Source organism: Cupriavidus cauae (assembly GCF_008632125.1).
In the GTDB taxonomy this organism is placed as follows: domain Bacteria; phylum Pseudomonadota; class Gammaproteobacteria; order Burkholderiales; family Burkholderiaceae; genus Cupriavidus; species Cupriavidus cauae.
In genome coordinates this window covers 1-55,427 of record NZ_VWRN01000022.1, presented here as the reverse complement: position 1 = coordinate 55,427, position 55,427 = coordinate 1, and the positions used below count along the sequence as shown (strand labels likewise).

The window sequence follows — 55,427 nt, the reverse complement described above, 5'->3', positions numbered from 1 at the left end:
GCCGTTCGCCGACATCGTCCACGCCTGCCGTACCGCCGGCTGCTACTACTGCCCGATCAACTGGCACTTCACCGCGGACGAGGTGCGCTACCTGCTCGAGGACAGCGGCGCCAAGGTGCTGATCGCCCATGCCGACCTGCTGCCGTCGGTGCAGGCCGCGGTGCCGGCGGGCATGCCGGTGCTGGCGGTCGGCGAAGACGCCGCGCCGCCGGCGCTCGAAGTCCTGGCATACGAGCCCTGGCTCGCGGCCCAGCCGGCCTATGACGGCCCGCGCGTGGCCCCGCGCGGTCACATGGCCTACACCTCCGGCACCACCGGACGGCCCAAGGGCGTGCTGCGCGAGGCCGTGCCGCTCGACCGGCTCGATGCGCAGCAGGCGGCGATGCGCTCCGTGGTCGCACAGTCGATCGGCATCGTGCCGGGCTGCCGCGCGCTGATGTCGGCGCCGCTGTATCACAGCGCGCCCGGCGTGTTCATCCAGAACGCACTGCAGATCGCCGAGCGCCTGGTGCTGACGCCGCGCTTCGATGCCGAGGAGGTGCTGGCACTGATCGAGCGGCATCGAATCGATGTCGTCTACCTGGTACCGATCATGTATGTGCGGCTGCTGAAGCTGCCGGATGAGGTACGCCGCCGCTACGACCTGTCGTCGCTGCGCTTCGTCGCCTCGACCGGCTCGCCATGCGCGCCCGAGGTCAAGCGCGCGATGCTGGACTGGCTCGGCCCGGTGATCCACGAAACCTATGCGTCCAGCGAGGCGGGCATGATCACCGTCGCCACGCCCGCCGATGCGCTGGCCAGGCCCGGCACCGCGGGCCGGCCGGTCGACCAGGCCAGCGTGCGCATCCTGCGCGAGGACGGCACGCCGTGCGAGACCGGCGAAGTGGGCCTGATCTACGTACGCCAGCCCGCCTACCCCGACTTCACCTATCGCAACAACGACGCGGCGCGGCGCGCGATCGATGTCGGCGGCCTGGTGACGCTGGGCGACATGGGATACCTCGACGCCGACGGCTATCTGTTCCTGTGCGACCGCGCGTCCGACATGGTGATCTCGGGCGGCGTCAACATCTATCCGGCCGAGATCGAGCACCAGCTGGTGCGCTATCCGGGCGTGGCCGACTGCGTGGTGTTCGGCGTGCCTGATGACGAATACGGCGAGCGGCTGCTGGCGATGGTGCAGCCGATGCCGGGCGAGCGCCTGGACGAGGCCGAGATCATCGCCTGGCTGCGCGAGCGGCTGTCGGGCTTCAAGGTGCCGCGCACCATCGTGATCGCCGAGCAACTGCCGCGCGACGAGACCGGCAAGCTCGCCAAACGGCGTCTGCGCGACCAATACTGGCAGGGGCGGACGCGGCGCGTCTGAACGCGGCGGGCATCGCCCACCGGAACGCAGCACACCACGAAGCAGCACACAAGGAAGGAGACACCATGCAAGGCTGGAAAGCGGGAAGGCGGGCCCGGCGGGGCATCGCCGCGGTGGAGGCGAGATTGGCGCCGAAGTTGGCGCCGAGGTTGGCGCTGACGTTGGCGCCGAGGTCTGCGCAGCGATCGACGCTGAGGTCGGCGCTGAGGTTTGCGCTGAGGTCTGCGCTGGGTCTTGCCGCGATGCTGGCGGCGACATTCGGTGCGGTGACAACCGCAGGCGCGGCCTATCCGGACCGGCCGATCAAGCTGATCGTGCCGTACACGCCGGGCGGATCGACCGACCAGTTCGGCCGCGCGCTGGCCGAGGGCATGAGCAAGGTACTGAAGCAGCCGGTGGTAGTCGACAACAAGCCCGGCGCGGCCACCATGATCGGCACCAACCTGGTCGCCCGCGCGCCGGCCGACGGCTATACGGTCGGCTTCGCGACCAACGGCAGCATTGTGCTGAACCCGATGCTGTACAAGAAGATCACCTACGACCCGCCGAAGGACTTCAAGATCATCAGCATCGGCGCCGAGGTGCCGCTGGTGGTGGTCACCAATACGCAGGTGCCGGCGAACAACATCCGCGAGTTCGCCGCCTATGCGAAGAGCCAGGGCGGCAAGCTGAACTACAGCTCGGTAGGCCTGGGCAATGCGCTGCAGCTGGCCACCGAGATGCTCAAGACCGAGCTGGGTATCGAGCTGACCCATGTGCCGTACAACGGCAGCGCGCCGGCGCTGGCGGCGCTGCTCGCCAACGACGTGCAGCTGATGGTGGATGTAGTCAGCACCTCGCTGCCGCATATCAAGGCCGGCAAGCTGAAGGCGCTGGCGGTGACCAGCCGCAACCGGCTGGACGTGCTGCCCAATGTGCCGACGGTCGCCGAGAGCCATCCGAACTTCCAGGCGGCGACCTGGTTCGGGCTCGCGGTGCCGGCGCAGACGCCGCCCGAGGCCGTCGAGAAGCTGCGCGCCGCGGCCGATCAGACCCTGCGCGACCCGCAGTTCCGCTCGACCTTCAACGGCCTGGGCTTGCAGGTGCTGCAGCCGATGAGCCAGGCGGAGATCGACCGCTACGTCGCCGCCGACCGCGAGCATTGGGGCAAGGTGATCCGGGCGAAGAATATTTCGCTGGATTGAGGGGGAGGGCGGGCGCCGCGGGAGCGGTGCTCGGAAGCCGGTATAGTTGTGCGCCGTTGTTGCCCACGGCCGCCTGCGTCAGCCGCGCGGGCCCGCGGGCTCGCGGGCGCTCGCGCATCGCCGTCGCCACGCCCGCTCAATGTGAGCCGCCGGCAACGCCCGCGCGCCTCCGGGCGGGTCGATCGCTCGCGGCGGCGTCACATCCGGAACATCGGGCGGCCCGGCCGCTCCAACGCCCGACCCCAAAATCAGGAGTTTGAATGCGATTCCAACTTGCCGGCCTGGCTGTGGCCGGTTTTACCGCGGCCGGTGTGCTGGTCGCGGCACCTGCAGTCCATGCGGCAAGCGCGGCCGGCGCGCAGTCGGCGAACGCCGCCAAGCCGGCCACCACCGCCGCCACTCCCGCCACTGCCGCCAACCCCGCCACTTCCGCGTCCCCTGCTTCCGCTGCGTCCCCCGCGACGCCGCCCGCGTCGCCCGGAGCCGACATGCTGGCGCCGCTGCTCGGCGCGCTGAAGATCGGCAATCCGATGCCAGATCTGCCGGACTGCGCGGACAAGCGCACCCCGGACGGCACCGATGTGACCGCCTTCTGCGTGGAAGTGCGTGGCGATGGCGCAATGCGCCAGGTCGGCGTGCCGCGCAAGCAGCGGCCGGCCTTCATGGACGGCCCGCATGCGCTGGCGGTGGTCGATCGCAATGCGCTGGTGGGCCTGATCGTGCCGACCGATGGCGTGCGCTCCGAACAGTCGACGCTGCGCACGCTGACCGCGCGCTATGGCAAGCCGTTCCGCGAGGAGCAGGTGGCGCTGCTGGACAAGGACGGCAAGACGGTCAACAGCGTCCATGCCGGATGGATGCAGGCGCCGCTGACCGTCGAGGTCTATTCGATTCCCGACGATCCCGACACCGGCAGCATCGAGCTGTTGCTGCCACGGGCTCGTACCGTGATGGCGCAGAAGGATGCGGCCATCACGCAGCAACTGAACCCGGGCGCCGCCTCGGCGCCGAGCGCGCCCAAGGCCGTGGTGCAGAAGCCGAAGAAGGGCGAGGGCGACGGCAAGCCGGGCAGCTGGTAAGCCCGGCCTGCGTCGTCCGCATTTGCTGTCGTTCCCGCGCAGGCGGGACCCCGGCCGGTTGATCGGGCGATGTGCCGGTTGCCGAGCAGAGCGAAAGTCGCCGGGCCTCCGCCTTTTGCGGGGCCCGGCGAACTTGGAGTCCCTGTCGGCGTACTGGGAGTCCGTGCCAGCCTATTCGGAGTCCCTGCGGGCCTACAGCCCTTCCATCACCTTGTCCAGGCCCCGCACGACGCCGCGCAGCGTATGCACCTTGCGGATCGCCAGCAGCGCGCCGGAGACATAGGGCTTGGAGCCGTCGCCGGCCTCGTGCTTCAGATGCAGACGCTGGCCGTCGGCGCCGAAGATCACCTCGACACCGAGCTGATAGCCGGGCAGCCGCACCGCATGCACCTGCGTGCCGGACATCGTGGCGCCGCGCGTCTCCACCGGTCCCTTGACCTGGTCCAGCGGCACCGTCTGCGTGGCGGCCTTGACCTGCCCGAGCCGGTAGGCCAGCTCGCGCACCGTGCCCGACGGCACGTCGACCTTGCCGGCCTTGGCGTAGTCGATGATTTCCCACTGGTCCAGATGGCGCGCGGCCATCTCGGCGAACTTCTGCAGCAGCACCACCGTGATGGCGAAATTGCCGCAGGCGAGCACGCCGCGGTCGGCCGCCCGAGCGGCGGCGTCGATCTCCGCATAGTCCTCGTCGGACAGCCCCGAGGTGCCGACCACCACGTGCGCGCCCTGCGCCAGCGCCTGCAGGATGTTGTGCTTGGCGATGTCCGGCTTGGTGTATTCGACGTAGACGTCGTACGGCGTGCCGGCCAGCTCGGCGATGCTGGCGACGGCCTTGCCCGGCGTGTCGGCGTGGCCTGTCAGCTGCGCCAGCGTCTGGCCGGCCGCGCCGCGCGACAGCCCGGCCACCAGCGTCATGTCCGGCGCGTGCGCGACGCCGCGCGCCAGTTCGCCGCCGGCCCAGCCGGTCACGCCGCCCACGGCGACACGGATTGGTGTGTTCATCGGGATTCCTCCTGAAGCGATGTTGCGATGCTGCGTTCTTGCGAACGGGCCGCCAGTTTGCCGCGTTTGCGCGATGTGCGCAGGCGGACGCAGGCGGGTGCAGGGAGTGCGGGGCGGGGCGCCGGGGCGGGAGGGCATCGGGAGGCGACAGCGCGGGCACGCGGGGGCGCGGGGGCGCGGGGATGCGGGCAGGGGGCAGAGGCAGAGGCAGAGGCAGAGGCAGAGGCAGAGGCAGAGGCAGAGGCAGAGGCAGAGGCAGAGGCAGAGGCAGAGGCAGAGGCAGGGGCAGAGGCACGGGCAGAGGGCAGGGGGCGGGGACGCCAAGGAGCCCCAATGCCGAAGCCGAGGCTGCCCGTCACCCCACCGGCCGCCGCCGGTCGATCTTGCGCGCCAGCACGATCGACGTGCTGGTGTGGTTCACGCCATCGAGCGCGCCGATCTCGTCGAGCAGCCGGTCCAGCCGCGCATGCGTATCGCAGCGGATCACCGCCATGTAGTCGACCGGCCCGCTGACCGAATCGAGCTCCACCACCTCGGGGAAGCGCTGCAGCGCGCGCAGTACCGTGGGCGCGGTCTTGGGCTGCACCGACAGCCCGCAGAACGCCAGGATCGCGTTGTCCTCCATCTGCTGGCCCAGCCGCACGCCATAGCCGGCGATCACGCCGAGCCGCTCCAGCCGGGCGATGCGGGCGACCACCGTGGTGCGGGCGATGCCGAGCTTGCGCGCCAGATTGGCGGCGCTGTCGCGCGCATTGGCCTGCAATAGCGACAGCAGGTGACGGTCGGTCTGGTCGAGGTCGGTCATGCGGTCTCCGTCTACGGGCTTCAGGCTGCGGGCTGCGGGCTGCGGGCTCCGGGGCTCGGGGCTCCGGGCTCCGGGCTCCGGGCTCCGGGCTCCGGGCTCCGGGCTCCGGGCTTCGGGCTTCGGTCTGGTGCGGTGCCGGCGTCTCGTCGTTTCGTCGAGATACATCGTCGATTCGCCCGATTATGGCGGGTTTTCGTCATTGTTGCCTGTTCAATCCGACGGCGCGCGACACCATACTTTGGGTACGGGATGGCTCGATGCGCCGGCACCCGGCCATCCCGCGCGACATTGGCACGCTTCCATTTCCCGCGTCGGAGGACCGTCATGAACAACAACCTTTCCTTCCCTTCGGCTCGTTCCGGTGCGGCGCTGCCCGTCACCGTGCTCGGTGCCGGCAAGATCGGCCGCACCATCGCCGCCATGCTGCAGGACAGCGGCGACTACGCGGTGACCGTGGTCGACCGTTACCGCGACGCGCTCGACGCGCTGCCAGCGGGCGTCTCCACCCGCGTGGCCGACCCCTCGGAACGACAGGCGTGCATGGAAGCGCTGGCCGGCGCGGCCGCGGTGATCAATGCCTTGCCCTTCCATGCGGCGGTGCCGGTCGCGACGGTCGCCGCCGAACTGGGCGTGCACTATTTCGACCTGACCGAGGACGTCGCGGCCACGCGGGCGATCCGCGCGCTGGCCGCCGATGCGCGCGCCGTGCTGATGCCGCAGTGCGGGCTGGCGCCGGGCTTCATCGGCGTGGTCGGCCACGACCTGGCGCAGCGCTTCCTGCGCGGCGGCGGCCAGCTGCTCGACCTGCGCATGCGCGTCGGCGCGCTGCCGCGCTATCCGAACAATGCGCTGAAGTACAACCTGACCTGGAGCACCGAGGGGCTGATCAACGAGTACTGCAATCCCTGCGAGGCGATCGCCGATGGGCGCCGCGTCGAGGTGCCGGCGCTCGAGGGGCTGGAGAGCTTCGCGCTGGACGGCATCGAGTACGAGGCCTTCCATACCTCGGGCGGGCTCGGTACGCTGCCCGAAACGCTGGCCGGGCGCGCGCGCCACGTCGACTACAAGTCGATCCGCTATCCTGGCCATTGCGCGGTGATCAAGCTGCTGCTCGACGATCTGCGGTTGCGCGAACGGCGCGACTGGCTGCGCGAGATCTTCGACAGCGCGATTCCGCTGACCGAGCAGGACGTGGTGGTGGTGTTCGCCAGCGCCACGGGCCGCACGGCCGGCGAGGACGGACGCCTCGGCCCGCTGACGCAGGCCTCGTTCTCCGCCCGCATCGGCGGCGCCGAGGGCGAGCACGGCCATCTGAACGCGATCCAGCTGACCACCGCCGCGGGCGTCTGCGCCGCGCTCGACATGGTGATCGCCGGCCAGTTGCCGCAACGGGGCTTCGTCCGCCAGGAGGACATGCGGCTCGAGGCCTTCCTCGCCAACCGTTTCGGCAGGCACTACACCTGCCATCCGCTACAGGAGGCCCTCGCATGAAAGCCGACGCATTCGAGCGCTGCTGGCGCGCCATCGGCCAGCCCATTCCCTGGCGCGACGGGCCCGGCGGCCACGGCGCGCTGCCGGCACGCTCGCCGATCGACGGCGAGGTGTTCGGGCATATCGCCGCGTGCAGCGCCGACGAGGCGGACGCGCGCATCGCGCAGGCGCACGCCGCGCAGAGCGGCTGGGCGCTGGTGCCCGCGCCCGTGCGCGGCGAGGTGGTGCGGCGCTTGGGCGAGGTGCTGCGCGAACATCGAAGCGCGCTTGGCGAACTGGTCTCGCTCGAGACCGGCAAGATCCTGCAGGAAGGGCTGGGCGAAGTGCAGGAGATGATCGACATCTGCGACTTCGCGGTCGGCCTGTCGCGCCAGCTGCATGGACTGACGATCGCCAGCGAGCGGCCGCAGCATGCGATGCGCGAGACCTGGCATCCGTTCGGTGTCTGCGGCGTGATTTCGGCGTTCAACTTCCCGGTGGCGGTGTGGGCGTGGAATGCCGCGCTGGCGCTGGTGTGCGGCAACGCGGTGGTATGGAAGCCGTCGGAGAAGACGCCGCAGTGCGCGCTGGCGGTGCAGGCGCTGCTCGATCGCGTGATCGAGGCCACGGCGCCCGAGCACGTGGGCATCGCCACCGTGCTGTGCGGCGGGCGGCAACTCGGCGAACGGCTGGTCGCGCATCCCCATGTGCGGCTGGTCAGCGCCACCGGCTCGACGCGGATGGGCCGCGAGGTCGGCATCGCCTGCGCCGGCCAGTTCAAGCGCAGCATCCTCGAGCTCGGCGGCAACAACGCGGCCATCGTGGCGCCGTCGGCCGACCTGTCGTTGACGCTGCGCGCGATGACGTTCGCCGCGGCGGGCACCGCCGGACAGCGCTGCACCACGCTGCGCCGCGCCTTCGTCCATGTCGACCTGTTCGACACGGTGCGCGAGCAGCTGACGCAGATCTTCGCGCGGCTGCCGGTCGGCAATCCGCTCGAGGCGGGCACGCTGGTCGGCCCGCTGATCGACCGCGCCGCGGGCGACAACATGGCCAACGCGCTCGCCAGCTGCCGCGCCCAGGGCAATGCGGTGCATGGCGGCGAACGGCTGCTGGCCGATCGCTATCCGCATGCCTGCTATATGCGGCCGGCGCTGGTGGTCACCGATACGCAGCACGACACCATGTTGACCGAGACCTTTGCGCCGATCCTGTACCTGATGCCGTACACCTCGCTGGAGGAGGCCATCGCGCTGAACAACGCGGCGGCGCACGGCCTGTCGTCGTGCATCTTCACCGAGTCGCTGCGCGAGGCCGAGCGCTTCCTGTCGTCGGCCGGCAGCGACTGCGGCATCGCCAACGTCAATATCGGCACCAGCGGCGCGGAGATCGGCGGCGCCTTCGGCGGCGAAAAGGCGACCGGCGGCGGGCGCGAATCCGGCTCGGATGCCTGGAAGGGCTATATGCGGCGGGCGACCAATACGATCAATTACGGCGACGCGCTGCCGCTGGCGCAAGGTATCCGCTTCGATCTGTGAGGTGGGCGAAGGCGGGCCGCTGCAAGGGTTAACGAGGGTTACCGCGGCGGCGCGTCCTTCTAGGTGCATCTTCCCGCTCCGGTCCCGCTCCGGTCCCTCTCCGGTCCCTCTCCGGTCCCTCTCCGGTCCCTCTCCGGTCCCTCTCCGGTCCCTCTCCGGTCCCTGTCCAGTCCCTGTCCGGTCCCTGTCCGGTCCTATGCCGAACGGCGGTCGGGCCCGCCCCCCCGGCTTGTAGGGAACGGTAACGTGGGTTACAGGCCCCTGACCCCGTATTACCGAGCCGCCCCGTATAACGGCGTCATCGATTCCGTATAACAGGGGCAAAAAATGAAAGCGTGGTTGGCAGGTCTGGGGGCAGTGGCGGCGGCAGGCTTGTCCGGCTGCGCCGTCTACCCGGCGCCAGTCGATGCCGGCGTCACGGTCGGCGTGGGGGCACCCGTCTATGTCGCGCCGCCGCCGGTGGTGGTGGCGCCGCGGCCTTACTACTACGGCTATCCGTACCGCGGCTATTACCGCGGCGGACACGGCCACTGGCATGGGCATGGCCACGGCCATGGACGGGGGCACTGGCGCTGAGCGCGGAAGCGTAAAAGCGTTAAAGCGTCAGAACGGGAGGGTGGCCGCCGTGGCCGGCGAGGCGCCGCGATGCGCGCGGCTCAGATCTGTCCGTTCAGGCCGGCCCAGCTCGGCGCCAGCGTCTGCGGCACATCGATCAGGTCGAGCACGCGTCCGATTGTATGGTCGACCAGCTGCGCGATGGTATCGGGCTTCTGATAGAAGCCGGGTACCGGCGGAAAGACGATGCCGCCCATTTCGGTGACGGCCGTCATATTGCGCAGATGCGCCAGGTTCAGCGGCGTCTCGCGCACCATCAGCACCAGCTTGCGGCGCTCCTTCAGCGTGACGTCGGCCGCGCGGGTGATCAGGTTGTCGGACAGGCCATGCGCGATCGCGGCGAGCGTGCGCATCGAGCACGGCGCGATCACCATCGCCTGCGCGCGGAACGAGCCGCTGGCGATGGTCGCGCCGATATCGCGCACGTTGTGCACCACGTCGGCCAGCGCCTCGGCCTCGGCCTTGCCGATGTCCAGTTCGTGCTGCAGGTTCATCACGCCCGCCGGCGAGATCAGCAGATGCGTCTCGACGTCGGCGACCGCGCCCAGCACCTGCAGCAGGCGCACGCCATAGACGGCGCCGGTGGCACCGGTGATCGCGACGATCACGCGCCGCGGCGCGGCGGCGGGCCCGGCGCTCATCGCGGGCTCCAGAACCTCAGCCCTTCAGCAGGGTTTGCAGCTCGCCGCTCTGGTACATCTCCATCATGATGTCCGAGCCGCCGACGAATTCGCCGTTGACGTAGAGCTGGGGAATGGTCGGCCAGTTAGCGTATTCCTTGATGCCCTGGCGGATGCCGTCGTCTTCCAGCACGTTGACCGTCATCGGCGCGTCGACGCCGCAGGCCTTCAGGATCTGGATCGCGCGGCCGGAGAAACCGCACATCGGGAACTGCGCCGTGCCCTTCATGAACAGCACGACGGGATGGCCCTTGACGATCTGGTCGATCTTTTGTTGCACGTCACTCATGATTTTCGCTTCGGAAGGTTGGCGCTGAGGCGAACCGCGCGCCATGGAATCGGAGACGCGCGCCGGCCGATGGGATGAAAAGCCGAAGGGTGGCGCGCGGGATCGGGAAGATTCTACCGGATTCGGACTGCGGCTTCAGGCGCTGGACCCGCGCCGGGGCCTCGTTGAACCCGGCCTCGGGCGCGTGGACGCCGGCCCTCTGCCCGGCCCTGTACCTGGCCCTCTACCCAGTCCTCTACCCGGTCCTCTACCCGGCGTTCCCGCCCGGCCAGCGCCCGCCGCTGCAGCGTTCGTTGCCGCCCAGGTCGCGCTCGGTGAAGACCTCGGCAAAGCCCGCATCGCGCAGCAATTGCCGGGCCGCCTCGCCCTGGTCGAAGCCATGCTCCATCAGCAGCCATCCTCCCGCTTCCAGATGCGCGCCGGCGCCGGCGACGATGGTCGCGAGGTCGGACAGCCCGTCCCCATGGTCGGTCAGCGCATCGACCGGCTCGAAGCGCAGGTCGCCGCTGGACAGGTGCGGATCGCCGGCCGCGATATAGGGCGGGTTGCTGACGATCAGCGTGAAGCGGGCATCGTCGGGCAGCGCCGAATACCAATCCGATTCGAGAAAGCGGACGTTGTCGGCGCCCAGCGCCGCCGCGTTGGCGCGCGCAATATCGAGCGCGGCAGGCGAGATGTCCGTTGCCCAGACCTGTGCATCGGGCCGTTCGGAGGCCAGCGTGACGGCGAGGATGCCGGAGCCGGTGCCCAGATCCAGCACCCGCGGCGCCTGCGTGCCGGTCAGGCGCACGAGGGCCGCCTGCACCGCGATCTCGGTGTCCGGGCGCGGGATCAGCACCGCGGGACTGACGCGGAACGGACGGCCGTAGAACTCGCGCTCGCCGACCAGATAGGCCATCGGCTCACCCGCCAGCCGCCGTGCGAGCAGCGCGGCGAGCGCGGCATGCTGGGCGGCGTCGAGCGGCTGCGTATCGCGCGTGATCAGCTGGGTGCGGGTCAGGCCCGTCACGTGGGTCAGCAGCATGCGCGCTTCCAGCGCCGGCAGCCCGGCCTGCGTCATGGCGGCGAGGGCCTCGCGCAGCGTCGCCTGCGCCGGCAGGGGGCCGGCGGGGAGCGGTGCGGAGGACGGGGAATCGGTCATCGGAGCAGTCGGAGGTGAAGCGCGCGAGGGCGAGAGTATTGGCCGCGGCGCCAAGCGCCATGCGCCTTCAAAAGAGAAGAGCCCCGCCGGCGTACTGCCGTGGCGGGGCTCGGTACGGCGCGGGCGACGGCTTAGTTCTTGGTCGCTTCCTTGGCCTTGTCGGCGGTCTCGTTGACCGCGTTGCTGGCGGCGTCCTTGGCGTTCGCCATGGCGGCAGCCGCCTCGTCCTTGGCGCGCTCGGCGGCGGCGGACACGTCCGAAGCTGCGTTGCTGGCCGCGGCCTTGGCGGCGTCGGCGGCGGATTCCGCAGCCGCGGCGGCGTCGCTGGCGGCGGACTTCGCCGATTCGGCGGCGCTCGCCATCGCGCTGTCGACGTTCGACGAGGCGGGGGCTTCATCCTTCTTGCCGCAAGCAGCCACTGCAGCGGTGACCATCAACAACGCAAGCAGTTTCTTCATGATTTCGTCCTTTTGTCCGTTATCGAGAAAAGACTCGCCCGGTATTTGTGCCGGGTTAGCCGTTTCCGATTATAGCGACCAACCATGTCGTTACCATGGCTGTTTCAGGCATTTACAAGAAATACAAGTATTTTGCCGGCGGAAAACAACCGTAGCGATTATCGCCGCCGGTATTTACGCGTCTTTATGCCTCGTTACGCGTCTTCACCCAGCGCCGCCAACTGATCGGCCTGGTGCTCGGCCGCCAGCGCCCCCACCAATTCGTCGAGATCGCCGTCCATGATCATGTCAATCTTGTACAGCGTCAGATTGATGCGATGGTCGGTCACCCGGCCCTGCGGGAAGTTGTACGTGCGGATGCGGTCGCTGCGATCGCCCGAGCCGATCAGATTGCGGCGCGTGGTGGCTTCCTTCGCCTGCGCCGCGCGCAGTTGCATGTCCTTGAGCCGGGCCGCCAGCACCTTCATCGCCTTGTCCTTGTTGCGATGCTGGCTCCGGTCGTCCTGGCATTCGACCACGATGCCGGTCGGCAGGTGGGTCAGCCGCACCGCCGAATCGGTCTTGTTGATGTGCTGGCCGCCGGCGCCCGAGGCGCGGAAGGTGTCCACGCGCAGATCGCCCGGATTGATCTCGATCTCGCCGAGCTCGTCGGCCTCGGGCATCACCGCGACCGTGCAGGCCGAGGTATGGATGCGGCCCTGCGCCTCGGTGGCCGGCACGCGCTGCACGCGGTGGCCGCCCGATTCGAACTTCAATTTGGAGAACGCCGCCTCGCCCGCGATGCGGACGATCACTTCCTTGTAGCCGCCCAGGTCCGACGGCGATTCGCTCATGATCTCGACCTGCCAGCGCTGCCGCTCCGCATAGCGCGTGTACATCCGCAGCAGGTCGCCGGCGAACAGCGCGCTTTCCTCGCCCCCGGTGCCGGCGCGGATTTCCAGGATCAGGTTGCGGTCGTCGTTGGGGTCCTTGGGCAGCAGCAGCGTCTGCAGGCTGGCCTCCAGTTGTTCGAGCTTGGCGCGCGCGGCATCGATCTCGTCGCTGGCGAAGGCCTTCATCTCCGGGTCGTCGAGCAGCGCCTGCGCGGTGGCCAGATCGTCCTGCGCCTGCCGGTAGTGCGCATATTGCTCGGCCACCGGCGACAGCTCGGCATGCTCGCGCGTCAGCTTGCGGTACTGCTCCATGTTCGCGGTCGCGTCCTCGCGCGCGAGCAGGGCGTTGACTTCGTCGAGGCGCTCGGCCAGTTGGTCGAGCTTGGCTTGCATGCTGGCTTTCATCGGAATCCGGATTTGGCGTCTTGGTGCGGGGCGCCGCCTGATGCGGGCGGATGCCGCAGGGGCGGGGCGCGGCGGTGCGGGCAAGGCCGCCGGCGCAAGGGCGCAAAGGCGGCGCGGACGCCCGCGGCGAGCGCGGCTAGCGCTCGGAGTGGCTGCTGTGGCGGAACAGGCCGGGCACCAGGCGCAGCAGCGCCTCGCGGTCCTCGCCCTGGGTGTGGTTCAGCGCGTGGGTCGGACCGTGCAGGAACTTGCGGGTCAGCGCGCCCGACAGCGCCTCGAGCACGGCCTCGGGATCGTCGCCGCGCGCCAGCATCTTGCGCGCGCGTTCGAGCTCGGCCTGGCGCATCGCCTCGCCGTTGGCCTGCAGTTCGCGGATCACCGGCACCACGCTGCGCGTCTCCAGCCAGTGCATGAAATGCTGGACGCGCGTTTCGATGATCGCCTCGGCCTGCGCGACCGCGGCCTGCCGCATCGCGTTGCCTTCGCGCACGATCGCGCCGAGGTCGTCGACGGTATAGAGGAAGACATCATCGAGCCGCGCCACTTCGGGCTCGACATCGCGCGGCACGGCGAGGTCGACCATCATGATCGGCCGGTGCTTGCGCTGCTTGACCGCGCGTTCGACCGCGCCCAGCCCGATGATCGGCAGCGAGCTGGCGGTGCTGGAGACGACGATGTCGAACTCGTGCAGCCGCGAGCCGAGCTCGGACAGGCGGATCGCTTCGGTATTGAGTCCTTGCGCCGCCAGCTGCTCGGCCAGCTTCTCGCCGCGTTCCACCGTGCGGTTGGCGACGACGATCTGGCGCGGGCTCTGCGCGGCGAAATGCGTCGCGCAGAGCTCGATCATCTCGCCCGCGCCGATGAACAGCACGCGCTGGCCCGAAATGCTCTCGAAGATGCGCTGTCCCAGCCGTACCGCCGCCGCCGCCATCGACACCGAATGCGCGCCGATCTCGGTCTGGCCGCGCACTTCCTTGGCCACCGCGAAGGTGCGCTGGAACAGCTGGTTCAGATAGGTGCCGAGCGTGCCGGCCTCGCCGGCGGTGCGCACCGCGTCCTTCATCTGGCCCAGGATCTGGGTCTCGCCCAGCACCATCGAATCGAGGCCGCTGGCGACGCGGAAAGCGTGGCGCACCGCCTCGGATTGCGGCAGCGCGTATAGGTGCGGAGCCAGTTCGCCGGCAGGGATGTTGTGGTGCTGCGCCAGCCAGCGCAGCGTGTGATCGAAGCCTTCCGAGCCGGACAGCACCAGGTCGGTGGCGCAGTAGATCTCGGTCCGGTTGCAGGTCGACAGGATCGCCGCCTCGGTGCCGCGCTTGCCGGCCAGCTGGGTGCGCAGCGCCCCCAGCGCCGGCTTGATCTGCTCGAGCGGAAACGCCACCCGTTCGCGTAGCGAGACGGGCGCCGTGTTGTGATTGATTCCGATTGCGAGCAGTTGCATGGTTTGGGGACTTGTCGCTGTCCGGCTGCCGGGCCATTCCGGCCTTGCGGCAGCTTGCCTGCGCTGGGCATGGCGGCGCACATATTGCTCTTGCATCGCCTGCGTACTGCCTGCGCAGGTTGCGGAGCGTCTTGAGCGTCTTGAATCTATTCGGGCCCTGGTCGAGCGCCGCCGGGACGGCTTGCATTATACCGCCCGGGCGCGATCCTTGCGTTCGGGGGCCGGCCGAGCCTGTCGGGTATCGGCCGGCGTTCCGAGTTGAGTTATCGTTACGCCGCTGCAGCCCGGGGGCGGCGGCAGATCGAGCGGATAGTCGAACAACGGAAGCGGGCGATGCTGGGGACGTTCTTGGTGGGCATGGTGGTCGGACTGGTGGCGCGCGCGATGCATCCGCGCGGACCGGGGCTGACCGTCGCGATGGCGCTGCTGCTCGGTGGCGTCGGCGCCCTCGCCAGCTTCTACCTGGGCCGCGCGCTGCGCTGGTTCATCGACGGGCAACTCAGCGGCTGGACCGCCGCGATCCTCGGCGCTGCGCTGCTGGTCGGGCTGGCCGGCCTGTTCGCCCGGCGCGGCCGCTGAGCAAAGGCAGGCCCGCCCTGGCTTGACGCCGTCCTCCCCGCGCAAGCGAGGACCTCGCGTCTTCCATCGCCGGCAGCAAGCCCGAATGTCACCGGATCCCCGTTTCGGGGCAACGCCATGGGTTTGCTACCGCAGCGTCGCCAGCAGCCGCCGGATCACGCCCTCGGAGTAATGACTGGCCACCTCGGCCAGGAACGCCGGGAAATCGACATGGGCGCTGTCGTCGGCCCGGTCCGATACGGTCCGCATGACCGCGTGCGGCACGCCATATTCGTGGCAGACCTGGCCGACCGCGGCGCCTTCCATTTCGACCGCCAGCAAGCCCGGCAGCCGCGCCCGCAATTCCGCCACCGTGGTCGGCGCGCCGATGAACTGGTCGCCGCTGGCGATCATGCCCAGATGCAGGTTCGGCGCGCTGACGCCCGCAGTGACGCCCGCAGTGACGCCAAATCGGGCACGCACCGCGGCCGGCACGGCGCTGGCCAGATCCTCCGCCAGGAAGGCCTGCGCCGCCTCGCGCAGCGCGGCCGTCAGCGCTGGATCGGTGGGGAATTCGTCCCGGCCCAGCAGCGGCACTTGATGGCGCGGAAACAGCGGACGCGCGTCCATGTCGTGCTGCACGGTGCGATCGGCTATCACCAGATCGCCAACCTGCACGCCCGCGCCGATGCCGCCGGCCAGGCCGGTGAAGACGATGCCGTCGACCGCGAACTCGCGAATCAGCGTCACCGTGGTCGCCGCGGCTGCCACCTTGCCGACCCGCGCCAGCACCACCACGCAGCGCTGCCCGTACAGCTCGCCGACGTAGTAGTCGCGCATGCCGATCCGATGCACGGTGGCGCGGGCGTGGTCGTGGCGCATCGCGGCGATCAGGCCGTCGATTTCGTCGTGGAGGGCGGCGAGGATGCCGAGGGTCATGGTGTCTGGTGATCGAAACGGAAAACGGGATGGATCACGGTGCGGCTGCGCGGGCAGCGGGAGCCCGGGGGCCCGAACCGCAAGCCCGGGACCTAAGCCTTAAGCCCTGAGCCCTGAGCCCTGAGCCCTGAGCCCTGAGCCCTGAGCCCTGAGCCCTGAGCCTTGCGCCCAGAGTCCAGAGTCCAGAGTCCAGAGTCCAGAGTCCAGAGTCCAGAGTCCAGACTCCAGATCCAGAGTCCAAAGTCCGGAGCCCGCAGCCCGGAGCCCGGAGCCCGGTGCCCGGTGCCCGGAGCCCGGAGCCCGGAGCCCGGTGCCCGGTGCCGCGGCCCGGTCCCGCGAACCGCAAGCCGTGAGCCGGAAAAGCCGACAGCATACCGGCACAGCCCGGTGCTTCGCTGGTTTGCGCCCCACCGCCTTTGACCGTGCGCCCGCCACGGCGCTTTGCTAGAGTGCAGCCAACGCCTTTCCGGAGCGCTGCTCATCCCATGCCGACCGATCGCCAAGCCCATCGTCTGAACATCCGGCATGCCCAGCGGCGCGCGCTGGCGGACTGGTGCGCACAGGGGCGACTGGCGATGGAGCCAGCGCGCCAGGCCTGGGCCGATACCGAGCCGCGACTTGCCGACTGGCACCGCTGGCTGCAACGGGCGCTGCTCGCTCTTGGTGTGGCACTGCTCTGCGCCGGCGTGATCGTCTTCTTCGCCTTCAACTGGCAGGCCCTGCACAAGTTCACCCGCTTCGGCGTGCTCGCCGTGCTGATCAGCGCGCTGGCGGCCTTCGCCTGGCGGCGGCCGGACGGCGACGCCGCCGGCCGCGCCGCGCTGTTCGCCGCGCAAATGATCACCGGGGCGTTGCTGGCGGTGATCGGACAGGTCTACCAGACCGGCGCCGACGCGTGGCAACTGTTCGCCTGGTGGGCGCTGCTCGCCGTGCCCTGGGCGCTGGCCGCGCACGCCCCGCCGCATTGGTGGCTGGTGGTGGTGCTGGCCAATGTCGCGCTGCTGCGCTTCTTCAGCGTCGAAGTCGGCGCCGGTTTGCCTTTCACGCTGCTGTTCGGCGTGGAGGACGGCAAGCTGGTCGGCCTGTGGCTGCTTGCCGCCGCCTTGCTGCAGCTGGTGCTATGGCTGGTGCTGTCCGCCCACGCGCCGCGTGTCGGCGTGCGCGGCCAGGGCGGCGTGCGGCTGCTGGCGTTTCTCGCTTGCGCGCATGCGGTCTGGCTCGGTCTCGCCGCCTTGTTCGGCGACCGCTTCGACGGCGCGATGCTGATCGTCGCGCTGGCCGCCTTGCTGGGACTTGGCGCCTGGTTCTGGCGGCGCAACGTCGATCTGCTGGTGCTGAGCGGGATTGCGCTGTCCCTGATCGCGCTGATCGTCGCGGGGCTTGGGCGCCTGCTGTTCGAGGCCGGCGCGGAATTCGGCGGCTTCCTGCTGCTGGGCCTGCTGACGCTCGGCCTGTCGGCCGTGTCGGCGACGTGGTTGATGCGCTTGCATCGCGGTCATGCGCAGACGTCGCTGGCTAACGGGGAGCCGCGGTACCGTGAACAGGACGAGCCTGCGCGACCGGCGGCGGCCGCGCAGGCGCTGTGGCGCAAGCTGGCCGCCGAGGGCGCGGTCGAAGGGCAACCGCCGGCGGACACCGATGCACCCTGGTCCGTGCGTCTGTTGACGGGGTTGGCCGGCTGGCTCGGCGCGGTCTTCTTCCAGCTGTTCCTGCTCGGCACCGTGTTCGTCGCCGCGCGCGAGAACAGCGGCGCCATTCTCGTCTGCGGACTGGCGCTGATCGCACTGGCCGCGCTGCTGTATCGGCGCCGCGCCGGCCATACCGGCTTCGAGCAATTCGCGCTGGCCAGCAGCCTGACCGGGCAGGGGCTCGCGTTCTATGCCGCCGCCGACCTGCTCGGCCGCGCCCGCGCGGTAGAGACCGCGGCGTTCTGGTGCGGCATCGCGGCCTGCGAGATGCTGCTCTATGCGGCGATCGGCAACCGGCTGCATCGCTTGTTGTGCGCGCTTGCGGCGATGGTTTCGATTGCAATCGCCTTGACCATCGCCATCGCGATGGGACCGGCCACGCCCTGGCAGGCGATGGGTTGGGCGCTGGTCTGGCTGGCGCCCCTCGCCGCGCTGAAGGCGACGCTGTACGCGAGCGCCGAGGGACGGCTTGCCGCGCTCGGGCGCCATCACTGGCTCGCGCCGGCCGCGGACGCCTTGCTGCTTTGCAGCCTGCTCGGCGCGCTGATCGTGACCGGCATCGGGCATCCCCTCGGCCTCTTCACCGAACCGGCGGCGCGCGGCGTGCCGCATTGGCTGGCGGGCGCGTTGTTTGCGGTGCTGCTGGTCGGCTTTGGCATCGTCGAGACGGCCAGACTGCAACGATCGCCGCGCCGGCGCGCCGCGATCTGCGGCGTCCTCGCGCTCTGTGCCGCGCTGATGGCCGGCGCCCCCGCCGTGGTGGCCGGTGTGCTGGCGGCCGGGCTGGCCCTGCGGCGCGCTTCCGTGGCTTGGCTCGGGCTTGGCCTCGCGACGATCGGCCTCGGTTTCATCTGGTACTACAGCGCGCTGCACTGGACGCTGGCGATCAAGTCGGCAACGCTGGTAGCGGCCGGCATCGTCGTGCTGTTTGCACGCGCCTGGCTGGCGCGCCCCGGGCCCCCGCTGGGCACCGCCGACGTCGCAGAGGAGGGCAGCCGATGAAACGTTGGATCCTGATTGCCTGGGCACTGACGCTCGCGGTCGCAGGCGCGAGCGTGATCGGCAAGGAAAGGCTGCTCGCACGCGGCGATGTGGTGCTGTTGCGGCTGGCGCCGGTCGACCCGCGCTCGCTGATGCAGGGCGACTATATGGCGCTGAACTTCGCCATCGGCGCGCCCATCCTGCGCGCGCTGGAGACCACCGACGACCGTATCCGCACCGCGGTGGTCCGACTCGATGCGCGCGGCGAGGCCAGCTTCGTACGGCTGCATCGCGGCGAGCCGCTGGTCGCCGGCGAGCATCTGCTGCGCTTCCAGCTGCGGCCGTCGCGCTGGGGAACGGACCAGATCCAGATCTCGACCGATGCCTTCTTCTTCCAGGAAGGCCAGGCGCGCCGCTACGAGGGCGCGCAGTTTGGCGCGTTTCGCGTCGATGGAAAGGGGCAGGCGCTGCTGGTGGAGCTGCGCGACGCCGAAGGACATCCGCTGTGAAGACGTCGAGCACCGCGCCCTCGGTCCCGCTGGTGCTCGGCTGTACCGCGCTGTCGATGCTCGCCTTCGCCGGCAATTCGCTGCTGTGCCGGCTTGCGCTGCGGGACACCACCATCGACGCCGCCAGCTTCACGACCGTGCGGTTGTTGTCTGGCGCGATCACGCTGTGGGTGCTGGTCCGGCTGCGTCATGGCGTCTCGCGCGCTCCCGAGCCAACGCCCGAGGCATCGAGCGGCAACTGGCGTTCCGCGCTGGCGCTGTTCGCGTACGCCGTCTTTTTCTCGTACGCCTACGCGCAACTATCGGCCGCCACCGGCGCGCTGCTGCTGTTCGGCGCGGTGCAGGTCACGATGATCGGCCGCGGCCTGTGGCTCGGCGAACGGCCTCATCTCGTGCAGACGGCCGGCTATCTGATCGCGGTCGCTGGACTGATCGGCATGCTGCTGCCCGGCCTGTCCGCGCCTCCGCTGCTGGGCGCGCTGCTGATGCTGGCGTCGGGCGCGGCTTGGGGCGTCTACTCGATCCGCGCCAAGGGCGTACGAGATCCGGTGCGCGCCAATGCGGGCAACTTCCTGCGCGCCGCGCTCTGCTGCGTGCCGCTCTATCTGGCCGCGCTGCCGTGGGCCAGCCACGATGCCGAAGGCATGCTGTACGCGGTGCTGTCCGGCGCCATCGCCTCGGCGCTGGGCTATGCCATCTGGTACGTCGCGCTGCGGGGTCTGACGGTGACCACGGCTGGACTGGTGCAACTGAGCGTGCCGGTGATCGCGGCGGCCGGTGGCGTGTTGCTGCTGGGGGAGGCGGTGACGTGGCGGCTGGTGGTGGCGTCGGTGGCGGTGTTGGGCGGGGTGGCGGTGGGGATGGGGTATCGGCGGAGCAATAGGTGACGCGCTGCTGTCGCTGCCTCAAGTCTTGAGTGTTGTGGTGTCAATGGCTGCACGTTGTTTATCGGAGCAACGATGTCCTCGGACCTCGCTGGCGCGTTCTTCGCCAAACTTATCCCTGCAATCCTTCCTGACCTGGCTCGAATCGCGAAACAGTCGCGGGGCGAAATGACCGTGGACGATCTACAAGGTGAAGCGTGGATTCTTGCAGACAAACTGAGCCGCGACCGCGACCCGCAGCCGGACCTGGCCGACAGAGACTTCCAACAGCAGATCCTTGCTCGGCTGTTCAATCGATTCGTAAGGTACGCGGATAAGCGTCTGCGTTTCGCAGTGAGACTGGATGAACAGAGTGAGGATGATGACGGCGGAACGCACGAAAACTGGTTTGCGGCGACGCTCAGCGCGCCTGAGGCCAACGAGCCGCACCGGATGCTCGAAACATACGAAGAGGAAAGCCAACAAGACAAGACGGTGTTGGGTCGTTTTGCCGAGGCGGTGGCCTATCTCCGGGTCTTTGCCAATATGGCCAACGATCTGACCGCCATTGCAAACCACCTGGCCATTTCGAACGCTACATTGCGCAAGCGGTTGGAGCGCGCCGAGCAAACGATGGAATTTCAGCCTTCACTATTCGACGGCGTTACTCAAATACATGAGGGTTTCCTGCCTCCCGCGTCACGAAGAAAACCCCGCATAGTTCAAGCCGCCGGGAGCCTTTCCACTTTGGCCAGCCAGTGTCGGCTTTTCCCCCGCGCTTACGTACCGCTTCGAGCAATCTAATTGCGGCGGTATGGGTAGTGCAAGCTGCATCTCAGTGGGCGAGTCTCGTTTTTCTACTGCATCAATCTCGGCAAATCTGCCGCCAGCGCATCGACCGCAAGCCGTACCTTGCGCGGGAGATGCGGCGTGCGCAGCCAGAGTGCGTAGGCGTCGTACAGGAACGTCGGTTCATTTGGCAGCAGCTGAAGCAGTGCTCCGGCGTGAATCCGATCGCGGACAAGCCAATATGGCAGCCACGCGACGCCCATGCCTTCCGTCGCCGCGTCGGCGATCGCATCGAGGTCGTCAAGCATTAGCCGGCCGGTGGGCTGCAATTCCACCGGCCGCCCATCCTCACTAGGGAACAGCCACGGCGCGACGGGTCCGGAGCGGCGATAGACGATCGCATGGTGCTGGCGCAGGTCGTCGATCGATTGCGGTTCGCCATGCCGGCCGAGGTAGGCGGGGGACGCGCAGACGATCATTCGCTGCCTACCCACCCGGCGCGCAATGGTGTCGGCCCGGTCCTGCAGGCTTCCGGTGCGGATCGCGAGGTCGTAGCCGTCTTCGGCCAGATCGATCAGCCGGTCGCCGAACGACAGCTCGAGTTCCAGCGCCGGATATTGCCGCGCAAGGTCCAGCAGGATCGGCATCGCGCAATGCCGGCCGAAATGCACCGGCATCGTGACCCGCAGCTTGCCCCGCGGCTCGGCCAGTTGATCGGCCGCCAGGGCGTCGGCGGCCTCGGCCTCGGCCAGGATCAGGCGGCAGCGTTCGTAATAGGCGCGTCCGAAGTCGGTCAGGCTTTGGCGGCGCGTGGTCCGGTTCAGCAGCCGCGTGCCGAGGCGCTCCTCGAGGAAGCGGACATGCTTGCCGACCATCGGACCCGTGATGCCGAGTGCGTCGGCGGCGGCCGCGAACGAGCCCAGGTCGACGGCTTTGACGAACACGGCCATGCTGGTCAGGCGGTCCATATTGAAAACCGGTGGTTTGTACCGTTGTGCCGGAGCGGCTATTTATCCGGGTTAGGCGCCAAATCATACTGGATTCGTCCTCTTCGATTTGGAGTCAAGCCAACCATGCAAACCGCTCGTGTCGTTCGTTTCCACCAATATGGCGGGCCCGAAGTCCTGCGCATCGAATCGGCCGAGGTGCCGGAACCCGCAGCCGGCGAGGTGCGGATCCGCGTCAAGGCGCTCGGATTGAATCGCGCCGAGGCGCTGCTGCGTACCGGGCGCTATATCGAGATGCCGGCCTTGCCGTCGGGGCTGGGCCTCGAGGCGGCGGGCGTGATCGAATCGGTCGGCCCGGACGTGGAAGGCCTTGCGCCCGGCGACGCCGTCAGCATCGTGCCGCCGCGGTCGATGGTGCGCTGGCCCGCGTATGGCGAACTGGTCCGCTTTCCCGCCGAGCTGGTGGTCAAGCATCCGCCTTCGTTGAGCTGGGAAGCCGCCGCCGCGCTATGGATGCCGTATCTGACCGCTTATGGCGCGCTGGTCGATATCGCCGGGCTCGGCAAGGGGGACGTCGTGGCCATCACAGCGGCATCGAGCAGCGTCGGCCTCGCCGCGATCCAGATCGCCAATCGGGTCGGCGCCATGCCGATCGCCATCACGCGGTCGTCGGCGAAGCGGGCCGCCTTGCTCGACGCCGGTGCCCGGCATGTGGTGGCCTCGGACGAGGAAGACCTCGAATCGCGCCTAAAGGAAATCACGGGAGAGCAGGGCGTACGCGTCGTGCTCGACGCGGTCGGCGGCCCGATCTTCGAGCCGCTGACGGCCGCGATGTCGCGCGGCGGCATGCTGATCGAATACGGCGGCCTCAGCCCGGCGCCGACGCCGTTTCCGCTGTTCACGGTCCTGAGCAAGTCGCTGACGCTGCGGGGGTATCTGGTCCACGAGATCGCTGGCGACCCGATAAGGCTCGCCGCGGCGAAGGCGTTCATCCTGCGTGGCCTGGAGGAGGGCGAACTGCGGCCGGTCATCGCCAGGACGTTCGATTTCGACCAGATCGTCGAGGCGCATCGGTATCTGGAATCGAACGAGCAGTTCGGGAAGGTGGTGGTGAGGGTTTGAAGGGTGTTTCTGGAAGAGACACGCAGCGCGCTGGGGCAATCTCCTTCGCTTCAAATCGCTCGCATCCCCAAGGGAGAGACACCATGCGTATGCATAACGCCCCGCACCCCGGAGACATCCTGCATGAGCTCTGGCTGGAGCCGCTGAAGCTGACCATCACCGAGGCGGCCGCTGCCTTGGACGTGTCGCGGAAAACGCTGTCCGAGATCGTCAACGGCCGTGCTTCGATCACGCCAGAAATGGCGGTGCGACTCGAAATGGCCTTCGGCAAGAGCGCGGAATCGTGGTTGGCGCATCAGGCCGCGTATGACCTGTGGCAGGTCGATCAGCGGCGCGATGGCCTGCACGTGCGGCGGTTGAAGTCTGCTGCATGAACAAGGCGCGAACACTCAAGCAAAACAGCCCGGCAAGCCGGGCTGTCGAACATGGCCGCTGACGCGGATGTGGGAACCGTTCGCCGTCCTTAGACGTTGAACAGGAAGTTCATCACATCCCCATCCTTGACCACATACTCCTTGCCTTCCGCCCGCATCTTGCCCGCTTCCTTGGCACCCTGTTCGCCCTTGAAGGCGATGAAGTCCTCGAAGGCGATGGTTTGCGCGCGGATGAAGCCGCGTTCGAAGTCGGTGTGGATCACGCCGGCCGCCTTGGGGGCGGTGTCGCCGACGTGGATGGTCCAGGCGCGCACTTCCTTGACGCCCGCGGTGAAGTAGGTCTGCAGGCCAAGCAGGCTGAAGCCGGCGCGGATCACGCGGTCCAGGCCCGGCTCTTCCATGCCGAGGTCGGCCAGGAACACGGCCTTGTCCTCGTCCTCGAGATCGGCGATCTCGGCCTCGATCGCTGCGCAGACGGCGACGACCGGCGACTTGGTGGTCTCGGCGTACTTGCGCACGGCGTCCAGGTGCGGATTGTTCTCGAAGCCGTCCTCGCGCACGTTGGCGACATACATGGTCGGCTTGGCGGTGATCAGGCAGAACGGGCGCAGCGCGTCCCATTCCTCGGGCGCCAGGTCCAGCGTGCGCACGGCCTTGGCCTGGTCGAGCACGGCCTGGGCCTTCTCCAGCACGGCGACCAGCCGCTGCGCTTCCTTGTCGCCGGCGCGGGCCGGCTTGACGTAGCGGGCCAGCGCCTTGTCGACGGTGGCCAGGTCGGCCAGCGCCAGCTCGGTATTGATGACTTCGATGTCCGACAGCGGATCGACCTTGCCGGCCACGTGGATCACGTTGGGATCCTCGAAGCAGCGCACCACGTGCGTGATGGCGTCGGTCTCGCGGATATTGGCGAGGAACTGGTTGCCCAGCCCTTCGCCCTTGGACGCACCGGCCACCAGGCCGGCGATGTCGACGAACTCGACCGTCGCCGGGACGACGCGCTCGGGTTTGACGATTTCGGCGAGGGCCTTAAGCCTCGGATCCGGCACTTCCACCACGCCGACATTGGGCTCGATGGTGCAGAACGGATAGTTTTCGGCGGCGATGCCGGCCTTGGTCAGGGCGTTGAACAGCGTGGACTTGCCGACGTTGGGCAGGCCGACGATGCCGCATTTGAGGCTCATGGTGTTCCGGGCGGTAAGCGATGGCAAAGCCGGTATTCTAGCGGATGGCCGTCCGGACGCCCGACCGTCCGAGCCGCCCATGCCAGGGGGCTTGTCCGCCCGTCCGAGCCGCCCATGCCAGGGGGCTTGCCCGCCAGTCCGAACCGCCCGTGCCAGGGGGCTTGCCCGACCGTCCGAGCCCTCCATGCCAGGAGGCTTGCTCGCCCGTCCGAGCCGCCCGTACCAAGGGGCTCGCCCGTCCGCCGGGTCAGCACCGGGTGACCCCTCAAAGCCGCTGGCTATAATCGCCCCATGACCAGAGCCAGCGCGTCCACGCGGACCTCGTTTTCCCATTTCCAGATTGCCGTGGTTGGCGGCGGCATCGTCGGCAAGACTTGCGCGTTGCTGCTGGCGCAGCAGGGCATGCAGGTCGCGCTGATCGCGCCGCGGCCCGGCAATGCCTCGGCCGCCGCTGCCGTGCCCGGTGAAGGCGAGTGGGACAGCCGCGTCTACGCGTTCTCGGCCAGCTCGCAGGCGCTGCTGAGCCGGCTGCGGATCTGGGAGGCGCTGGACCCGGCGCGGATGCAGCCGGTGCGCGACATGCGCGTGTTTGGCGACGACACCGCCGCGCGCGACGATGCCGGGCTGACCGGCGATCTGCATTTCTCGGCCTACGCGGCCGCGGTGCCGGAGCTGGCCTGGATCATCGAATCGAGCCATGTCGAGCGCGTGCTCGACACCGCGCTGCGTTTCCAGCATCAGGTCCATTGGTACCAGCAGGCCGCCACCGGCTTCGAGCGCGACGAGCTGGGCGTCACGTTGACGCTGGCCGACGGCGCGCGGGTGCGCGCCAATTGCGTCGTGGGCGCCGACGGCGCGCGCTCCTGGGTGCGGACCCAGTGCCATATCGGCGTCAGTACGCGGCGCTACCGGCAGTCGGGCGTGGTCGCCAATTTCGCCTGCGAGCTGCCGCATCACGCGACCGCGTGGCAGTGGTTCCTCGGCGCGCCGCCCAAGCTGCTGGCCGACGAGGAGTCGTGCAACTGCGAAATCCTGGCGATGCTGCCGCTGCCGGGCAATTACCTGTCGATGGTGTGGTCGGCCGACGAGGCCCATGCGCGCGAATTGACGGCGCTGGCGCCGGAGCAGCTGGCACAGGCGGCGATGGACGCGGCCAGCGGTGCGGTCGGCCGCCAGTTCGGCGCGCTGCGCTGCGTGACGCCCGCGCAGGCCTTCCCGCTGGTGCTGCAGCATGCCGACTGCGTGGTGCAGCCGCATGTGGTGCTGGTCGGCGACGCGGCCCACGTGGTGCACCCGCTGGCCGGGCAGGGCATGAACCTCGGTTTGCGCGATGTCGCGGAACTTGGCCGCGTGATGGCCGCCAAAGAGTCGTTCCGCGACGAAGGCGACCTGCGCCTGCTGCGCCGCTACGAGCGCGCGCGCGCCACCGACCTGCTGTCGCTGACGGCCGCCACCGATGGCCTGCATCGGCTGTTCTCGCTGCAGGGCGGGGTGGCGCGGATGGTCCGCAATACCGGCATGCGTGCCGTGGGCGCGCAGGCGCTGCTGAAGCGGTTCCTGATCGGACGGGCGCTGGGCTGAGCGCCGGCGCCTTGAACCGGCCGCCTCCGCGTAACCGACGCATCGGACCGATCCCACTGATCCGACACTGATCCCGCTGATCCGAAACAAGCCGCGGCCAAGCCGCCAGCTCCACCCACATCCGAGCCAACCAGAACCCGGAGTCAACATGTCGTATTCCCTCGGGCGCTCCGCCCGCCCGAACCCGCTGCGTTCCATCACGCGGTCCAACGTGCTGACCGAGCGCGCCGCGCGCGCGATGGCCGTGCTGACGCTCGCCGTGGCCACTGCCGCCTTCGCGCATCCGGCGCTGGCGGCGGCCGATCCGACCGCGGAGCGCATCAAGACCAATGTGCAGAAGATGCTGGGCGGCCGCGCCGAGATCAAGAGTGTCGAGAAGACGCCGATCGCCGGACTCTACGAAGTCAATATCGGCGGCCAGCTGGTCTACGCCGATGCGAGCGGCCGCTACATCCTCAATGGCGAGCTGCTCGACACGCGCAGCGGCACCAACCTGACCGAGCAGCGCCTGGCCGAGATCAATCGCATCAAGTGGTCCGACCTGCCGCTGTCGCGCGCGATCAAATGGAGCAAGGGCGACGGCAGCCGCCAGGTCGCGGTGTTCTCCGATCCGAACTGCGGCTATTGCAAGCAGATCGAGCAGACCTTCCAGCAGATGGACAACATCACGGTCTACACCTTCCTCTATCCGGTGCTGTCGCCGGATTCGACCGCCAAGGCCAAACAGGTCTGGTGCGCGGCCGATCGCACCAAGGCGTGGCGCGACTGGATGCTGTCGAAGGTCGCGCCGAGCGGTGCCGGCAACTGCAAGACGCCGCTGGAAGAGAACCTGGCGCTGGGCCACAGCCTCAATGTCACCGGCACGCCCGCGGTGTTCTTCACCGACGGCACCCGCATTCCAGGCGCGGCCGACGTCGCCACGCTGGAGCGCAAGCTGTCCAGCCTGAAGAAGTAAGGAACCACGGAGGTCCGGCGCGGCGGGCCGGCGTGGGCCGGCGCGGCGATCCGGCCCGCACGGTCGCATCACCGATCGCATATCGGATCGCAGACCGGATCGCAGACCGGATCGCAGACCGGATCGCAGAACAGAACGCACAACGATCGCACAACTGATCGCATAACGGATCGCATCCACAGGAGACACCACCATGACCTTCCGCGCGCTGCTGCTGACCCAGACCGACGGCGACAAGCCGTCGACCCGCGCCGAGATCTCGACGCTGCAGGATGACCAGCTGCCTGCCGACGGCGACGTGCTGGTCGAGATCGACTATTCGACGATCAACTTCAAGGACGGCCTGGCGATCACGGGCCGCAGCCCGGTCGTGCGCAAATGGCCGATGGTGGCCGGCATCGACGGTGCCGGCACCGTGGTGGAGTCGTCGAATCCGCGCTGGCAAGCGGGCGACAAGGTGGTGCTGAACGGCTACGGCGTCGGCGAGACGCACTGGGGCTGCCTGGCGCAGCGTGCGCGCCTGAAGGGCGATTGGCTGGTGCGCCTGCCCGAGTCGCTGACGACGCGGCAGGCGATGGCGATCGGCACCGCGGGCTATACCGCGATGCTGTCGGTGCTGGCGCTGGAAGCGTCGGGCGTGCGGCCCGAGCAGGGCGAGGTGCTGGTGACCGGCGCCTCGGGCGGCGTCGGCACCGTGGCGATCGCGCTGCTGGGCAAGCTTGGGTATCGCGTCGTGGCCTCGACCGGCAAGACCGGCGAGGCGGATTTCCTGAAGGCGCTCGGCGCGGCCGACGTCATCGATCGCGCCGAACTGTCCGCGCCCGGCAAGCCGCTGCAGAAGGAGCGCTGGGCCGCGGTGGTCGACGCGGTCGGTTCGCATACGCTGGTCAATGCCATCGCGCAGGTCCGCTACGGCGGCGTGGTGACGGCCTGCGGGCTGGCGCAGGGCATGGACTTCCCGGGCTCGGTGGCGCCGTTCATCCTGCGCGGCGTGACGCTGCACGGCATCGACAGCGTGATGGCGCCGATGGCGCGGCGCGAGCAGGCGTGGGCGCGGCTGGCTCAGGACCTCGAGCCGGACCGCCTGGCGGCGATCACGCAGGAGATCGGCCTGACCGAGGCGATCGAGGCGGGCCAGCGCATCATCGCGGGCGGCATGCGCGGGCGGGTGGTGGTGGACGTCAATCGTTGATGGCGGAGGCGGTGCCGCGCGGCGGGCGTACGGCGGCGGCACCAACACGGCGCCACCGCGCCACCAACGCGGCACCACCGCGCCACCAACGCGGCACCAACGCGGCACCAACGCGCCACCAACGCGCCACCAACGCGGCACCAACGCGCCACCAACGCGCCACCACCGCGCCACCACCGCGCCACCACCGCGCCACCACCGCGCCACCAACGCGGCACGGACGCAGGGCCAACGCAGCGACAACGCAGCGCCAACGCAGCGCCAACGCACTAGCCCACCGCTGCACCAGCGCATCCACGCACCACGGCATCAGTTCATCACCGCATCGGCGCCGCAGCCCCGCAGCCGCGCAGCGTCGGGCCCGCGTGCCCGTGACGCTACAATCGTGGCCATGAAGCCGATCCACTACGCCATTGCCCCGCTTCAGCCCGAAGCGCATCTGTTCGCGGTCACCGTCACGGTGGACGATCCCGATCCCGCCGGCCAACGTTTCTCGCTGCCGGCGTGGATTCCCGGCAGCTACATGATTCGCGAGTTCGCGCGGAACATCGTGCGCATCCGCGCCGATGTCGGTGCCGATGCGGGCGGCGATGCCGGCGATGACGCCAAGCGCCAGCCGGTGGCGCTGACCAAGCTCGACAAGCACACCTGGCAGGCCGAGCCGATCGACCCGGCGCGCGGTCCGCTGACGCTATCGTACGAGGTCTACGCGTGGGACCTGTCGGTGCGCGCCGCGCATCTGGACCAGACCCACGGCTTCTTCAACGGGACCTCGGTGTTCCTCTGCGTCGAAGGCAAGGCCGACCGCCCCTGCACCGTCGACATCCATCCGCCGCAGGGCGAGGCCTATCGCAACTGGCGCGTCGCCACCGCGCTGCCGGAAGCCCCCGGCCGCGGCGGTGCGAAGCGCTACGGATTCGGCCGCTATCGCGCCGCGGACTACGACGAGCTGATCGACCATCCGGTCGAGATGGGCGAGTTCACGATGGGCACGTTCAAGGCCTGCGGCGCGCAGCACGACGTCGTGTTCACCGGCCGCGTGCCCCGGCTCGACATCGAGCGCATCTGCCGCGACCTGAAGCGGATCTGCGAGGCGCAGATCCGGCTGTTCGAGCCGCGCAGCGAACGTGCGCCGTTCCTCGACAGCAATCGCCGCTACGTCTTCATGACGATGGTCACCGGCGACGGCTATGGCGGCCTCGAACATCGCGCCAGCACCGCGCTGATGTGCGCGCGCGGCGATCTGCCGGTGCGCGGCAATCCGGAAAGCAGCGAGGGCTATCGCGGCTTCCTCGGCCTGTGCAGCCACGAGTATTTCCATACCTGGAACGTCAAGCGGATCAAGCCGGCGGCCTTCGTGCCGTACCGGCTGCAGGCCGAAACCCATACGCCGCTGCTATGGCTGTTCGAGGGCTTCACCAGCTATTACGACGACCTGATGCTGGTGCGCAGCGGCTGCATCACCGAGCAGCAATACGTCGAGCTGCTGGCCAAGACCTGGAACGGCGTGCTGCGCGGCAGCGGCCGCGCCAAGCAGAGCGTGGCCGACAGCTCCTTCGACGCCTGGACCAAGTACTACCGCCAGGACGAGAACGCGCCCAATGCGATCGTCAGCTACTACACCAAGGGCTCGCTGATCGGGCTGGCGCTGGACCTGACCATCCGCAGCCGCACCAACGGACGCCGCTCGCTCGACGACGTGATGCGGATGCTGTGGCGCCGTTATGGACGCGATTTCTATGCGCCCGGCGCGGTGCAGCGCGGCGTCACCGAGGACGAGGTCCATGCGCTGATCGACGAGGTGGCCGGCGTGCGCGTGTCCACGCAGCTGCGGGCCTGGACCGACGGCACCGGCGAGCTGCCGCTGCCCGCGCTGTTCAAGCCGTTCGGCATCCGCGCCGAACCGCGCAAGCCGACGCGCGCCGCGGCGCTGGGCATCAAGACCAGGAGCGAGGACGGCTGGGTGCGCGTGACGCAGGTGCTCGACGGCGGCGCGGCGCAGGCGGCCGGCTGGTCGGCCGGCGATCTGCTGGCCGCGGTGGACGGGCTGCGCGTCGCGCCCAACGGCGCGGGGCAGCTGGACAAGCTGCTGGCGCGCTATCGCGCCGGCGACACCGTGCCTTGCCACCTGTTCCGCCGCGACGAGCTGCACGTGCTGCCGGTTACCTTCGCGCCGGAGCCGGCGACGGAATATCGCCTGCAGCTCGAGGAAGGCGACGATCGGCGCCAGCGCGGCCGCCATCCATTGCGCGCGCGCTGGCTGGGCCAGTAAGCTACCGGCCCGGCCTTCCGCCGTAGTTTGTCCGCCGCAGTTCGTCCGCCGTAGCCGCCCGCCGCGCCCGCATGCAATACGCCCACGATCCCCGCACCTTCGTTTTTTCGCACTACGTCTATCGCGGGCTGCGATCGGCGACGGGCGTCATCGGCGCGACGTTGATCGCGCTGCAGCTGGCCGACCTGCCGACCGCGATGGTGGTGTCGATGGGCGCGCTGTGTACCAGCCTGATGGACCTGCCCAGCCCGGTGAATCACAAGTTCAACGAGATGCTGGCCAGCGTGCTGCTGTGTACCGCGGTGACGCTGATCGTCGCGCTGGTGACGCCGTTCCCGCGCGTGCTGCCGGTCGTGCTGGTGCTGGTCACCTTCCTGGCCGGCATGATGACGGTCTACGGCAACAAGACCATGCCGTTGCAGTTCTCGACGCTGTTCGTGATGACGCTGACGTTGAGCGAGGACTTCGTCGTGCGGCGGGCGATCGAGCACGCGCTGCTGTTCGGCGCCGGCGCGGCGGCGTACATGGCGTACGCGATGGCGGTCAGCTGGCTGATGGAGCGGCGCACCAAGCAGCAGATCCTGGCCGAGTCGCTGTACGAGCTGGCCGGCTACCTCGAGATCAAGGCCGGCTTCTACGATGCCGGCAACGACTACGACGAGCAGTTCAATGCGCTGGTGCGCCAGCAGATCGTGGTCGCGGAGCGGCAGCAGGCGGCGCGCGACCTGGTGCTGCGCGGCAACCGCACACCGCACGACGGGCTGCTGGTGCAGGTCCATCTGCGGATGCTTGACCTGTACGAATACATCCTGTCGACCAATACCGACTACCCGCTGCTGCGCCAGACCTTCGCCGGCACGCCGGTGCTGGACGCGCTGCGGCGGCTGATCCGGCTGATGTGCGAGGACGTCGAGGCGATCGCCTACGACGTGACGCGCGGCCGGCCGTCGTATGCCGAGGTCGACTATCGCGAGGCGCTGCGCGCGGTCGCCGACGAGATCGCGATGCTGCGGCACCACCATATCGACCCGGCCGCGATGACGGCGCTGGGCGAGACGCTCGACATGATCAAGGGCGCGATCGCGCTGGTCGAGCAGCTGCACGTGGCCTCGCGCACGCCGGTCGAGCCGCGCCAGGTGCTGCCCGGCCCCGACATGACGCCGTTCCTGACGCGCCAGCGCTACGAATGGCGCGTGCTGCGCGACAACCTGCACTGGCGCGCGCCGGTGTTCCGCTTCGCGCTGCGCGTCACGATGGCGGTCGCCGCTGGCCTGGTAGTCGCAAGCCATCTGCCCTACGCCTCGCACGGCTACTGGATCCTGCTGACCATCATCGTCATCCTGAAGCCGAACTTCAGCATGACCAAGCAGCGCTACAACGACCGCCTGATCGGCACGCTGATCGGCTGCATCATCGCGCTGGCGATCCTGCGCGTGGTGCACGAACCGCTGGTGCTGCTGGCGGTGCTGTTCGTCTCGCTGGTGGCCAGCGCGACCTTCGTCACGATCAAGTACCGCTACACCGCGATCGCGGCTTGCGTGCAGGTGCTGGTGCAGATCAATCTGCTGATGCCGGGTTCGACGGTGGTCGGCGAGCGGCTGGTCGATACCGTCATCGGCGGCGTGATCGCATCGATCTTCAGCTTCGTGCTGCCGAGCTGGGAATATCGCGCGATTCCGGCGCTGGTCGAGAACGTGCTGAATGCGAACCGGCGCTATATCGCCGCCACGCGCGATCTGCTGCTCGGGCTGACGCGCGACGACTTTGCCTATCGGGTCGAGCGCAAGCAGTTCATGGACAGCCTGTCGGCGCTGATCGGCTCGTTCCAGCGCATGCTGGACGAGCCCAGGAGCCGGCACCGCGCGGTCGACAACCTGAACCGCTTCATCGTGCAGAACTACCTGGTCGCGGCCCATGTCGCCGCGGCGCGCATCCAGGTGCGCCAGCACGCCGACGAACTCGACCTGCCGGCCGCGCGCGCCGCGATCGAGGAAGCGACCGAGGCGGCGAGCCGCAGCCTGCGGCTGGCCAGCGAGCGGTTGCTCGAAGGCGATCGGGGCGAGGGCAGGGGCGCGGGGTTCATCCGCCGGCGGGCGGCACCGCCCGAGGAGCCGGCCGCGGCCGCTGAGGGCGCAGCTGCGAAGGTCGCGGCGGCGGGCGAGCATGCCGAACCAGCGGCGGCGACAGCGGCGACGGTGGACGCAGGGGCGGCAGCGCACTCGCCTGCAGAGGCGGCGAAGGCAAAGCCAGCGACGGAGGTGGCGGAGGCAAGGGAGGCGGCCGCGATGGCCGTAGTAAAGCAAGCGACGGAATCTGCGGAAGCCGCGGTGGCCGCCGAAGCCGCCGTGGCCGCTGATACCCAGGCCGCCGACACCGAGGCGGCCGAGGCTGCCGATGCCGCGCTCGCCGAAGCCACCGAACGCCGTGCCCGGCTGGCCGATTCCGCCGACCGCTGGCATACCGAAACGCTGGTGCAGACCGCCGGCGCGCCGGAACCGGGCGGTACCGCGAGCTCGACCGGCCGCGCCGCCAACGCGGTGCTGGAGCGCCGGCTGCGCGCGCTGCGCGCCGACGCCGCCAAGATCGCGCTGCGCACCGGCGCGATCGGCCGGGCGATCCGCCAGCGCGCCTGAGAGCCCGAGGGGCGCAGGACGCAGGGCGCAAGCGCGCAAGGGCGCAAAGGCGCAAAGGCGCAAAGGCGCAACGGCCCAAGGGCGCAGGACGCAAGGCGCCGGGGTCCGCGGGCGCAGGCTGAAGACCGCCCGCCTCGCGCGGGGGTGGTCATGCCCGCGTCATCGCACTAGTCTAGGGTTGTACGGATGCACGGGTGTACGGACTCGCAAGGAGGAACGGCGATGGAAACCTGGCACATGGTGGCGCACGGCAAGGTGCAGGGGGTCGGCTATCGCGCGGCCTGCGAGGACCTGGCGATCGAGCTCGGCCTGGGCGGCTGGGTACGCAACCGCAACGACGGCACGGTCGAGGTGATGGCGTACGGGCCGCCGGAGCGGCTGGCGAAGCTGCGCGAATGGATGGAGCAGGGCCCGCCCGCGGCGAAGGTCGAGCGGTTGGAGGTCGAGCCGGGCGAGGGCGAGTTCGAACTGTTCGAGTGGCGCTCCAGCGAGTGACCGGCGCCCGCCAGAGGTCGACACCCGAGAATGACCCGCGCCCGCGAGTGATCGACGCCCGAGAGTGACTGGCACCCGCAAGTGATCGAGGCCCGCGCCTGCGAGCGTCGGATCGGCGGGCGCGCCTAGGAGCGACCGATCGCCGCCCGCGCCTGGTGCGCGCTCCAGTCGATCGGCTCGCGCTGGTGCTCCACCAGCCAGTCGTTGGCCAGCCGGAAATGCCCGCAACCGAGGAAGCCGCGATGCGCCGACAGCGGCGACGGGTGCGGCGCCTCCAGGATGCAATGCTCGCCGGCCAGCAGGTCCTTCTTGGCCTGTGCGTGGCTGCCCCACAGCAGAAAGACCAGATGCGGGCGGCTGGCCGCCAGCGCCGCGATCAGGCAGTCGGTGACCGCTTCCCAGCCGCGTTTGGCGTGGCTGGCGGCCCGTCCCTGCTCGACCGTCAGCACGGTGTTCAGCAGCAGCACGCCCTGGCGTGCCCAGCCTTCCAGATTGCCGGAGGCCGTGGGCCGCGCCACCGCCGGATCGCCGTACTCGGCGGCGATCTCCTTGAAGATATTGCGCAGGCTCGGCGGCACCCGCACGCCGTCCGGCACCGAGAAGGCCAGCCCATGCGCCTGCGGCACCTCGACGCCATCGACCACGCCGACGCCGTGATACGGGTCCTGGCCCAGGATCACGACCTTGACCGCCTCGGGCGGCGTCAGGTGCAGCGCGTGGAAGACGTCGCGCGGGAATACCGGCTTGCCGGCGGCGCGCTCGCCGTCGACGAAATCGGCGAGCCGCTGCCATGCGGGCGTGGCCAGGCACGGCGCCAGCAGTGCGCGCCAGGCCGGCGGCAGGGCGTCGGCCTGGGCCGCAAGCGGAGTCCACTGGTGCGGCGGCGCGCCGGCGGCGGCATTGGCCGATGCATCGGCCCGCATATCGGCCCGCGTATCGGCCCGCGCGTCGGCCTGTGCATCGGCCTGTGCATCGGCCCGTGCAGCGGCTCGCGCATCGGCCCGTGCAGCGGCTCGCGCATCGGCTCGCGCATCGGCTCGCGCATCGGCTCGCGCATCGGCGCGTGCGTCGGTCCGTGCATCGGCGCGTGCGTCGGTCCGTGCATCGGGGCGCGGGTCGACCCCGGCATCGCTCGCCGCGCCGGCAAACAACTCGCCCTGACCGGTTTCGGCGGCGGCGGATCGGCTCGGACGGCGGCCCATCATGCGGCTCCCGCTGGCGAGCCGGCCTGATCCGCCTGACCGGCCTGCCTCGCCAGCGCATAACCGCGCGCGGCCTTGCTGCGGTCCGACGGCGTCAGCGCGGCCACCGCGCCGAGCCGCTCGCCGAGCGCGCGCAGCGTCGCTGCAGCCTGCGACGGGTCGCCCGACAGCCATTCCAGTTCGAGTTCGTGGATGGTCTCGCGCGCCGCTGCCGATGCCGATGCCGATGCCGATGCCGACGCCGACGCCGGCGTGGTGCCATCCTGCGCCACCGCGGCGATCTCGCCGGCGTCCAGCGCCGCTTCGATCTCGGCTTCGATCCCGGTTCCGGCTTGCGTTCCGTCGGCGCCCGTCAGCGGACAGCGCAGCCGCCAGGTCCGCCGCACGAAATCGGTGCGGAACACCGGCTGCAAGCGGCCCAGCAACGGCTCGAGCAGCGTGCGGGCCTCGGTCTCCAGCCGCTCCGGCTCCAGCGCCTCGCCGGCGACCTCGGTTTCCCATTCGTTGCGCGTCGCCAGCCCGGCCTCGCTGCGTCCCGCGGTCTTCAGCGTCTGCAGCCAGCGGGTGCCGTCGCGGCGCAGCCGCAGCGCGGCGCGCGCCTGCGCCAGCTCATGGGCCGGCGTGTCGAAATAGACGTTGAGCAGATGCGATTCGCCGACGGCCCGCGCATTGGCGTCGAGCCAGGCGACCAGCGCGGCCGCGGCGGCGGCATCGGGCACCGCCAGTTTCAGTTCGATTTCCTGGGCCATCGGATCGGTCGGTGCGCCGGGGTCAGCAGAGGCGGGGTTCAGGCGAACAGCCGGGCCAGCTCGGCGCCGGGGTCCTTGGCGCGCATGAACGCTTCGCCAACCAGGAAGGCGTGCACATTGGCCTCGCGCATCCGCGCCACGTCGTCCGGTCCGAGAATGCCGGACTCGGTGACCACCAGCCGGTCCGCCGGCATCGCCGGCAGCAGGTCCAGCGTGTTCTGCAGCGAGACCTCGAAGGTGCGCAGGTTGCGGTTGTTGACGCCGACCAGCGGGGTCTTGAGCCGCAGCGCCGCTTCCAGCTCGGCGCCGTCGTGGACCTCGACCAGCACGTCCATGCCCAGTTCGTGCGCGCAGGCCTCGAGCTCGGCCATCAGGCCGGGATCGAGCGCGGCGACGATCAGCAGGATCGCATCGGCGCCCCAGGTGCGCGCCTGGTAGACCTGGTACAGGTCCACCATGAAGTCCTTGCGCAGCGCCGGCAGCGGACAGGCGCCGCGCGCGCGCCGCAGGTAGTCGGCATGGCCCTGGAAGAAATGCTCGTCGGTCAGCACCGACAGGCAGGCCGCGCCGTGGCTCGCATAGCTCTCGGCGATCGCCTCGGGCACGAAATGCTCGCGCAGCACCCCCTTGGACGGCGACGCCTTCTTGATCTCGGCGATCACGCCGGCGTGGCCGGCCTCGATCTTCGCGCGCAGCGCCGCGCCGAATCCGCGCGGTGCCAGGCCCGCCTCGTCGCGCAGGCTTTCCGCTTCGGCGCGCAGGCTCGGCAGGTCGCGGCGCTTGCGCGCGGCGCTGACTTCGTCGGCCTTGACGGCCAGGATCTTCTGCAGGATGTCGGACATGCTTGCTTGCCTCTGATTACTGGAACTGCCGCGTGGCCTGCACGAACTCGTCGAGCTTGGCGCGCGCCGCGCCGCTGGCGATCGCCTCGCGCGCGCGGCCGATGCCGTCCTCGATCGACGAGGCGACATTGGCGGCGTACAGCGCGGTGCCTGCGTTCAGCGACACGATCTCGCGCGGGGTGCCCGGCACGTTGGACAGCGCCTCGAGCAGCATCTCCTTCGATTCGGCCGCGTCGGCCACCTTCAGGCCGCGATTGGAAATCATCGACAGGCCGAAGTCCTCCGGATGGATCTCGTACTCGCGCACCTCGCCGTCCTTGAGCTCGCCCACCAGCGTGGCGGCGCCCAGCGACACTTCGTCCATGCCGTCCTTGCCGTAGACCACCAGCGCATGGCGCGCCCCCAGGCGCTGCATCACGCGCACCTGGATGCCGACCAGGTCCGGGTGGAACACGCCCATCAGGATATTGGGCGCGTCGGCCGGATTGGTCAGCGGGCCGAGGATGTTGAAGATCGTGCGTACGCCCATCTCCTTGCGGATCGGCGCGACGTTCTTCATCGCGGGATGGTGGGTCGGCGCGAACATGAAGCCGATGCCGGTCTGCGCGATGCACTGGCCCACCTGCTCGGGCGTCAGCATGATGTTGACGCCGAGCGCCTCCAGCACGTCGGCGCTGCCGGACTTGGAGCTGACGCCGCGGTTGCCGTGCTTGGCGATGCGCGCGCCGGCCGCGGCGGCGACGAACATCGACGCGGTCGAGATGTTGAAGGTATGCGAGCCGTCGCCGCCGGTGCCGACGATGTCGACGAAATGCTCGCGCTCGGACACGGTGACCTTGTTGGCGAACTCGCGCATCACCTGCGCGGCGGCGGTGATCTCGCCGATGGTCTCCTTCTTGACGCGCAGGCCGGTCAGGATCGCGGCCGCCATCACCGGCGAGATCTGCGCCTGCATGATCTGCCGCATCAGATGCAGCATCTCGTCGTGGAAGATCTCGCGGTGTTCGATGCAGCGCGTCAGCGCTTCCTGGGGCGTGATGGGCATGGCGGTCTCGCAGGCGTGGGGTTCGTTCGATCGGTCGCGTGAAGGCGCAGGAGCAAGGGCGGCAAGGGCAGAGGCAGCAAGGGCAGGCGCGAGCGGGGCATCGAGCCGTTTCATCGCGCCACCTTCAGGAAGTTGTCCAGCAGCGTGTGTCCGTGTTCGGACAGGATCGATTCGGGATGGAACTGCACGCCCTCGATCGCAAACTGCTTGTGCCGCACGCCCATGATCTCGCCGTCGGGCGTCCATGCGGTGACTTCCAGACAGTCGGGCAGCGTCTCGCGCTCGATCGCCAGCGAATGATAGCGCGTCACGTCGAACGCCTTCGGCAGGCCGGCGAACACGCCCTGCTGCGTGGTTTCGATGCGGCTGACCTTGCCGTGCATCACCTGCTTGGCGCGGATCACCTTGCCGCCGAACGCCTCGCCGATCGCCTGGTGGCCCAGGCACACGCCGAGGATCGGCAGCTTGCCGGCAAAGTGCTTGAGCACGGCCACCGAGATGCCGGCCTCGGCCGGGCTGCACGGACCGGGCGAGATGCAGATGCGCTCGGGCGCCAGCGCCTCGATTTCCTCGATCGTGATCTCGTCGTTGCGGTGGGTCCGCACGTCGGCGCCGAGCTCGCCGAAGTACTGCACCAGGTTGTAGGTGAACGAGTCGTAGTTGTCGATCATCAGCAGCATGATTCACCCGGCTTGATGTTGGTGGAAACGGAAGGCGCGTACGGCGTGCGTGGACGGACCGCGCATGGACGCATGAATGCACGAAGCGGCAAGCGTCCCCGGCGCAGGCATGCGCGCGGCGGAATTCGAAACGATTGAAGCGGGGGAGGGATTCGACGGCATCGGCAGATCTCCTGGGTATCTAGGAGCCGCCGCACCGGTGAGCTGTCGGACCGCACGTTTGCCAACCGGAACGGCGGCAAGGTGCGAACAAGAACGCAACGACGTGCCGCTTCCTAGTGGAAGCGCCACCAACGGGACGAATGCGACGAAACGGTCGGAGCCCGGAAGGTCATCGTGGTTCTGCGTCAGGCGATTGGGTGATCGGGGATCGGGTGATTCGGGATGCGTGTAGGAGGTTACACGGAAAGCGACGCTCTGTGGGACACCGCGCATCCGGAACGAAGTCGCTACTTTAACTTGCCTCGCATGCCGGTGTCGAGCGCGAGCGCCGCCCGGCGGCGGGCCCGTCCCGCAATCCCCGACCAAGGTAGGGGGCCGCGGCGGCGGAATTTGGCGTGTTTTCCATCGTTCACAATCGATTTTCAGCTTCTTCACTACACTTTGCGAAGTTTTGCGGCTCCGCACCTTGCGCTTCATTTGCGCTTGCGGTTGCACGACGCCATCCCTGCTGCGGATGGCCATCCGGCGCGGTTCTTCGGTGCCCGCCGGATCCCGTAGGTCCTCCCCCGTCGATCTCCGCAGGCGGGACAGACCCGATCGGGTTCCGTGCCCTCGTGCCGCCTCTTCCTAGCCGATAACGGACTCGCGTGCGCGCTTCGATGGCACGCCGCGGGCGCTTGACCATCACAGCGAGACAGGCTGCGGAGTCCCCATGGAGTCATTGATGACGCGTCATTCGCGCTCTCCTGCCCGCGTTCCGGCCGATACCCGCCGTTTGCAGACGTTGCGGCGGCGTACCCCGGTGCAGCTGGCCGTCGGGCTGGCGGCGGCGATGTCCTGCCTGGCGGTGCCGGCGCATGCCGCACCGGCGCAGGCCGACCAGCAATACGATGCCCTGATCCAGCGCGCCCGCGCCGGCGACCACGAGCCGGCCCTGACCGCGCTGCGCGAGCGGCTGGCGCAGGCGCCGACCGATCGCCGCGCCGCCTGGGACCGCATGATCATCGCCGGCTGGGCGGGTCGCCCGGCCGAGGTTCTCGAGACGTACCGCCAGCTGGGCGACGCCGCGCAACTGCCCCCCGAGGCGCTGGCCGCGCTGGCCCGCGCCCATCGCGACGAGCGCCAGTGGGACGCGTCGCTGGCGCGCTACCGGGAAGGCCAGCAGCGCTTCCCGGCGCGCCAGGACTTCGTGCTGGGCGAGATCCTGACGCTGGCCGACAGCGGCCGCACCGCCGACGCCATCTCCGCCGGCCGGGCGCTGGTGCGCCGCCAGCCGTCGAACGCCGATGCCCGCATCGCGCTGGCGTACGCCCATATCCGCGCCCGCGAACCCTACGAGGCGCTGTACGAGGCCGACAAGGCCAATACGCTGGCGCCGCAGCGCAACGACATCGTGCGCGAGTACGTCCGCACGCTGCAGCATGCCGGCCTGCCGGAGGCCGCGCTGCGCATCGCCGGCGAGCGTCCCGGCCTGCTGGACCGGATGGACTGGCTGTCGCTGCAGCTGGACGCGGTCGCCGAGCAGGTGCGTCTTGCCGACAAGCCGACCCGCACCGAGGCCGAGCGCTTCGCCATCGCCGACCGCGCGCTGGCGCGCTATGACGAACTGATGCCGCAACTGCGCGCGCTCGGGCCGCAGGGCGAGAGCGAACTGCGCCGCGCGCGCGTCGACCGGCTGGCCGCGCTGCATGCCCGCGTGCGCATGCGCGAGGTGGTCGACGAATACGAGTCGCTGCGCGCCGAGGGCGTGCAGGTGCCGGCCTACGCGCTGACCGATGTCGCCGCCGCCTATCTGTATCTGCGCCAGCCCGAACAATCCGAGCAGCTGTATCAGCGGGCGCTGAGCGAGGCCTATCCGCCGGAGGGCGACACCGAGGCGCGGCTGGCGGCGCAGACCGGGCTGTACTACTCGCACGCCGAGGCCGAGAAATTCCCGCCGGCCGGCGACGTGGTGCAGCAGGCGAGCGCCGAGCAGCCGCGCTGGCGCTGGGTGCAGGGCCAGCCGGCCGCGCAGCCGAACGACCTGTGGCTGGACGCCGCCCAGGTCCGTGCGCAATCGCGCCGGCAGGCGGACGACACCATCGAGGCGCAGCAGCAGCTGGAGGAACTGGTGCAGAAGGCGCCGGCCAACTCGGGCCTGCGCGTCGCGCTGGCCGACGTCTACCGGGCGCGCGCCTGGCCGCGCCGCGCCGAGAGCGAGCTGAAGCTCGCCGAAACGCTGGACCCGCGCAGCGTGCCGCTCGAGGTCCAGCAGGGCCACGCCGCGCTCGATCTGCAGGAGTGGCGCCAGGCGGAGATGCTGCGCAACGACACGCTGGCCCGCTATCCCGAGGACCTGGCCGTCAAGCGCCTCGATCGCGAATGGAACGTGCACAACAAGGCCGAACTGCGCATCGAGGGCTATCGCGGCCTGGCCAATGACAGCGCGGTGGTCGGCAACGGCAACTTCGGCATCGAGGCCGTGCTGTACAGCCCGCCCATCAACTATGACTGGCGCGCCTTCGGCGGTATCGGCTATGCGACCGGACGCTTCGACGAGGGCAACGTCGACTACCGCTGGGCGCGTACCGGCGTGCAGTACCGCGTGCGCGACCTGACCCTCGAGGGCGAGGTTTCCACGCATTCGTATGGCGGCGGTGGCCGTGCCGGCGGCCGGCTGTCGGCGCAGTACGACATCGACGACCGCTGGCAGGTGGGCGCATCGGGCGCGCTGCGCTCGACCGGCACGCCGCTGCGCGCGCTCAAGCAAGGCATCTATGCCGACACGCTGTCGGTGTTCACGCGCTACCGCGCCAGCGAGCGCAGCGAATGGCTGTTCACGGTGGCGCCGTCGCGCTTCAGCGACGGCAACGACCGGCTCGAGGCCGGCGTGACCGGCGTGCAGCGCTTCTACACCGCGCCGCATCTGAAGGCCGATCTGCTGGTGGATCTATGGGCCTCGCGCAATACGCGCGAGGACACGCCGTACTACAACCCGCGCTCGGACCTGACGATGCTGCCGTCGGTGCGGCTGACCCACACGCTGTACCGCCGCTACGAGACCGCCTGGGAGCAGCAGTTCCTGGCCGGCGCGGGCGCCTACGCGCAACGCGGCTTCGGCACCGGCGCCATGATGCTGATCGGCTACGGCCAGCGCTTCCGCACCAACGACGTGTTCGACGTCGGCGCCACGATCACCGGCACCAGCCGCCCCTACGACGGCCGGCGCGAGCGCGAACTGCGCATCGTGTTCGACCTGACCTATCGATTCTGAACGGGATGCATGCCATGGACGCAACCTTGATGCGCCCCTATCGCGCTTTTCTGCTGCTCTTGCTGGCCGTCGCCACCATGCTGCTGGCCGCCTGCGCCAAGGACATTCCGGTGTTCACGCCCCCGGCCGAACGCCCCGTCGCCAACGCCGAGCAGCCCTGGCCGCGCAACCATGTCGCGGTGCTGGCGTACCACGACGTCGAGGACAAGGACGCCGATCAGGCCTACCTGAGCGTGCGCACCGACCATCTGATCGAGCAACTGGCGTGGTTGCGCGAGAACGGCTACCGGCCGGTCACCGTCGACCAGATCCTCGCCGCGCGCAACGGCGGGCCGGCGCTGCCCGACCGCGCCGTGCTGCTGACCTTCGACGACGGCTATCGCAGCTTCTATACGCGCGTGCTGCCGATCCTGAAGGCCTATCGCTGGCCCGCCGTGCTGGCACCGGTCGGCGTGTGGCTCGACACGCCGGATACCGAGCCGGTCGATTTCGGCGGCAAGCCCACCGAGCGCGATCGCATGCTGACCTGGCAGCAGGTGCGCGAGATCGCCGCCTCGGGGCTGGTCGAGATCGGCGCGCACACCGACGCGCATCACTACGGCGTGCTGGCCAACCCGCAAGGGAACACGCAGCCGGTCGCGGCGGTGCGCGCCTTCGACAAGCAGACCGGCAAGTACGAGACCGATGCCGCCTACGAGGCCCGCGTGCGCAACGACGTCAAGCGGATCACCGAGAAGGTTCACCGCATCACCGGCAAGCCGGTGCGCGTCTGGATCTGGCCGTATGGCGCCGAGGGCGGCACGGCGCTGCGCATCATCGGCGAGAACGGCTACCAGATGGCGCTGACGCTGGAGGACGGACTGGCCAGGGTCGATCGCATGATGTCGGGCGCGCGCATGCTGCTGGCCAACGATCCGGGCCTGCGCAGCTTCGCGCAGTCGGTGGTGGACATGGACGAGCAGCAGACCATGCGCGTCGCCCACGTGGACCTGGACTACGTCTACGACGCCGATCCGGCGCAGATGGACCGCAACCTGGACAAGCTGGTGCAGCGCATCTTCGATCTGAAGATCGACACGGTGTTCCTGCAGGCCTTCGCCGATCCGGATGCCAGCGGCCTGGTGAAGTCGGTCTACTTTCCCAACCGCGTGCTGCCGGTCCGCGCCGACCTGTTCAACCGCGTGGCCTGGCAGCTGCGCAACCGCGCCGACGTCAAGCTCTATGCGTGGATGCCGGTGCTGAGCCTGGACCTGGACAAGTCGATCGCCCGCGTGACGCGCTGGGATCCAGAGAGCGGCCGCACCGACGTCGACCCGAAGCAGTACCGCCGCCTGTCGCCGTTCGATCCGCTGGCCCGCCAGCGCATCGGCGAGCTGTACGAGGACCTGGCGCGCCATGCGATGTTCGACGGCATCCTGTTCCACGACGACGCGCTGCTGAGCGACTTCGAGGATGCCAGCGCGCCGGCCCTCGCGGCATATCGCAAGGCCGGGCTGCCCGACTCGATCGAGGCCCTGCGCGCGAATCCGGAAACGATGCAGCGCTGGACGCGATTCAAGAGCCGTGCCCTGGTCGACTTCACGCACGAGCTGACCGCCAAGGTGCGCGCCATTCGCGGCCCGGCGATCAAGACCGCGCGCAATATCTTCGCCGCGCCGATCCTGCAGCCGGAGAGCGAGGCCTGGTTCGCGCAGAACCTCGACGACTTCCTCGGCGCCTACGACTGGACCGCGCCGATGGCCATGCCCTACATGGAGCAGGTCCCGGCCGGCAAGGAGAACGCCTGGCTGGACTCGCTGGTCGACACCGTGGCCCGGCGTCCCGGCGCGCTGCGCCGCACGGTGTTCGAGCTGCAGGGCCGCGACTGGCGCAAGGCCGATGCGCCGCCGGTGGACAGCGCCGTGCTGGCGGGCTGGATGCAGCGCCTGCAGCGCCGCGGCGCCCGCAGCTTCGGCTACTACCCGGACGACTTCCATAACAACCAGCCTCGGCTCGACGTGATCCGGCCGGCGCTGTCCAACGCCTGGTATCCCGCGCCATGATCGAACGTCTATTTGCCCTGATCGTCCTGTGCATCGCGCTCGGCCTGCCGATCGGCCTGGCCGTGGTGGCGACCGGCGACCTGCTGCTTGCCTTCGTCTTCTTCTACCCGCTGTTCATGTCGGGGCTGTGGATGGCCGGCGGCGTCTATTACTGGTGGCACTGGGAACGCAAGTGGTCCTGGGATGAGGATCGCCAGCCGCCCAAGGTGGCAGGCGAGCCCTTCATCTCGATCCTGGTGCCGTGCTTCAACGAGGAGAAGAACGGCGAGGAAACGCTGCGCGCCGCGCTGGCGCAGCGCTATCCGAACTTCGAGGTGATCGCCATCAACGACGGCTCGCGCGACGGCACCGGCGCGCTGCTCGACGCGATGGCGGCGAAGCACGAGCGGCTGCGCGTGGTCCACCTGGCCCAGAACCAGGGCAAGGCGATGGCGCTGCGCATGGGCGCGCTGGCCGCGCGCGGCGAGTATCTGGTCTGCATCGACGGCGACGCGGTGCTCGATCCGGATGCCGCCGCCTATCTGGTCGCGCCGATGGTCGACAACCCGCGCGTCGGCGCGGTGACCGGCAACCCGCGCATCCGCACCCGTTCGACGCTGATCGGCCGCATCCAGGTGGGCGAGTTCTCCTCGATCATCGGGCTGATCAAGCGCACCCAGCGCGTCTATGGCCAGGTCTTCACGGTGTCCGGCGTGGTGGCGGCCTTCCGGCGCCGCGCGCTCGATCGCGCCGGCTACTGGAGCCTGGACATGATCACCGAGGACATCGACATCAGCTGGAAGCTGCAGCGCGACCACTGGTCGATCTTCTACGAGCCGCGCGCGCTGTGCTGGATCCTGATGCCGGAGACGCTGCGCGGGCTGTGGAAGCAGCGGCTGCGCTGGGCCCAAGGCGGCGCCGAGGTGTTCCTGAAGAACGTGCGCTCGATCTGGATCTGGCGCCATCGCCGGCTGTGGCCGCTGATGGCCGAGTACTGCCTGTCGGCGGGCTGGGCGTTCATCTTCGCGATGTCGATCATCCTGTGGGCGCTCGGCCATTTCGTCGACCTGCCCGACAACCTCCACATCGAGCGGCTGGTGCCGCCGGGCTTCACCGGCATGGTGCTGGCGGTGGTGTGCGTGCTGCAGTTCGCCATCAGCGTGGCGATCGACCGCCGCTACGAGCCCAAGCTCGGCCGTTCGATGTACTGGACCATCTGGTATCCGCTTGCCTTCTGGATGATCGGCATGCTGACCACGCTGATGGCCTTTCCCAAAGTCATGCTCAAGACCCGGCGCCGTGCCCGTTGGACCAGCCCGGATCGCGGCATCAAGTCGATGAGGTCGTGATGAATCCCGATGACATGATCGTTCGCACCCGGCGCACGCGGCTGGGCTGGCTGATCGATGCGCTGCTGACCGCGCTGGCGTGGATCGGCTTCGGCTACCTGTGCGTGACCGGGCTGCTGGCGGTGCTGCGGCACGCCAATGCCGGACCCGACGTGCCGTTCTGGTCGGCGCTGCTGCCGACCGCCGGCACGCTGTCGATCTACGTGGTGGTGGGGCTGTTCAACGGCGTGGTGCTGCTGACCTGGGCGCTGTACAACCAGTACCGCTTCTCCGGGCTCGATCGGCGCAAGCCGATCCCGGCCCTGCGCGACGACGAACTGGCGCGCAGCTTCAACGTGTCGGGCCAGCAGCTGCGCGCGCTGCAGCGGGCCAAGGTGGCCGTGGTCGACCATGAGGGCGACGGCACCATCGCCGACGTGCATCTGCCGCAGACCTTGGCCCGGGAGCCGGTGGCGGTGAAGTAAAGGTCGTCGTTTCCGCGCTGGCGGGAACCGGATGGCTTCGATGCGGCGGCGACGGGGGCCGCTGGCCCCCGCGTTCGCGGGGGCGACGGCTTCTACCTGTCGCTTACGCGAAGTCCGAGTCCAGCCCGTCCTGGACCTGCTCGGCGGCGCGGATTACCGCGCGCGCCTTGGCCTCGGTCTCGCGCCATTCGGCGTCGGGATCGGAGTCCGCCACGATGCCGGCGGCCGCCTGCACATAGAGATTGCCGTCCTTGACGATGCCGGTGCGGATCGCGATCGCCAGGTCCATCTCGCCGCCGAACGACAGATAGCCGACCGCGCCGCCGTAGATGCCGCGCTTGCGCGGTTCCAGCTCGTCGATGATCTCCATCGCCCGCACCTTCGGCGCGCCGCTCAGCGTGCCGGCGGGGAAGGTGGCGCGCAGCACGTCCAGATTGCTGATGCCGTCCTTCAGCGTGCCCTCGACCGAGCTGACGATGTGCTGCACGTGCGAGTATTTCTCGATCACCATCTGGTCGGTGACCTTGACCGAGCCGGTTTCCGCGATGCGGCCGATGTCGTTGCGGGCCAGGTCGATCAGCATCACGTGCTCGGCGATCTCCTTCGGGTCGTTGAGCAGCTCCGTGGCCAGCTGCGCGTCGCGCTCGGGCGTATTGCCGCGCGGCCGCGTGCCGGCCAGCGGGCGGATCGTCACCACGCGGCGCGAGCGCGTCTCGCCCTGTTCGCTGGTGCGGCGCGTTTCCTGACGCACCAGGATCTCCGGCGAGGCGCCGACGATCTGGAAGTCGCCGAAGTTGTAGAAGTACATGTACGGCGACGGGTTCAGCGAACGCAGCGCGCGGTACAGCGACAGCGGCGCGTCGCGATAGGGCTTGGTCAACCGCTGGCCGATCTGCACCTGCATCATGTCGCCGGCGACGATGTATTCCTTGGCCTTGGCCACCGCGGCCAGGTAGTCGGCCTTGTCGAATTCACGGTAGACCTCGGTCTGCACCGACGGGCTGGTGACCGGCACGTCGACCGGCTGGCGCAGCTTCATGCGCAGGTCGCGCAGCCGCTGGCGCGCGCGCGAATAGGCCTCGGGCATGCCGGGGTCGGCGTAGACGATCAGATAGAGCTTGCCCGACAGGTTGTCGATCACGGCCAGCTCCTCGCACAGCAGCAGCTGGATATCGGGCAGGCCCAGGTCGTCGGGCTTCTGCGTGTCGGCCAGCTTCTTCTCGATATAGCGCACCGTGTCGTAGCCGAAGTAGCCGGCCAGGCCGCCGCAGAAGCGGGGCAGGCCGGGGCGCAGCGCGACCTTGAAGCGCCGCTCGAAGGCGGCGATGAAGTCCAGCGGATTGCCCTCGTGGGTCTCGACCACCTTGCCGTCGGTCACCACCTCGGTGCGCTGCCCGTAGGCGCGCAGCAGCGTGCGCGCATGCAGGCCGATGAAGGAATAGCGGCCGAAGCGTTCGCCGCCGACCACCGATTCGAGCAGGAAGGTGTTGACGCCGCGGGTTTGCGACTGCGCCAGCTTCAGGTACAGCGACAGCGGCGTCTCGAGGTCGGCGAAGGCCTCCGCGATCAGCGGAATGCGGTTGTAGCCCTGGTCGGCCAGCGATTTGAATTCGAGTTCGGTCATGACGGTCCTCTGGGACGGCGCACGGGGGCTGCGGCAACGCGATCCCCGGCGGGCGATTCTGGGAGGGGCTGGATGGCCGAAGCACCGGCCCCGTCGGGCGGCTCGAGGGGGCATGCGGACGGTCCGATGGGCCGGTCGTTCCGCTGTCGCTCCGTGTCGAGCCAGGGGGGCGTAATGCGCGTTCGGGTAACGCTAGCAGGGATTGCCGGGAAGGGGAACCGGGCCGGCAAGGACCGCCGGTCTGATCGAAACGCCTCGCCGATCGAATCGGACGGGCGCGATCAGCGCAGTCGCGAACGCACTTTACGCCTGTTGGCAGGCGCGCCAGCGACGCCAGGGCCAGGCCTGCCGATCACTGTCAGTAAAGATGCGTTTGCGGTTCAGGAACATGAAATCGTGTTCGGGGGTGTCTGCGCGGGATGCGGAGAGGGCGGTCTCGCGGATTGCCGGATGCCCGGCGCCATTGCAATTGGAACGGCTGGGGCTGGCATCGGAAACTGCCCGGAGACTACCGGTGTGCCGTCAAGACCTCAGCAGCCTTGACAAGCGAGCCGACTATACCATCGGCGTCGACGCCTTGTACAGGGTTGCCATGGTTGTAGCCATAGGGCACCAGCAGCACGCCGATACCGGCCGCGCGGGCCGCCAACGCGTCGTTTTCCGAGTCGCCGATCGCCACCATCTGCGCCGGTTCGAGGCGGAACGCCTCGCATACCTTCAGCAGCGGCAGCGGGTCCGGCTTGCGGAACGGAAAGGCATCGCCGCCGTAGACCAGCTCGAAATAGGGCGCGAGGCCGGACTTGTCCAGCAGCGGCGCGGTGAAGTCGTGCGGCTTGTTGGTGACGCAGGCCAGCCGCAGGCCGGCGGCCTTCAGCGCGGCCAGCCCCGCCTCGACGCCGGGATAGACCGCCGAGAACTGGCCATTGATGCGCAGGTATTCGCGGTTGTACAGCGCCAGCGCGTCGGCGAACAGGCCGTTGGCCGCGGCGGGCGGAAGGCGCGTGTCGAGCACGCGCCGGATCAGGTTCTCCGAGCCCTTGCCGACGAAGCTGACGATCTCGGGCAGGGGCAGCGGGGCGATGTCCCCAAGCGCCGGATGCAGATGCGACAGCGCCTGCAGCATTGCGTTGACCGCCGCGTGGAAGTCGCCCGCGGTATCGACCATGGTGCCGTCCAGGTCGACGATGGCCCCGCGGATGCCGCGCCAGTCGGTGCGCTTGAGCGTCGCCCCTTCCATCACTGGCCCGCCTTGGCCAGTTCGGCGCGCAAGGCCGACAGCACGCCGCGATAGCCGCCGTCGGCGTCGGGCTTGCCGAACACCGCCGAGCCGGCGACGAAGGTGTCGGCCCCGGCCGCGGCGATCTGCGCGATGTTCTCGACCTTCACGCCGCCATCGACCTCCAGCAGGATCGTGCGCCCGGTGCGGGCGGCGTAGGCGTCGATGCGCTCGCGCACCGCGCGCAGCTTGTTCAGCGTCTCGGGGATGAAGGCCTGGCCGCCGAAGCCCGGGTTGACCGACATCAGCAGGATCACGTCGAGCCGGTCCATCACGTGGTCAAGATGGTGCAGCGGCGTGGCCGGATTGAATACCAGGCCGGCCTGGCAGCCGTGGTCGCGGATCAGCGCCAGCGAGCGGTCGACATGATCGCTCGCCTCGGGATGGAAGGTGATGATGTTGGCGCCGGCCTTGGCGAAGTCCGGGATGATGCGGTCGACCGGGCGGACCATCAGGTGCACGTCGATCGGTGCGGTCACGTGCGGGCGGATCGCCTCGCAGACCAGCGGGCCGACCGTCAGGTTCGGCACGTAGTGGTTGTCCATCACGTCGAAGTGGATCCAGTCGGCGCCGGCCTCGGTGACGCGGCGCACTTCCTCGCCCAGGCGGGCGAAGTCGGCGGACAGGATGGACGGGGCGATGCGGTAGGTGGGCGTGCTCATGATGGCGTGGGTGACGGCTTGGTTTGCGGCTCGGGTTGCGGCTCGGGTTGCGGCGACGTGGCGACGTGGGTGGCGACGTGGCAAGGATGCAAGGGCGCGTCCCGCCAGTGCGGCCGGCGCACAAGGGCGCCATTTTACGCCGCCTTTGCAGCGGGCGAGGGCGGCGGGGCGGACGCCGGTCCGGGCCGGCCGCGGCGCCGGGCCGACTTGCCGCACCCCTGCCCTTGCCGCACAATGCCGCTACCCTTGTCCTGCCACAGGCCTTCCCCACAATGAGCGAGTACGCTTTTTCCGTTTCCGTGCGCACGCAGTATCTGCCCGATCAGTCCGACCCGGAACACGGACGCCATGCCTTTGCCTACACCATCACGATCCAGAACACCGGCGAGGTCGCGGCCCAACTGATCTCGCGGCACTGGCAGATCACCGACAGCGACAACGCCACGCAGGAGGTGGCGGGGCTCGGCGTGGTCGGGCACCAGCCGCTGCTCAAGCCGGGCGAGCATTTCGAGTACACCAGCTGGGCGACGATCTCCACGCCGGTCGGCTCGATGAAGGGCAAGTATTTCTGCGTGGCCGAGGACGGCCATCGCTTCGAGGTGCCGATTCCCGAGTTCGCGCTGGTGCTGCCGCGCATGCTGCATTGAGGCGCGGCGGGAAACCGGTTCGGGCCGCGGTGGGAATCGCCGCCGGAACCTAGGCGCCCGGCGCGTTGTCCTTGCTGTGCGCCTGCCCCGCGGCGTGGTTTGCCTGGCCCGCCTGCGCGGGTTGGCCCGGCGCCGCCGAAGAGGCGCGCGACGGGTGATCGGCCGGGGCGCGGCTGGGGCGCGGATGCTTCTTCGCCGTGCCCATCGTCCAGACGACGATGAAGATCAGCAGGAACAGCGCCACGCCGGCCTCCAGGGCGAACAGCAGCATGGGATGGTCTTGAAAGAATTCACTCATGGATGATTCCCGCGTTCGAGGCAAAGCCGGTCCGGCATGGCGGAATCCGCCCGCGGATTCGCCTGCGGAAATTGCCCGCAGAATTCTGTCCGAACCAGCCCGAGCATTGTATGGCATCGGCCTCCGGCCGGTCCGCGTCCGCGCCGCTGTGCGCCACCAACCTTGCCACTGTCCTTGCCGCCGCGGCCTCGCCGGGCGACAACCACAACGCAAACGATGACTGACCACGACTCCGCTTTCGCCATCCGCCGTCTTCCCCTGTTTTCCACCCGCTCTCCCCGCACTGCCGGCGTCGCCAGCCACCTGCCCGGCGCCCGCGCGCTGTGGGCCATCGTCGGTGCGGCCGCCGTGCTGGCCGGTTGCGTCAGCGGTCCGCCGCCGCGCATCGAAACCGGACAGCCGACGCCCCCGGTGACCGGGGCGGGCGGCAAGGGCCGCCTGCAGCCGGCAAGCTGGAGCGAGATCGGCGGCTGGACGCGCGACGACGTGCGGGCCGCGTGGCCGGCGCTGCAGGCCAGCTGCCAGGCGCTGAAGAAGCGCCCGGAATGGCGCGCCCCCTGCACGGCCGGGCTGATGGTCGATGCCAGCGATCCGCAGGCGCTGCGCGGCTACTTCGAGCAGCATTTCCAGCCGTACCGGGTCATCAACGGCGACGGCACCGACAGTGGACTGGTGACGGGCTACTACGAGCCGATCCTGCATGGGTCGCGCACGCGCCAGGGCGCCTACCAGATCCCGCTGCACCGCAAGCCGCCGCAATGGGGCAACCGGCCGCTGCCGCCGCGCGCGCAGTTGCTGCGCGATCCGGCGCTGCGCGGCAACGAGGTGGTCTGGGTCGACGACGCGGTCGAGGCCGCCTTCCTGCAGATCCAGGGCTCGGGCCGCATTCGCCTGGCCGACGGCACCATGATGCGGGTCGGCTTCGGCGGCACCAATGACCAGCCGTTCCGCTCCTTCGGCAAATGGCTGCTGGACCGGGGCGAGATCACGCCGGCGCAGGCCACCATGCAGGGCATCAAGGCCTGGGCGCGCGCCAATCCTGCGCGGGTCGAGGAGATGCTGAACGTCAATCCGCGCTATGTGTTCTTCCGCGAGCTGCCGCCGAACAACGACGGCCCGATCGGCGCGCTGGGCGTGCCGCTGACGCCGGAGCGCTCGATCGCCGTCGATCCGGCCACCATCCCGCTCGGCGTGCCGGTGTTCCTGTCGACCACGCGGCCGCTGTCGAGCGAGCCGATCGAGCGGCTGGTGTTCGCGCAGGACACCGGCAGCGCGATCAAGGGCGGCGTGCGGGCCGACTTCTTCTGGGGCGCGGGCGATGCCGCGGGCGAGACGGCCGGCCGCATGAAGCAGGCCGGCCGGATGTGGGTGCTGATGCCGCGCAGCTGAGCGGGCGGTATCGGCGGGGCGCAGCGCGGTTCGGCGCGGGTCGGCGGCCGCAGCGCCGATCAGCGTCGGGCAGCGCGCTTCAGCGTTGGTTGGCGCGGATTAGCGCGGTTAGCGCGGATTAGCGCGGATCAGGGACCGCAGCGCCCTTGAGCGTGGGTCAGGGCGCTTCAGCCAGATTCGGCGCGATTCAGCGCGGCCGCTGGTCGACGATCCGCCGCGCCTTGCCGACCGAGCGCTCGACCCCGCCCGATGGCAGGATCTCCAGCGCCACGGTCACGCCGATATAGGCCTTGATCTCGTGCATCAACGTATCGCGCGCCTGACGCACGGTGTCGGGCTCGACGCCATGCGCGCATTCGACGCGCACGGTCAGCGTATCGAGATGGCCTTCCTTGCCGAGCACGCACTGGTAGTGCGGCGCGAGCTCGGCGTGCTTCAGGATCAGTTCCTCGATCTGCGACGGAAACACGTTGACCCCCCGGATGATCATCATGTCGTCGGAGCGGCCGGTGATCTTCTCCATCCGGCGGAACGCGGGCCGCGCGGTACCGGGCAGCAGCCGGGTCAGGTCGCGCGTGCGATAGCGGACGATCGGCAGCGCCTCCTTGCTCAGCGAGGTGAACACCAGCTCGCCGAAGCTGCCGTCGGGCAGTACCTCGCCGGTGTTCGGGTCGATGATCTCGGGATAGAAGTGGTCCTCCCAGATGGTCGGGCCGTCCTTGGTTTCGGCGCACTCGTTGGCCACGCCCGGGCCCATCACCTCGGATAACCCATAGATGTCGACCGCGGAAATGCCCATGCGCCGCTCGATCGCCACGCGCATCTCGGGCGTCCACGGCTCCGCGCCGAAGATGCCGACCTGCAGCGAGCTGGCGGCCGGGTCGAGCCCCTGGCGCTCGAATTCGTCGGCGATCGCCAGCATGTAGCTGGGCGTCACCATGATGATCTCGGGGCGGAAGTCCTGGATCAACTGCACCTGCCGCTCGGTCTGGCCGCCGCCGAACGGGATCGCCGTCAGGCCCGCCTTCTCGACGCCGTAGTGCGCGCCCAGGCCGCCGGTGAACAGGCCGTAGCCGTAGCTGATATGGACCTTGTCGCCGCGCCGCGCACCCGAGGCGCGGATCGAGCGCGCCATCACCGTGGCCCAGGTGTCGATGTCGCGCAGCGTATAGCCCACCACGGTGGGTTTGCCGGTGGTGCCCGAGGAGGCGTGGATGCGCGCGACCTGGTCCTGCGGCACCGCAAACATGCCGAACGGGTAGTTGTCGCGCAGGTCCTGCTTGGTGGTGAACGGAAAGCGCGCCAGGTCGGCCAGCGATTTCAGATCCTCCGGGTGCACCCCCGCCTCGTCGAACTTGCGCCGATAGACCGGCGAATGCTGATACGCATGGTCGAGCGACCACTTCAGGCGCTGCAGCTGCAAGGCCTGCAATTCGTCGCGGCTGGCGGTCTCGATCGGCTCCAGCGGCAGATCGGTCAGGCGCGTGCTCATCGTTCTCTCCTGCTATGGGTGGCGCTTGGGGGTGTCGCTACGGATGTGGCTACTGGTGTGGCCCCGGGTGTTGCCTGGGTTGTTGCCATGGGTATCGCTGCGGGCCGGCTGCAACGGTTGGGCGATGGAAGGCGGGCCGTTGTCAGCCCGCTTCGGGCGGCGGCACGACATGGCCCTTGATCTGCGCCGACTTGCCGCGGAACATCGCCACCACCTCGCCGTCGCGGTTCGTCACGCGGATGTCGTAGATGCCGTGCCGGCCCGACAGGACCTGCTCGCTTGCCTCGGCGGTCAGCACGTCGCCGCCGCGGACCGGCTTTAGGAACTCGATGCTGCAGCCGGCGGCGACCGTGTTGATGTTGTGGCTGTTGCAGGCGAAGGCGAAGCACGAATCGGCCAGCGTGAACATCAGGCCGCCGTGGCAGATGCCGTGGCCGTTCAGGAATTCATTGCGCACCGGCATCGACAACCGGGCATAGCCGGGGGCGATCGCGTCGATGGTGATGCCGAGCCAGCGGCTGCAGCTGTCGGCCTCGTACATGCTGGCCGCGGCCGCTTCGGCCAGCGCTTGCGGATCGGGAGTCAAGCGGATCTCCTGAAGAGAAGAAGGGGGAGGGGGCGGCGTTACTGACCGGTGAAACGCGGGGCGCGCTTCTCGAGGAAGGCGTTGACGCCCTCCGCGTAGTCGTGCGATCCGCCGAGCGCGCGCTGCAGGTCGCGCTCCATGTCGAGCTGCGCGTCGAGCGTCTGCGTCGCGCTGGCGTATATCGCGCGCTTGATCGCCGCCAGCGCGCGGGTCGGCTGCGCGGCCAGGTGCGTGGCCAGCGCCAGCGCCTGCTCCATCAGCAGCGGGTCGTCCATCGCTTCCCAGATCAGGCCCCACTTCTCGGCCTCGTCGGCCGACAGCTTGTCGCCGGTCATGGCCAGTCCCAGCGCGCGCGCCATGCCGAGCCGCTTGGGCAGGAACCAGGTGCCGCCCGAATCCGGCACCAGTCCGATCTTGACGAAGGCCTGGATGAAGCTGGCCGAGCGGGCGGCCAGCACGATGTCGCAGGCCAGAGCCAGATTGGCGCCGGCACCCGCGGCCGTACCGTTGACCGCGGCGATGACCGGCAGCGGCATCGACTGCAGCCGGCGCACCAGCGGGTTGAAGGCGCTGTCGATCAGGTCGCCCAGATCGGTCATGCGGCCCGGCGTGAAATCCAGGTCCGCCAGATCCTGTCCGGCGCAGAAGCCGCGCCCGGCACCGGTCAGCAGCAGGGCGCGCGCGTGGCCCGCTTCCGCATGGTCCAGCGCCTGCACCAGCGCGGCATGCATCTCGCGGGTGAAGCTGTTGAGCTTGTCGGGGCGGTTCAGCGTGACGACGGCGACGTCGCCGTGCCAGGCGAGCAGTACCGGGCCGGCCTCGACGGCGGTGCGGTGCGACGGCGTGGGCGTGGCGTGCATGGGCTTGTCTCCTGCCATGTCCCGGTTGCGGCGACGCTGCGGCGGCCGCTCCGGAAGGTTGTTCTGGATCGGAGCCGGGTGGCGGCTCCGTCTGGCATTGTAGGGAAGCGCGACGGTCGTTTTAATTAACCGACCAGTCGGTCGGCAAATGTTAGCATTAATCTTTTGTGGTTTGCTATGGCCGGCCGCCGGTTTGCGAGCGTGTCGTGTCCGCGTCGTGCCCGCGTAGTGTCCGCAATAGCCGCGGGGTGGCGAAGCCGGGTATCGTTGCGCGTTGCAGCGATGCTTCCGGGCTCGCATTCGAGGCCCGCATCCCTTTTTCATTGGAGACAGAGGAAACCCATGGCGTACGAGAACATCCTGGTGGAAAACCGTGGTCGCGTCGGGCTGGTCACGCTGAATCGTCCGAAGGCGCTGAACGCGCTCAACGACGCGCTGATGGACGAACTGGGCGCCGCGCTGACCGCCTTCGACCAGGACGAGGGCATCGGCTGCATCGTGATCACCGGCAGCGAACGCGCCTTCGCCGCGGGTGCGGACATCGGCATGATGGCGAAGTACAGCTATATGGATGTCTACAAGGGCGAGTACATCACCCGCAACTGGGAGACGATCCGCCGCATCCGCAAGCCGGTGATCGCCGCGGTGGCCGGTTACGCGCTCGGCGGCGGCTGTGAGCTGGCGATGATGTGCGACATCGTGATCGCCGCCGACACCGCCAAGTTTGGCCAGCCCGAGATCAAGCTCGGCACGATGCCCGGCGCCGGCGGCACCCAGCGGCTGCCGCGCGCGGTGTCCAAGGCCAAGGCGATGGATCTGTGCCTGACCGCGCGCATGATGGACGCCACCGAGGCCGAACGCGCCGGCCTGGTGTCCCGCGTGGTGGCGGCCGACAAGCTGATCGACGAGGCGGTCACCGCTGCCGAGACCATTGCCGGCTTCTCGCTGCCGGTCGTGATGATGATCAAGGAGTCGGTCAACGCGGCCTACGAGACCTCGCTGAGCGAAGGCGTGCACCTGGAGCGCCGGTTGTTCCACTCGACCTTCGCCACCGAGGATCAGAAGGAGGGCATGGCCGCCTTCGTCGAGAAGCGCGCGCCCAACTTCCAGCACCGCTGAAGCGGCCGCCGCGCCGCCTGGCATAAAAAGATGACAAAGGTATTGCCAGGCGGCGCGCCCTCCCTTAATATTCGCCCCCTCGCAGCCGAACGGCGGCGGGGTTGGCGGGGAAGGCGAAGGCGCTGCGGTGCTGGAGCCGCAGCAAAAAAGTGCTGACAACCTGTTGACGAGAAGCGAAATGTTCTGCATAATCTCGTTTCTCTGCTGCTGACAACGCAGCGACGCGAACGGCAAAGCCGGCGCGTGAGTTCTTTAACAAACGAACAACCGATAAGTGTGGGCG

General features: G+C 69.2%; 50 protein-coding genes and 1 pseudogene (1 of these 51 running past the window's edge). 26 read left to right on the top strand and 25 right to left on the bottom strand.

The window, feature by feature from the left end; genetic code table 11:
* From F1599_RS06515 to F1599_RS06505, 3 genes are all read left to right on the top strand, one after another.
* A protein-coding gene (locus F1599_RS06515; protein ID WP_150082583.1) for an acyl-CoA synthetase crosses the window boundary here: on the top strand, positions 1-1,366 show its 3' portion. Its footprint begins 140 nt before the window's first position; 1,366 of the gene's 1,506 nt are visible here — the last part of the coding sequence; its start codon lies off the left edge, out of view; its stop codon occupies positions 1,364-1,366.
* A 242-nt stretch (positions 1,367-1,608) separates the two neighbouring features.
* Positions 1,609-2,550: a Bug family tripartite tricarboxylate transporter substrate binding protein gene (locus F1599_RS06510; protein WP_150082582.1), complete on the top strand. Its 942-nt coding sequence runs from the start codon at positions 1,609-1,611 to the stop codon at positions 2,548-2,550.
* A gap of 260 nt (positions 2,551-2,810) precedes the next feature.
* Complete coding sequence (locus F1599_RS06505) at positions 2,811-3,629, top strand: hypothetical protein (RefSeq protein ID WP_223819514.1); 819 nt, start codon at positions 2,811-2,813, stop codon at positions 3,627-3,629.
* 192 nt (positions 3,630-3,821) lie between these two features.
* Here F1599_RS06505 and dapB read toward each other — a convergent pair whose 3' ends face one another.
* Positions 3,822-4,631, bottom strand: coding sequence for a 4-hydroxy-tetrahydrodipicolinate reductase (dapB, locus tag F1599_RS06500; RefSeq protein WP_150082581.1), 810 nt, complete (start codon positions 4,629-4,631; stop codon positions 3,822-3,824).
* 355 nt (positions 4,632-4,986) lie between these two features.
* Complete coding sequence (locus F1599_RS06490; protein WP_053822624.1) at positions 4,987-5,436, bottom strand: Lrp/AsnC family transcriptional regulator; 450 nt, start codon at positions 5,434-5,436, stop codon at positions 4,987-4,989.
* Between the two features lie 324 nt (positions 5,437-5,760).
* On the opposite strand from F1599_RS06490, the gene F1599_RS06485 reads away from it, so the two are divergent.
* From F1599_RS06485 to F1599_RS06475, 3 genes are all read left to right on the top strand, one after another.
* A complete protein-coding gene (locus F1599_RS06485; protein ID WP_150082580.1) occupies positions 5,761-6,927 on the top strand; it encodes a saccharopine dehydrogenase family protein in 1,167 nt (388 codons plus the stop codon).
* Entirely contained in the window at positions 6,924-8,444 is a 1,521-nt protein-coding gene (gene amaB, locus F1599_RS06480) for an L-piperidine-6-carboxylate dehydrogenase (RefSeq protein ID WP_150082579.1), read from the top strand. The genes F1599_RS06485 and amaB overlap by 4 nt, the downstream gene beginning before the upstream one ends.
* 327 nt (positions 8,445-8,771) lie before the next feature.
* Positions 8,772-9,020 carry a hypothetical protein gene (locus F1599_RS06475; protein WP_149319669.1) on the top strand — a complete coding sequence of 83 codons (249 nt, stop codon included), beginning with the start codon at positions 8,772-8,774 and terminating at the stop codon, positions 9,018-9,020.
* 80 nt (positions 9,021-9,100) lie between these two features.
* Here the strand turns inward: F1599_RS06475 and F1599_RS06470 are convergent, their stop codons facing one another.
* The 6 genes from F1599_RS06470 to hemA form a co-directional block, all read right to left on the bottom strand.
* The gene (locus tag F1599_RS06470) at positions 9,101-9,700 is read right to left on the bottom strand and encodes a UbiX family flavin prenyltransferase (protein WP_149319668.1); all 600 of its coding nucleotides are present in this window, start codon (positions 9,698-9,700) and stop codon (positions 9,101-9,103) included.
* A gap of 16 nt (positions 9,701-9,716) precedes the next feature.
* The gene (gene grxD / locus F1599_RS06465; RefSeq protein WP_006577774.1) at positions 9,717-10,028 is read right to left on the bottom strand and encodes a Grx4 family monothiol glutaredoxin; all 312 of its coding nucleotides are present in this window, start codon (positions 10,026-10,028) and stop codon (positions 9,717-9,719) included.
* A 247-nt stretch (positions 10,029-10,275) separates the two neighbouring features.
* Complete coding sequence (prmC, locus tag F1599_RS06460; protein ID WP_150082578.1) at positions 10,276-11,169, bottom strand: peptide chain release factor N(5)-glutamine methyltransferase; 894 nt, start codon at positions 11,167-11,169, stop codon at positions 10,276-10,278.
* A 131-nt stretch (positions 11,170-11,300) separates the two neighbouring features.
* Positions 11,301-11,627 (bottom strand): hypothetical protein, encoded by a 327-nt coding sequence (locus F1599_RS06455; RefSeq protein WP_006577776.1) that lies wholly within the window; start codon positions 11,625-11,627, stop codon positions 11,301-11,303.
* 194 nt (positions 11,628-11,821) lie between these two features.
* A complete protein-coding gene (gene prfA, locus F1599_RS06450) occupies positions 11,822-12,904 on the bottom strand; it encodes a peptide chain release factor 1 (RefSeq protein ID WP_149319666.1) in 1,083 nt (360 codons plus the stop codon).
* A 136-nt stretch (positions 12,905-13,040) separates the two neighbouring features.
* Entirely contained in the window at positions 13,041-14,345 is a 1,305-nt protein-coding gene (hemA, locus tag F1599_RS06445) for a glutamyl-tRNA reductase (protein WP_149319665.1), read from the bottom strand.
* A gap of 333 nt (positions 14,346-14,678) precedes the next feature.
* Here hemA and F1599_RS06440 point away from each other — a divergent pair, with 333 nt between their 5' ends.
* The gene (locus F1599_RS06440) at positions 14,679-14,924 is read left to right on the top strand and encodes a hypothetical protein (RefSeq protein ID WP_149319664.1); all 246 of its coding nucleotides are present in this window, start codon (positions 14,679-14,681) and stop codon (positions 14,922-14,924) included.
* A gap of 126 nt (positions 14,925-15,050) precedes the next feature.
* Here F1599_RS06440 and F1599_RS06435 read toward each other — a convergent pair whose 3' ends face one another.
* On the bottom strand, positions 15,051-15,842 hold the full coding sequence (locus tag F1599_RS06435) for a 5'-methylthioadenosine/adenosylhomocysteine nucleosidase (protein WP_149319663.1): 792 nt from the start codon (positions 15,840-15,842) through the stop codon (positions 15,051-15,053).
* 485 nt (positions 15,843-16,327) lie between these two features.
* On the opposite strand from F1599_RS06435, the gene F1599_RS26510 reads away from it, so the two are divergent.
* The 4 genes from F1599_RS26510 (at position 16,328) to F1599_RS06410 (ending at position 20,687) form a co-directional block, all read left to right on the top strand.
* Positions 16,328-18,532, top strand: a complete 2,205-nt coding sequence (locus F1599_RS26510) for a DUF4401 domain-containing protein (RefSeq protein ID WP_317845733.1) — start codon at positions 16,328-16,330, stop codon at positions 18,530-18,532.
* Positions 18,529-19,020 carry a GDYXXLXY domain-containing protein gene (locus tag F1599_RS06420; protein ID WP_149319661.1) on the top strand — a complete coding sequence of 164 codons (492 nt, stop codon included), beginning with the start codon at positions 18,529-18,531 and terminating at the stop codon, positions 19,018-19,020. The genes F1599_RS26510 and F1599_RS06420 overlap by 4 nt, the downstream gene beginning before the upstream one ends.
* A gap of 56 nt (positions 19,021-19,076) precedes the next feature.
* Positions 19,077-19,907 carry a DMT family transporter gene (locus F1599_RS06415; protein WP_190286321.1) on the top strand — a complete coding sequence of 277 codons (831 nt, stop codon included), beginning with the start codon at positions 19,077-19,079 and terminating at the stop codon, positions 19,905-19,907.
* A gap of 72 nt (positions 19,908-19,979) precedes the next feature.
* A complete protein-coding gene (locus F1599_RS06410; protein ID WP_150082575.1) occupies positions 19,980-20,687 on the top strand; it encodes a hypothetical protein in 708 nt (235 codons plus the stop codon).
* A 53-nt stretch (positions 20,688-20,740) separates the two neighbouring features.
* On the opposite strand, the gene F1599_RS06405 is transcribed toward F1599_RS06410, so the two are convergent.
* Together F1599_RS06405 and F1599_RS26425 are read right to left on the bottom strand one after the other, a co-directional pair.
* Complete coding sequence (locus tag F1599_RS06405; RefSeq protein WP_263364016.1) at positions 20,741-21,319, bottom strand: LysR substrate-binding domain-containing protein; 579 nt, start codon at positions 21,317-21,319, stop codon at positions 20,741-20,743.
* 192 nt (positions 21,320-21,511) lie between these two features.
* Positions 21,512-21,622 (bottom strand): annotated as a pseudogene (locus tag F1599_RS26425) (helix-turn-helix domain-containing protein); the annotation flags it as partial.
* A 123-nt stretch (positions 21,623-21,745) separates the two neighbouring features.
* On the opposite strand from F1599_RS26425, the gene F1599_RS06400 reads away from it, so the two are divergent.
* Together F1599_RS06400 and F1599_RS06395 are read left to right on the top strand one after the other, a co-directional pair.
* Positions 21,746-22,741: a zinc-dependent alcohol dehydrogenase family protein gene (locus F1599_RS06400; protein WP_150082634.1), complete on the top strand. Its 996-nt coding sequence runs from the start codon at positions 21,746-21,748 to the stop codon at positions 22,739-22,741.
* A gap of 89 nt (positions 22,742-22,830) precedes the next feature.
* Positions 22,831-23,115 (top strand): HigA family addiction module antitoxin, encoded by a 285-nt coding sequence (locus tag F1599_RS06395; protein ID WP_317845732.1) that lies wholly within the window; start codon positions 22,831-22,833, stop codon positions 23,113-23,115.
* A gap of 89 nt (positions 23,116-23,204) precedes the next feature.
* Here the strand turns inward: F1599_RS06395 and ychF are convergent, their stop codons facing one another.
* A complete protein-coding gene (gene ychF / locus F1599_RS06390) occupies positions 23,205-24,296 on the bottom strand; it encodes a redox-regulated ATPase YchF (RefSeq protein ID WP_150082573.1) in 1,092 nt (363 codons plus the stop codon).
* A gap of 291 nt (positions 24,297-24,587) precedes the next feature.
* On the opposite strand from ychF, the gene F1599_RS06385 reads away from it, so the two are divergent.
* The 6 genes from F1599_RS06385 to F1599_RS06360 all read left to right on the top strand — a co-directional run bounded on the left by F1599_RS06385 (position 24,588) and on the right by F1599_RS06360 (position 33,424).
* Entirely contained in the window at positions 24,588-25,877 is a 1,290-nt protein-coding gene (locus F1599_RS06385) for a UbiH/UbiF family hydroxylase (RefSeq protein WP_150082572.1), read from the top strand.
* A gap of 238 nt (positions 25,878-26,115) precedes the next feature.
* Entirely contained in the window at positions 26,116-26,832 is a 717-nt protein-coding gene (locus tag F1599_RS06380) for a DsbC family protein (protein WP_150082632.1), read from the top strand.
* A gap of 193 nt (positions 26,833-27,025) precedes the next feature.
* Entirely contained in the window at positions 27,026-28,024 is a 999-nt protein-coding gene (acuI, locus tag F1599_RS06375; protein WP_150082571.1) for an acrylyl-CoA reductase (NADPH), read from the top strand.
* Positions 28,025-28,415: 391 nt separating this feature from the next.
* Positions 28,416-30,296, top strand: a complete 1,881-nt coding sequence (locus F1599_RS06370; RefSeq protein WP_150082570.1) for a M61 family metallopeptidase — start codon at positions 28,416-28,418, stop codon at positions 30,294-30,296.
* A 71-nt stretch (positions 30,297-30,367) separates the two neighbouring features.
* Positions 30,368-32,929, top strand: coding sequence for an FUSC family protein (locus F1599_RS06365; protein WP_150082569.1), 2,562 nt, complete (start codon positions 30,368-30,370; stop codon positions 32,927-32,929).
* Positions 32,930-33,151: 222 nt separating this feature from the next.
* Entirely contained in the window at positions 33,152-33,424 is a 273-nt protein-coding gene (locus tag F1599_RS06360) for an acylphosphatase (RefSeq protein WP_149319650.1), read from the top strand.
* A gap of 125 nt (positions 33,425-33,549) precedes the next feature.
* Here F1599_RS06360 and F1599_RS06355 read toward each other — a convergent pair whose 3' ends face one another.
* The 5 genes from F1599_RS06355 to F1599_RS06335 all read right to left on the bottom strand — a co-directional run bounded on the left by F1599_RS06355 (position 33,550) and on the right by F1599_RS06335 (position 37,942).
* On the bottom strand, positions 33,550-34,347 hold the full coding sequence (locus F1599_RS06355; protein ID WP_150082631.1) for a uracil-DNA glycosylase: 798 nt from the start codon (positions 34,345-34,347) through the stop codon (positions 33,550-33,552).
* Between the two features lie 278 nt (positions 34,348-34,625).
* Complete coding sequence (locus tag F1599_RS06350) at positions 34,626-35,375, bottom strand: CYTH domain-containing protein (RefSeq protein WP_150082568.1); 750 nt, start codon at positions 35,373-35,375, stop codon at positions 34,626-34,628.
* 38 nt (positions 35,376-35,413) lie between these two features.
* The gene (trpC, locus tag F1599_RS06345; RefSeq protein WP_150082567.1) at positions 35,414-36,217 is read right to left on the bottom strand and encodes an indole-3-glycerol phosphate synthase TrpC; all 804 of its coding nucleotides are present in this window, start codon (positions 36,215-36,217) and stop codon (positions 35,414-35,416) included.
* A 16-nt stretch (positions 36,218-36,233) separates the two neighbouring features.
* Complete coding sequence (gene trpD, locus F1599_RS06340) at positions 36,234-37,262, bottom strand: anthranilate phosphoribosyltransferase (RefSeq protein ID WP_149319647.1); 1,029 nt, start codon at positions 37,260-37,262, stop codon at positions 36,234-36,236.
* 110 nt (positions 37,263-37,372) lie between these two features.
* Positions 37,373-37,942 carry an aminodeoxychorismate/anthranilate synthase component II gene (locus F1599_RS06335; RefSeq protein ID WP_149319646.1) on the bottom strand — a complete coding sequence of 190 codons (570 nt, stop codon included), beginning with the start codon at positions 37,940-37,942 and terminating at the stop codon, positions 37,373-37,375.
* 886 nt (positions 37,943-38,828) lie between these two features.
* On the opposite strand from F1599_RS06335, the gene pgaA reads away from it, so the two are divergent.
* The 4 genes from pgaA to pgaD are packed head-to-tail and all read left to right on the top strand — an operon-like array spanning position 38,829 to position 45,191.
* Complete coding sequence (pgaA, locus tag F1599_RS06330; RefSeq protein WP_223819512.1) at positions 38,829-41,357, top strand: poly-beta-1,6 N-acetyl-D-glucosamine export porin PgaA; 2,529 nt, start codon at positions 38,829-38,831, stop codon at positions 41,355-41,357.
* A 14-nt stretch (positions 41,358-41,371) separates the two neighbouring features.
* On the top strand, positions 41,372-43,399 hold the full coding sequence (pgaB, locus tag F1599_RS06325) for a poly-beta-1,6-N-acetyl-D-glucosamine N-deacetylase PgaB (protein ID WP_150082566.1): 2,028 nt from the start codon (positions 41,372-41,374) through the stop codon (positions 43,397-43,399).
* The gene (pgaC, locus tag F1599_RS06320; protein WP_149319644.1) at positions 43,396-44,727 is read left to right on the top strand and encodes a poly-beta-1,6-N-acetyl-D-glucosamine synthase; all 1,332 of its coding nucleotides are present in this window, start codon (positions 43,396-43,398) and stop codon (positions 44,725-44,727) included. Before pgaB ends, pgaC begins: the two co-directional genes overlap by 4 nt.
* The gene (pgaD, locus tag F1599_RS06315; protein ID WP_150082565.1) at positions 44,727-45,191 is read left to right on the top strand and encodes a poly-beta-1,6-N-acetyl-D-glucosamine biosynthesis protein PgaD; all 465 of its coding nucleotides are present in this window, start codon (positions 44,727-44,729) and stop codon (positions 45,189-45,191) included. The genes pgaC and pgaD overlap by 1 nt, the downstream gene beginning before the upstream one ends.
* 103 nt (positions 45,192-45,294) lie before the next feature.
* Here the strand turns inward: pgaD and trpE are convergent, their stop codons facing one another.
* The 3 genes from trpE to rpe all read right to left on the bottom strand — a co-directional run bounded on the left by trpE (position 45,295) and on the right by rpe (position 48,753).
* Positions 45,295-46,815, bottom strand: a complete 1,521-nt coding sequence (gene trpE / locus F1599_RS06310; protein WP_150082564.1) for an anthranilate synthase component I — start codon at positions 46,813-46,815, stop codon at positions 45,295-45,297.
* Between the two features lie 508 nt (positions 46,816-47,323).
* A complete protein-coding gene (gene gph / locus F1599_RS06305; protein ID WP_150082563.1) occupies positions 47,324-48,052 on the bottom strand; it encodes a phosphoglycolate phosphatase in 729 nt (242 codons plus the stop codon).
* A complete protein-coding gene (gene rpe / locus F1599_RS06300) occupies positions 48,052-48,753 on the bottom strand; it encodes a ribulose-phosphate 3-epimerase (protein WP_149319640.1) in 702 nt (233 codons plus the stop codon). The genes gph and rpe overlap by 1 nt, the downstream gene beginning before the upstream one ends.
* Before the next feature lie 272 nt (positions 48,754-49,025).
* Between rpe and apaG the strand changes: the two genes are divergently transcribed.
* Entirely contained in the window at positions 49,026-49,400 is a 375-nt protein-coding gene (gene apaG / locus F1599_RS06295; RefSeq protein ID WP_006579374.1) for a Co2+/Mg2+ efflux protein ApaG, read from the top strand.
* Positions 49,401-49,449: 49 nt separating this feature from the next.
* Here apaG and F1599_RS06290 read toward each other — a convergent pair whose 3' ends face one another.
* Positions 49,450-49,698 carry a hypothetical protein gene (locus F1599_RS06290; protein WP_150082562.1) on the bottom strand — a complete coding sequence of 83 codons (249 nt, stop codon included), beginning with the start codon at positions 49,696-49,698 and terminating at the stop codon, positions 49,450-49,452.
* A gap of 216 nt (positions 49,699-49,914) precedes the next feature.
* Between F1599_RS06290 and mltA the strand changes: the two genes are divergently transcribed.
* Positions 49,915-51,087, top strand: a complete 1,173-nt coding sequence (gene mltA / locus F1599_RS06285; RefSeq protein WP_150082561.1) for a murein transglycosylase A — start codon at positions 49,915-49,917, stop codon at positions 51,085-51,087.
* A 187-nt stretch (positions 51,088-51,274) separates the two neighbouring features.
* Here the strand turns inward: mltA and paaK are convergent, their stop codons facing one another.
* From paaK to paaG, 3 genes are all read right to left on the bottom strand, one after another.
* Positions 51,275-52,579 (bottom strand): phenylacetate--CoA ligase PaaK, encoded by a 1,305-nt coding sequence (gene paaK / locus F1599_RS06280; RefSeq protein WP_150082560.1) that lies wholly within the window; start codon positions 52,577-52,579, stop codon positions 51,275-51,277.
* Between the two features lie 142 nt (positions 52,580-52,721).
* Positions 52,722-53,165, bottom strand: a complete 444-nt coding sequence (paaI, locus tag F1599_RS06275) for a hydroxyphenylacetyl-CoA thioesterase PaaI (RefSeq protein ID WP_150082559.1) — start codon at positions 53,163-53,165, stop codon at positions 52,722-52,724.
* Positions 53,166-53,203: 38 nt separating this feature from the next.
* Entirely contained in the window at positions 53,204-54,025 is an 822-nt protein-coding gene (paaG, locus tag F1599_RS06270; protein ID WP_150082558.1) for a 2-(1,2-epoxy-1,2-dihydrophenyl)acetyl-CoA isomerase PaaG, read from the bottom strand.
* A gap of 342 nt (positions 54,026-54,367) precedes the next feature.
* Here paaG and F1599_RS06265 point away from each other — a divergent pair, with 342 nt between their 5' ends.
* Positions 54,368-55,144, top strand: coding sequence for an enoyl-CoA hydratase (locus tag F1599_RS06265; RefSeq protein ID WP_150082557.1), 777 nt, complete (start codon positions 54,368-54,370; stop codon positions 55,142-55,144).
* Positions 55,145-55,208: 64 nt separating this feature from the next.
* On the opposite strand, the gene F1599_RS26140 is transcribed toward F1599_RS06265, so the two are convergent.
* On the bottom strand, positions 55,209-55,427 hold a 219-nt coding region (locus F1599_RS26140), incomplete at its 5' end, for a hypothetical protein (RefSeq protein WP_223819511.1).

What these genes read in the sequence shown, in the direction of transcription:
- F1599_RS06420 (WP_149319661.1), top strand. Translation starts at nt 18,529, where the DNA reads ATGAAACGTTGGATCCTGATTGCCTGGGCACTGACGCTCGCGGTCGCA.
- F1599_RS06490 (WP_053822624.1), bottom strand. Translation starts at nt 5,436, where the DNA reads ATGACCGACCTCGACCAGACCGACCGTCACCTGCTGTCGCTATTGCAG.
- paaK (WP_150082560.1), bottom strand. Translation starts at nt 52,579, where the DNA reads ATGAGCACGCGCCTGACCGATCTGCCGCTGGAGCCGATCGAGACCGCC.
- dapB (WP_150082581.1), bottom strand. Translation starts at nt 4,631, where the DNA reads ATGAACACACCAATCCGTGTCGCCGTGGGCGGCGTGACCGGCTGGGCC.
- gph (WP_150082563.1), bottom strand. Translation starts at nt 48,052, where the DNA reads ATGGAAGGGGCGACGCTCAAGCGCACCGACTGGCGCGGCATCCGCGGG.
- F1599_RS06475 (WP_149319669.1), top strand. Translation starts at nt 8,772, where the DNA reads ATGAAAGCGTGGTTGGCAGGTCTGGGGGCAGTGGCGGCGGCAGGCTTG.
- paaG (WP_150082558.1), bottom strand. Translation starts at nt 54,025, where the DNA reads ATGCACGCCACGCCCACGCCGTCGCACCGCACCGCCGTCGAGGCCGGC.
- pgaA (WP_223819512.1), top strand. Translation starts at nt 38,829, where the DNA reads ATGACGCGTCATTCGCGCTCTCCTGCCCGCGTTCCGGCCGATACCCGC.
- F1599_RS06455 (WP_006577776.1), bottom strand. Translation starts at nt 11,627, where the DNA reads ATGAAGAAACTGCTTGCGTTGTTGATGGTCACCGCTGCAGTGGCTGCT.
- apaG (WP_006579374.1), top strand. Translation starts at nt 49,026, where the DNA reads ATGAGCGAGTACGCTTTTTCCGTTTCCGTGCGCACGCAGTATCTGCCC.
- F1599_RS06380 (WP_150082632.1), top strand. Translation starts at nt 26,116, where the DNA reads ATGGCCGTGCTGACGCTCGCCGTGGCCACTGCCGCCTTCGCGCATCCG.
- F1599_RS06410 (WP_150082575.1), top strand. Translation starts at nt 19,980, where the DNA reads ATGTCCTCGGACCTCGCTGGCGCGTTCTTCGCCAAACTTATCCCTGCA.
- F1599_RS06385 (WP_150082572.1), top strand. Translation starts at nt 24,588, where the DNA reads ATGACCAGAGCCAGCGCGTCCACGCGGACCTCGTTTTCCCATTTCCAG.
- grxD (WP_006577774.1), bottom strand. Translation starts at nt 10,028, where the DNA reads ATGAGTGACGTGCAACAAAAGATCGACCAGATCGTCAAGGGCCATCCC.
- trpC (WP_150082567.1), bottom strand. Translation starts at nt 36,217, where the DNA reads ATGTCCGACATCCTGCAGAAGATCCTGGCCGTCAAGGCCGACGAAGTC.
- F1599_RS06435 (WP_149319663.1), bottom strand. Translation starts at nt 15,842, where the DNA reads ATGACCCTCGGCATCCTCGCCGCCCTCCACGACGAAATCGACGGCCTG.
- hemA (WP_149319665.1), bottom strand. Translation starts at nt 14,345, where the DNA reads ATGCAACTGCTCGCAATCGGAATCAATCACAACACGGCGCCCGTCTCG.
- F1599_RS06265 (WP_150082557.1), top strand. Translation starts at nt 54,368, where the DNA reads ATGGCGTACGAGAACATCCTGGTGGAAAACCGTGGTCGCGTCGGGCTG.
- F1599_RS06335 (WP_149319646.1), bottom strand. Translation starts at nt 37,942, where the DNA reads ATGCTGCTGATGATCGACAACTACGACTCGTTCACCTACAACCTGGTG.
- prmC (WP_150082578.1), bottom strand. Translation starts at nt 11,169, where the DNA reads ATGACCGATTCCCCGTCCTCCGCACCGCTCCCCGCCGGCCCCCTGCCG.
- ychF (WP_150082573.1), bottom strand. Translation starts at nt 24,296, where the DNA reads ATGAGCCTCAAATGCGGCATCGTCGGCCTGCCCAACGTCGGCAAGTCC.
- F1599_RS06510 (WP_150082582.1), top strand. Translation starts at nt 1,609, where the DNA reads ATGCTGGCGGCGACATTCGGTGCGGTGACAACCGCAGGCGCGGCCTAT.
- F1599_RS06405 (WP_263364016.1), bottom strand. Translation starts at nt 21,319, where the DNA reads ATGCCGATCCTGCTGGACCTTGCGCGGCAATATCCGGCGCTGGAACTC.
- F1599_RS06290 (WP_150082562.1), bottom strand. Translation starts at nt 49,698, where the DNA reads ATGAGTGAATTCTTTCAAGACCATCCCATGCTGCTGTTCGCCCTGGAG.
- F1599_RS06415 (WP_190286321.1), top strand. Translation starts at nt 19,077, where the DNA reads ATGCTCGCCTTCGCCGGCAATTCGCTGCTGTGCCGGCTTGCGCTGCGG.
- F1599_RS06370 (WP_150082570.1), top strand. Translation starts at nt 28,416, where the DNA reads ATGAAGCCGATCCACTACGCCATTGCCCCGCTTCAGCCCGAAGCGCAT.
- F1599_RS26510 (WP_317845733.1), top strand. Translation starts at nt 16,328, where the DNA reads ATGCCGACCGATCGCCAAGCCCATCGTCTGAACATCCGGCATGCCCAG.
- prfA (WP_149319666.1), bottom strand. Translation starts at nt 12,904, where the DNA reads ATGAAAGCCAGCATGCAAGCCAAGCTCGACCAACTGGCCGAGCGCCTC.
- amaB (WP_150082579.1), top strand. Translation starts at nt 6,924, where the DNA reads ATGAAAGCCGACGCATTCGAGCGCTGCTGGCGCGCCATCGGCCAGCCC.
- pgaD (WP_150082565.1), top strand. Translation starts at nt 44,727, where the DNA reads ATGAATCCCGATGACATGATCGTTCGCACCCGGCGCACGCGGCTGGGC.
- F1599_RS06505 (WP_223819514.1), top strand. Translation starts at nt 2,811, where the DNA reads ATGCGATTCCAACTTGCCGGCCTGGCTGTGGCCGGTTTTACCGCGGCC.
- F1599_RS06400 (WP_150082634.1), top strand. Translation starts at nt 21,746, where the DNA reads ATGCAAACCGCTCGTGTCGTTCGTTTCCACCAATATGGCGGGCCCGAA.
- F1599_RS06440 (WP_149319664.1), top strand. Translation starts at nt 14,679, where the DNA reads ATGCTGGGGACGTTCTTGGTGGGCATGGTGGTCGGACTGGTGGCGCGC.
- rpe (WP_149319640.1), bottom strand. Translation starts at nt 48,753, where the DNA reads ATGAGCACGCCCACCTACCGCATCGCCCCGTCCATCCTGTCCGCCGAC.
- F1599_RS06365 (WP_150082569.1), top strand. Translation starts at nt 30,368, where the DNA reads ATGCAATACGCCCACGATCCCCGCACCTTCGTTTTTTCGCACTACGTC.
- F1599_RS06395 (WP_317845732.1), top strand. Translation starts at nt 22,831, where the DNA reads ATGCATAACGCCCCGCACCCCGGAGACATCCTGCATGAGCTCTGGCTG.
- F1599_RS06470 (WP_149319668.1), bottom strand. Translation starts at nt 9,700, where the DNA reads ATGAGCGCCGGGCCCGCCGCCGCGCCGCGGCGCGTGATCGTCGCGATC.
- trpD (WP_149319647.1), bottom strand. Translation starts at nt 37,262, where the DNA reads ATGCCCATCACGCCCCAGGAAGCGCTGACGCGCTGCATCGAACACCGC.
- pgaC (WP_149319644.1), top strand. Translation starts at nt 43,396, where the DNA reads ATGATCGAACGTCTATTTGCCCTGATCGTCCTGTGCATCGCGCTCGGC.
- F1599_RS06350 (WP_150082568.1), bottom strand. Translation starts at nt 35,375, where the DNA reads ATGGCCCAGGAAATCGAACTGAAACTGGCGGTGCCCGATGCCGCCGCC.
- acuI (WP_150082571.1), top strand. Translation starts at nt 27,026, where the DNA reads ATGACCTTCCGCGCGCTGCTGCTGACCCAGACCGACGGCGACAAGCCG.
- pgaB (WP_150082566.1), top strand. Translation starts at nt 41,372, where the DNA reads ATGGACGCAACCTTGATGCGCCCCTATCGCGCTTTTCTGCTGCTCTTG.
- F1599_RS06360 (WP_149319650.1), top strand. Translation starts at nt 33,152, where the DNA reads ATGGAAACCTGGCACATGGTGGCGCACGGCAAGGTGCAGGGGGTCGGC.
- mltA (WP_150082561.1), top strand. Translation starts at nt 49,915, where the DNA reads ATGACTGACCACGACTCCGCTTTCGCCATCCGCCGTCTTCCCCTGTTT.
- F1599_RS06355 (WP_150082631.1), bottom strand. Translation starts at nt 34,347, where the DNA reads ATGCGGGCCGATGCATCGGCCAATGCCGCCGCCGGCGCGCCGCCGCAC.
- F1599_RS06485 (WP_150082580.1), top strand. Translation starts at nt 5,761, where the DNA reads ATGAACAACAACCTTTCCTTCCCTTCGGCTCGTTCCGGTGCGGCGCTG.
- trpE (WP_150082564.1), bottom strand. Translation starts at nt 46,815, where the DNA reads ATGACCGAACTCGAATTCAAATCGCTGGCCGACCAGGGCTACAACCGC.